General features: G+C 61.4%; 55 protein-coding genes and 2 tRNA genes (2 of these 57 running past the window's edge). 28 read left to right on the forward strand and 29 right to left on the reverse strand.

Going from position 1 to position 55,940, the window contains the following annotated elements; translation table 11 throughout:
- Both OF122_RS03720 and OF122_RS03725 read right to left on the reverse strand, forming a co-directional pair.
- Positions 1 to 111, reverse strand: partial view of an amino acid ABC transporter permease gene (locus OF122_RS03720; protein ID WP_264226489.1) — the beginning only. The gene continues 783 nt to the left of window position 1, outside the view; only the first 111 of its 894 coding nucleotides appear in the window; the start codon lies at positions 109 to 111; its stop codon lies off the left edge, out of view.
- Positions 108 to 944 carry an ABC transporter substrate-binding protein gene (locus OF122_RS03725; protein ID WP_264226490.1) on the reverse strand — a complete coding sequence of 279 codons (837 nt, stop codon included), beginning with the start codon at positions 942 to 944 and terminating at the stop codon, positions 108 to 110. The genes OF122_RS03720 and OF122_RS03725 overlap by 4 nt, the downstream gene beginning before the upstream one ends.
- Here OF122_RS03725 and OF122_RS03730 point away from each other — a divergent pair.
- On the forward strand, positions 943 to 1,212 hold the full coding sequence (locus tag OF122_RS03730; protein WP_264226491.1) for a hypothetical protein: 270 nt from the start codon (positions 943 to 945) through the stop codon (positions 1,210 to 1,212). The genes OF122_RS03725 and OF122_RS03730 overlap by 2 nt on opposite strands.
- Positions 1,209 to 3,077, forward strand: coding sequence for a potassium/proton antiporter (locus tag OF122_RS03735; protein WP_264226492.1), 1,869 nt, complete (start codon positions 1,209 to 1,211; stop codon positions 3,075 to 3,077). The genes OF122_RS03730 and OF122_RS03735 overlap by 4 nt, the downstream gene beginning before the upstream one ends.
- On the opposite strand, the gene OF122_RS03740 is transcribed toward OF122_RS03735, so the two are convergent.
- A complete protein-coding gene (locus tag OF122_RS03740; protein WP_264226493.1) occupies positions 3,068 to 3,628 on the reverse strand; it encodes a flavin reductase family protein in 561 nt (186 codons plus the stop codon). The genes OF122_RS03735 and OF122_RS03740 overlap by 10 nt on opposite strands.
- A gap of 111 nt (positions 3,629 to 3,739) precedes the next feature.
- Between OF122_RS03740 and OF122_RS03745 the strand changes: the two genes are divergently transcribed.
- From OF122_RS03745 to OF122_RS03760, 4 genes are all read left to right on the forward strand, one after another.
- Positions 3,740 to 4,432 carry a helix-turn-helix transcriptional regulator gene (locus tag OF122_RS03745; protein ID WP_408636300.1) on the forward strand — a complete coding sequence of 231 codons (693 nt, stop codon included), beginning with the start codon at positions 3,740 to 3,742 and terminating at the stop codon, positions 4,430 to 4,432.
- 128 nt (positions 4,433 to 4,560) lie between these two features.
- Positions 4,561 to 5,493: a VOC family protein gene (locus OF122_RS03750; protein ID WP_264226494.1), complete on the forward strand. Its 933-nt coding sequence runs from the start codon at positions 4,561 to 4,563 to the stop codon at positions 5,491 to 5,493.
- A gap of 3 nt (positions 5,494 to 5,496) precedes the next feature.
- Complete coding sequence (locus OF122_RS03755; RefSeq protein ID WP_264226495.1) at positions 5,497 to 6,105, forward strand: alpha/beta hydrolase; 609 nt, start codon at positions 5,497 to 5,499, stop codon at positions 6,103 to 6,105.
- Positions 6,106 to 6,186: 81 nt separating this feature from the next.
- Positions 6,187 to 7,995 carry a sensor domain-containing diguanylate cyclase gene (locus OF122_RS03760; RefSeq protein ID WP_264226496.1) on the forward strand — a complete coding sequence of 603 codons (1,809 nt, stop codon included), beginning with the start codon at positions 6,187 to 6,189 and terminating at the stop codon, positions 7,993 to 7,995.
- Here the strand turns inward: OF122_RS03760 and OF122_RS03765 are convergent.
- Positions 7,992 to 8,285, reverse strand: a complete 294-nt coding sequence (locus OF122_RS03765; RefSeq protein WP_264226497.1) for a GNAT family N-acetyltransferase — start codon at positions 8,283 to 8,285, stop codon at positions 7,992 to 7,994. The two genes, OF122_RS03760 and OF122_RS03765, sit on opposite strands and share 4 nt — an antisense overlap.
- 129 nt (positions 8,286 to 8,414) lie before the next feature.
- On the opposite strand from OF122_RS03765, the gene OF122_RS03770 reads away from it, so the two are divergent.
- A complete protein-coding gene (locus OF122_RS03770; protein ID WP_264227596.1) occupies positions 8,415 to 8,786 on the forward strand; it encodes a RidA family protein in 372 nt (123 codons plus the stop codon).
- Positions 8,787 to 8,880: 94 nt separating this feature from the next.
- On the opposite strand, the gene OF122_RS03775 is transcribed toward OF122_RS03770, so the two are convergent.
- Together OF122_RS03775 and OF122_RS03780 are read right to left on the reverse strand one after the other, a co-directional pair.
- Positions 8,881 to 9,789, reverse strand: a complete 909-nt coding sequence (locus tag OF122_RS03775; RefSeq protein WP_264226498.1) for a VOC family protein — start codon at positions 9,787 to 9,789, stop codon at positions 8,881 to 8,883.
- 56 nt (positions 9,790 to 9,845) lie between these two features.
- A complete protein-coding gene (locus OF122_RS03780) occupies positions 9,846 to 10,628 on the reverse strand; it encodes a GntR family transcriptional regulator (RefSeq protein WP_264226499.1) in 783 nt (260 codons plus the stop codon).
- Positions 10,629 to 10,772: 144 nt separating this feature from the next.
- Here OF122_RS03780 and OF122_RS03785 point away from each other — a divergent pair, with 144 nt between their 5' ends.
- Both OF122_RS03785 and OF122_RS03790 read left to right on the forward strand, forming a co-directional pair.
- A complete protein-coding gene (locus OF122_RS03785) occupies positions 10,773 to 12,248 on the forward strand; it encodes an NAD-dependent succinate-semialdehyde dehydrogenase (protein WP_264226500.1) in 1,476 nt (491 codons plus the stop codon).
- 92 nt (positions 12,249 to 12,340) lie between these two features.
- Complete coding sequence (locus OF122_RS03790; RefSeq protein WP_264226501.1) at positions 12,341 to 12,877, forward strand: thermonuclease family protein; 537 nt, start codon at positions 12,341 to 12,343, stop codon at positions 12,875 to 12,877.
- Positions 12,878 to 12,880: 3 nt separating this feature from the next.
- Here the strand turns inward: OF122_RS03790 and OF122_RS03795 are convergent, their stop codons facing one another.
- Together OF122_RS03795 and OF122_RS03800 are read right to left on the reverse strand one after the other, a co-directional pair.
- Positions 12,881 to 13,093 carry a SlyX family protein gene (locus tag OF122_RS03795; RefSeq protein ID WP_264226502.1) on the reverse strand — a complete coding sequence of 71 codons (213 nt, stop codon included), beginning with the start codon at positions 13,091 to 13,093 and terminating at the stop codon, positions 12,881 to 12,883.
- A gap of 13 nt (positions 13,094 to 13,106) precedes the next feature.
- Positions 13,107 to 13,499, reverse strand: coding sequence for a GNAT family N-acetyltransferase (locus OF122_RS03800; protein ID WP_264226503.1), 393 nt, complete (start codon positions 13,497 to 13,499; stop codon positions 13,107 to 13,109).
- Positions 13,500 to 13,682: 183 nt separating this feature from the next.
- On the opposite strand from OF122_RS03800, the gene OF122_RS03805 reads away from it, so the two are divergent.
- The 3 genes from OF122_RS03805 (at position 13,683) to OF122_RS03815 (ending at position 16,748) form a co-directional block, all read left to right on the forward strand.
- The gene (locus OF122_RS03805) at positions 13,683 to 14,642 is read left to right on the forward strand and encodes a carbohydrate kinase family protein (protein ID WP_264226504.1); all 960 of its coding nucleotides are present in this window, start codon (positions 13,683 to 13,685) and stop codon (positions 14,640 to 14,642) included.
- A 65-nt stretch (positions 14,643 to 14,707) separates the two neighbouring features.
- Positions 14,708 to 15,277 carry a hypothetical protein gene (locus tag OF122_RS03810; RefSeq protein ID WP_264226505.1) on the forward strand — a complete coding sequence of 190 codons (570 nt, stop codon included), beginning with the start codon at positions 14,708 to 14,710 and terminating at the stop codon, positions 15,275 to 15,277.
- A gap of 130 nt (positions 15,278 to 15,407) precedes the next feature.
- The gene (locus OF122_RS03815) at positions 15,408 to 16,748 is read left to right on the forward strand and encodes an MFS transporter (RefSeq protein WP_264226506.1); all 1,341 of its coding nucleotides are present in this window, start codon (positions 15,408 to 15,410) and stop codon (positions 16,746 to 16,748) included.
- Here OF122_RS03815 and modB read toward each other — a convergent pair.
- The 4 genes from modB to eda all read right to left on the reverse strand — a co-directional run bounded on the left by modB (position 16,745) and on the right by eda (position 19,238).
- Positions 16,745 to 17,428, reverse strand: a complete 684-nt coding sequence (modB, locus tag OF122_RS03820) for a molybdate ABC transporter permease subunit (RefSeq protein WP_264226507.1) — start codon at positions 17,426 to 17,428, stop codon at positions 16,745 to 16,747. The two genes, OF122_RS03815 and modB, sit on opposite strands and share 4 nt — an antisense overlap.
- Positions 17,425 to 18,159 (reverse strand): molybdate ABC transporter substrate-binding protein, encoded by a 735-nt coding sequence (modA, locus tag OF122_RS03825; protein ID WP_264226508.1) that lies wholly within the window; start codon positions 18,157 to 18,159, stop codon positions 17,425 to 17,427. Before modA ends, modB begins: the two co-directional genes overlap by 4 nt.
- Before the next feature lie 68 nt (positions 18,160 to 18,227).
- The gene (locus tag OF122_RS03830) at positions 18,228 to 18,602 is read right to left on the reverse strand and encodes a winged helix-turn-helix domain-containing protein (RefSeq protein WP_264226509.1); all 375 of its coding nucleotides are present in this window, start codon (positions 18,600 to 18,602) and stop codon (positions 18,228 to 18,230) included.
- Entirely contained in the window at positions 18,603 to 19,238 is a 636-nt protein-coding gene (gene eda / locus OF122_RS03835) for a bifunctional 4-hydroxy-2-oxoglutarate aldolase/2-dehydro-3-deoxy-phosphogluconate aldolase (protein ID WP_264226510.1), read from the reverse strand. It abuts the gene before it with no gap.
- Between the two features lie 133 nt (positions 19,239 to 19,371).
- Between eda and nadA the strand changes: the two genes are divergently transcribed.
- Both nadA and OF122_RS03845 read left to right on the forward strand, forming a co-directional pair.
- Entirely contained in the window at positions 19,372 to 20,439 is a 1,068-nt protein-coding gene (gene nadA, locus OF122_RS03840) for a quinolinate synthase NadA (RefSeq protein WP_264226511.1), read from the forward strand.
- A 24-nt stretch (positions 20,440 to 20,463) separates the two neighbouring features.
- Positions 20,464 to 22,053 (forward strand): L-aspartate oxidase, encoded by a 1,590-nt coding sequence (locus tag OF122_RS03845; RefSeq protein ID WP_264226512.1) that lies wholly within the window; start codon positions 20,464 to 20,466, stop codon positions 22,051 to 22,053.
- Between the two features lie 3 nt (positions 22,054 to 22,056).
- On the opposite strand, the gene OF122_RS03850 is transcribed toward OF122_RS03845, so the two are convergent.
- Positions 22,057 to 22,482, reverse strand: a complete 426-nt coding sequence (locus OF122_RS03850; protein ID WP_264226513.1) for a hypothetical protein — start codon at positions 22,480 to 22,482, stop codon at positions 22,057 to 22,059.
- 132 nt (positions 22,483 to 22,614) lie between these two features.
- On the opposite strand from OF122_RS03850, the gene OF122_RS03855 reads away from it, so the two are divergent.
- The 7 genes from OF122_RS03855 to OF122_RS03885 all read left to right on the forward strand — a co-directional run bounded on the left by OF122_RS03855 (position 22,615) and on the right by OF122_RS03885 (position 30,116).
- The gene (locus OF122_RS03855) at positions 22,615 to 23,421 is read left to right on the forward strand and encodes a creatininase family protein (protein WP_264226514.1); all 807 of its coding nucleotides are present in this window, start codon (positions 22,615 to 22,617) and stop codon (positions 23,419 to 23,421) included.
- A complete protein-coding gene (locus OF122_RS03860; protein WP_264226515.1) occupies positions 23,418 to 24,320 on the forward strand; it encodes a LysR family transcriptional regulator in 903 nt (300 codons plus the stop codon). Before OF122_RS03855 ends, OF122_RS03860 begins: the two co-directional genes overlap by 4 nt.
- Before the next feature lie 4 nt (positions 24,321 to 24,324).
- Complete coding sequence (locus OF122_RS03865; protein ID WP_264226516.1) at positions 24,325 to 25,926, forward strand: HoxN/HupN/NixA family nickel/cobalt transporter; 1,602 nt, start codon at positions 24,325 to 24,327, stop codon at positions 25,924 to 25,926.
- 133 nt (positions 25,927 to 26,059) lie between these two features.
- Positions 26,060 to 27,082, forward strand: coding sequence for a ferrochelatase (gene hemH / locus OF122_RS03870; protein WP_264226517.1), 1,023 nt, complete (start codon positions 26,060 to 26,062; stop codon positions 27,080 to 27,082).
- A 93-nt stretch (positions 27,083 to 27,175) separates the two neighbouring features.
- Positions 27,176 to 28,144: an SPFH domain-containing protein gene (locus OF122_RS03875; protein WP_264226518.1), complete on the forward strand. Its 969-nt coding sequence runs from the start codon at positions 27,176 to 27,178 to the stop codon at positions 28,142 to 28,144.
- A 9-nt stretch (positions 28,145 to 28,153) separates the two neighbouring features.
- Positions 28,154 to 28,615 carry an NfeD family protein gene (locus OF122_RS03880; protein ID WP_264226519.1) on the forward strand — a complete coding sequence of 154 codons (462 nt, stop codon included), beginning with the start codon at positions 28,154 to 28,156 and terminating at the stop codon, positions 28,613 to 28,615.
- 91 nt (positions 28,616 to 28,706) lie between these two features.
- Complete coding sequence (locus OF122_RS03885; RefSeq protein WP_264226520.1) at positions 28,707 to 30,116, forward strand: outer membrane beta-barrel protein; 1,410 nt, start codon at positions 28,707 to 28,709, stop codon at positions 30,114 to 30,116.
- Here OF122_RS03885 and galU read toward each other — a convergent pair.
- Complete coding sequence (gene galU, locus OF122_RS03890) at positions 30,100 to 30,996, reverse strand: UTP--glucose-1-phosphate uridylyltransferase GalU (RefSeq protein WP_264226521.1); 897 nt, start codon at positions 30,994 to 30,996, stop codon at positions 30,100 to 30,102. The two genes, OF122_RS03885 and galU, sit on opposite strands and share 17 nt — an antisense overlap.
- A gap of 123 nt (positions 30,997 to 31,119) precedes the next feature.
- Here galU and galE point away from each other — a divergent pair, with 123 nt between their 5' ends.
- Genes galE through OF122_RS03905 form a run of 3 tightly spaced genes read left to right on the forward strand, consistent with a single transcriptional unit; the run spans position 31,120 to position 34,527 of the window.
- Entirely contained in the window at positions 31,120 to 32,118 is a 999-nt protein-coding gene (gene galE, locus OF122_RS03895; RefSeq protein WP_264226522.1) for a UDP-glucose 4-epimerase GalE, read from the forward strand.
- A complete protein-coding gene (locus tag OF122_RS03900; protein WP_264226523.1) occupies positions 32,070 to 33,314 on the forward strand; it encodes a lytic murein transglycosylase in 1,245 nt (414 codons plus the stop codon). Before galE ends, OF122_RS03900 begins: the two co-directional genes overlap by 49 nt.
- 49 nt (positions 33,315 to 33,363) lie before the next feature.
- Positions 33,364 to 34,527 (forward strand): SGNH/GDSL hydrolase family protein, encoded by a 1,164-nt coding sequence (locus OF122_RS03905; RefSeq protein ID WP_264226524.1) that lies wholly within the window; start codon positions 33,364 to 33,366, stop codon positions 34,525 to 34,527.
- A 54-nt stretch (positions 34,528 to 34,581) separates the two neighbouring features.
- Here the strand turns inward: OF122_RS03905 and OF122_RS03910 are convergent, their stop codons facing one another.
- The 3 genes from OF122_RS03910 to OF122_RS03920 all read right to left on the reverse strand — a co-directional run bounded on the left by OF122_RS03910 (position 34,582) and on the right by OF122_RS03920 (position 41,669).
- On the reverse strand, positions 34,582 to 36,006 hold the full coding sequence (locus OF122_RS03910; protein ID WP_264226525.1) for a glutamate synthase subunit beta: 1,425 nt from the start codon (positions 36,004 to 36,006) through the stop codon (positions 34,582 to 34,584).
- 11 nt (positions 36,007 to 36,017) lie between these two features.
- Positions 36,018 to 40,730, reverse strand: coding sequence for a glutamate synthase large subunit (gltB, locus tag OF122_RS03915; protein WP_408636301.1), 4,713 nt, complete (start codon positions 40,728 to 40,730; stop codon positions 36,018 to 36,020).
- A gap of 486 nt (positions 40,731 to 41,216) precedes the next feature.
- The gene (locus OF122_RS03920; protein WP_264226526.1) at positions 41,217 to 41,669 is read right to left on the reverse strand and encodes an Hsp20 family protein; all 453 of its coding nucleotides are present in this window, start codon (positions 41,667 to 41,669) and stop codon (positions 41,217 to 41,219) included.
- Positions 41,670 to 42,028: 359 nt separating this feature from the next.
- Between OF122_RS03920 and OF122_RS03925 the strand changes: the two genes are divergently transcribed.
- Positions 42,029 to 42,997: an alpha/beta fold hydrolase gene (locus OF122_RS03925; protein WP_264226527.1), complete on the forward strand. Its 969-nt coding sequence runs from the start codon at positions 42,029 to 42,031 to the stop codon at positions 42,995 to 42,997.
- 182 nt (positions 42,998 to 43,179) lie between these two features.
- Here the strand turns inward: OF122_RS03925 and hisN are convergent, their stop codons facing one another.
- Both hisN and OF122_RS03935 read right to left on the reverse strand, forming a co-directional pair.
- Positions 43,180 to 44,004, reverse strand: coding sequence for a histidinol-phosphatase (gene hisN / locus OF122_RS03930; protein ID WP_264226528.1), 825 nt, complete (start codon positions 44,002 to 44,004; stop codon positions 43,180 to 43,182).
- A 280-nt stretch (positions 44,005 to 44,284) separates the two neighbouring features.
- Complete coding sequence (locus OF122_RS03935; RefSeq protein ID WP_264226529.1) at positions 44,285 to 45,202, reverse strand: N-formylglutamate amidohydrolase; 918 nt, start codon at positions 45,200 to 45,202, stop codon at positions 44,285 to 44,287.
- 135 nt (positions 45,203 to 45,337) lie between these two features.
- Here OF122_RS03935 and cpdR point away from each other — a divergent pair, with 135 nt between their 5' ends.
- The 3 genes from cpdR to OF122_RS03950 all read left to right on the forward strand — a co-directional run bounded on the left by cpdR (position 45,338) and on the right by OF122_RS03950 (position 46,229).
- Positions 45,338 to 45,709 carry a cell cycle two-component system response regulator CpdR gene (gene cpdR / locus OF122_RS03940; protein WP_014131860.1) on the forward strand — a complete coding sequence of 124 codons (372 nt, stop codon included), beginning with the start codon at positions 45,338 to 45,340 and terminating at the stop codon, positions 45,707 to 45,709.
- A 282-nt stretch (positions 45,710 to 45,991) separates the two neighbouring features.
- A tRNA-Val gene (locus OF122_RS03945) sits at positions 45,992 to 46,066 on the forward strand.
- Positions 46,067 to 46,154: 88 nt separating this feature from the next.
- Positions 46,155 to 46,229, forward strand: a tRNA-Val gene (locus OF122_RS03950).
- Between the two features lie 163 nt (positions 46,230 to 46,392).
- Here OF122_RS03950 and OF122_RS03955 read toward each other — a convergent pair.
- The 10 genes from OF122_RS03955 to OF122_RS04000 form a co-directional block, all read right to left on the reverse strand.
- A complete protein-coding gene (locus OF122_RS03955) occupies positions 46,393 to 47,373 on the reverse strand; it encodes a branched-chain amino acid ABC transporter permease (protein ID WP_408636302.1) in 981 nt (326 codons plus the stop codon).
- Complete coding sequence (locus OF122_RS03960) at positions 47,374 to 48,261, reverse strand: branched-chain amino acid ABC transporter permease (RefSeq protein ID WP_264226530.1); 888 nt, start codon at positions 48,259 to 48,261, stop codon at positions 47,374 to 47,376. It lies immediately after the preceding gene.
- 170 nt (positions 48,262 to 48,431) lie between these two features.
- Complete coding sequence (locus OF122_RS03965) at positions 48,432 to 49,628, reverse strand: ABC transporter substrate-binding protein (protein ID WP_408636303.1); 1,197 nt, start codon at positions 49,626 to 49,628, stop codon at positions 48,432 to 48,434.
- Positions 49,629 to 49,688: 60 nt separating this feature from the next.
- A complete protein-coding gene (locus OF122_RS03970; protein ID WP_264226531.1) occupies positions 49,689 to 50,417 on the reverse strand; it encodes an ABC transporter ATP-binding protein in 729 nt (242 codons plus the stop codon).
- Positions 50,410 to 51,168 (reverse strand): ABC transporter ATP-binding protein, encoded by a 759-nt coding sequence (locus tag OF122_RS03975; RefSeq protein WP_264226532.1) that lies wholly within the window; start codon positions 51,166 to 51,168, stop codon positions 50,410 to 50,412. The genes OF122_RS03970 and OF122_RS03975 overlap by 8 nt, the downstream gene beginning before the upstream one ends.
- Positions 51,165 to 51,950: a 3-hydroxybutyrate dehydrogenase gene (locus OF122_RS03980; RefSeq protein WP_264227600.1), complete on the reverse strand. Its 786-nt coding sequence runs from the start codon at positions 51,948 to 51,950 to the stop codon at positions 51,165 to 51,167. Before OF122_RS03980 ends, OF122_RS03975 begins: the two co-directional genes overlap by 4 nt.
- Positions 51,951 to 52,150: 200 nt before the next feature.
- Complete coding sequence (locus tag OF122_RS03985) at positions 52,151 to 53,563, reverse strand: sigma-54 interaction domain-containing protein (protein WP_264226533.1); 1,413 nt, start codon at positions 53,561 to 53,563, stop codon at positions 52,151 to 52,153.
- 82 nt (positions 53,564 to 53,645) lie between these two features.
- On the reverse strand, positions 53,646 to 54,035 hold the full coding sequence (locus tag OF122_RS03990; RefSeq protein WP_264226534.1) for a GFA family protein: 390 nt from the start codon (positions 54,033 to 54,035) through the stop codon (positions 53,646 to 53,648).
- A gap of 186 nt (positions 54,036 to 54,221) precedes the next feature.
- Complete coding sequence (locus tag OF122_RS03995; protein WP_264226535.1) at positions 54,222 to 54,986, reverse strand: SDR family oxidoreductase; 765 nt, start codon at positions 54,984 to 54,986, stop codon at positions 54,222 to 54,224.
- Positions 54,987 to 55,175: 189 nt separating this feature from the next.
- Positions 55,176 to 55,940, reverse strand: partial view of an IlvD/Edd family dehydratase gene (locus OF122_RS04000; RefSeq protein WP_264226536.1) — the 3' end only. It continues 1,017 nt past the right edge of the window; 765 of the gene's 1,782 nt are visible here — the last part of the coding sequence; its start codon lies beyond the right edge, outside the window; its stop codon occupies positions 55,176 to 55,178.

Genomic DNA, 55,940 nt, shown 5'->3' on the forward strand with positions numbered 1-55,940 from the left:
ATAGCGATCGCGGGCGCTCAGTTTCTTTTTCTTCGGCGGGCGCGGACGGCGCGGCTCCGTTTCGGGAGCCGTGCCAGTCGGGGTGCCTTGCGGCGGTAGTCCAGAGGTCATTCGGTAATGACCGCCAGCTCGGGATCGGCGATCAGATATTCGGCGACAAGCGCGTCGATGACGCCTTCGGATTTCAGTTCCGCAATCGCCTCGTTGACCCATTCGACAAGGTCATTGCCCTGCTCAAAGATCAGGCCGTGGCCGTAGTCGTTTTCGTCAGGCGGGAGGATGGCGGCGATGGTGGCGTCCGGCACCTGGACGGCGGTGAGATAGAGCGCCGTGGGCAATTCGGTGGCTACAGCATCGATCTGGTTACCCTGGAGGGCCTGGAACAGGCCGACCTGGTCGTTATACACCGCTGGTTCGGTGACACCGATGATCTGTTCGACGTAATCGAGATCGGTGGTGCCGATCATCACGCCCCAGCGCACCTCACGCAGATCTGCAAAGCTGGTCGCCTGTTCGACCGCCGAGCCTGGCATGGCGACCACAGCCTTTTGCGGTTGGTAATAGACGTCCGAGAAGGTGGCGATCTGGCTGCGGTCTTCGGTGACAGAGATTTGCTGGATGCCGAAATCGTAATCCTTGGCGCCCGGCGCAATCGCCTGATCGAAGGTCTCGCGCACCCAGACCACATCATCGGCCGCAAAACCCATCTTCTCGGCCAAGGCATAAACGAAAGCGCTTTCAAAGCCTTCACCGTTGGAGGGGTCGTTGTCCATCATCCAGGGCGGAAAGACCGGGTCGGAGGTTGCGATAGTCAGCTGACCCGGGGTGAACAGGCGCGGATCGTCAGGCGTGTTTTCCTGAGCGAAGGTTGTTCCGGCCGCGAGCGCGGCGGCGAGCGATGCCGCAACCGCCAGGTTGCGCCACGATGAAATTTGTACCGACATGATCGAAGACCTCCAGCGTCCAAGGGAGAAAAAATCCGAGAATTCGATATTATCGGGCGTGCGGGCGCACGCAAGAGGCGTCTCGATCTCGGCGGAAGACAAACGTAGTCCGGCGCGGGCTAATTTTTTGCTGCAAAACCGTTTTTTTGGCGTGCGGGGGTGGACGCGACGCATTGGCGCCGTAATCATTGTCGCTATTGATTATTATGCCTTCGCGGCCGGTTCGGGCCGGCTGCCAAACATTATAGATCGGGTCATTTGGGGATGATCGACTGGATTTATCCGCTGCTCCTGGTGGGCGCGGCCCTCATCGTCGTTTCGGTTTTTACCTCTCTCGTCGCCTTCCGCTTCGGGGCCCCCTTGCTACTGTTGTTTCTGGGCATTGGCCTCGGAGCGGGCAGCGACGGTCTGGGAATCGAATTTTCCGACGTCAACACAGCCTATTTCGTGGGCTCGCTGGCGCTTGCGGTCATTCTCTTCGACTCCGGCTTTGGCACATCGCTGAAATCGTTCCGGCAGGCGGCGGCGCCATCGATCGTTCTGGCGACAGTCGGGGTGCTTTTGACCACGGCGATCGTGGGCATGGCGGCGCGCCTGCTGTTCGGGTTCGGGTGGGCCGAGGGGTTGTTGATGGGAGCGATCGTTTCGTCCACGGACGCGGCGGCGGTGTTCTTCCTGTTGCGCGTGGGCGGTATCACCATTCGCGACAAGGTTCGTTCGACCCTCGAAGTGGAGTCGGGATCGAACGATCCGATGGCGATTTTTCTCACCATCATGTTCGTCGAACTTTTGGCGTCGGGCTCGGGGATCACGGGGTTCACTCACGACTTTGTCGTGGGGTTCGGACTGCAAATGGGGCTCGGTGTGGCGTTGGGCATTGCCGGCGGTGCGATCATCGTCTTCATTATCAACCGGGTCGAACTCGAGGGGGCGCTCTACCCCATAATCGTTCTGGGGATGGCGGTTCTGCTGTTTGCCTTTACCGGTATTCTGGGAGGATCGGGCGCGCTGGCCGCGTATGTGGCTGGGCTCGTCGCAGGCAATCGCCGGGTCCGTGCACGTGCGACGCTGGTGCGCTTCCAGGATGGGATGACCTGGCTGGCCCAGATCGTCATGTTCCTCATTCTCGGGCTTTTGGCCAATCCGTCCCAATTTGGCGATGTGGCGCTGCCGGCGGTAGCGCTGGCGCTGTTCCTGATGTTTGTCGCCCGTCCCGTGGCGGTGTGGTTGTGTCTACTGGCCTTTCAGTATCAGCGCGACGAGATTGCCTTTATTTCCTGGGTGGGTCTTCGTGGCGCGGTTTCGATTCTGCTTGCCATTCTGCCGCTGATCGCCCTGCTCGAAAACGGGGCGGTGCTGTTCAATACCGCATTCATCATCGTGCTGACGTCGCTGCTCGTTCAAGGTTGGACCATCCGGCCCATGGCCCAATGGCTGGGGCTGATCGTGCCGCCGCGCATCGGGCCGGTCGAGCGCGTGGGGCTTGAGCTGCCGGGAAGCGCGCATCATGAGCTGATCGTTTATCACGTGGTCGAGGGCAGCCCGGTTGCAGAGGGCGAAAGGCTGCCGCGCTGGGCGCGTCCCTCGCTGATCGTGCGGGACGGACAGTCTATGCGCTTCCAATATGCGGGACGCATCAAGGCCGGCGACTACGTCTATATGTTCATCGCGCCGCGCTATACCCGCCTGCTCGACCGGCTGTTTGCCAGCCCCACCAAGGTGGAGGCGGACGACAAGGACTTTTTTGGCGAGTTCAAGATCAATCCCGAGCGCCCGCTTGGCGCGCTCAAGGATGCTTATGACGCCCCGATCGGCCCCAATGTATCGCTGGAAAAGACCATCGGCGACTATATGCGCGAGCGGCTGGGCGGGACCGCGGAAATCGGCGACCGGGTGGCCATAGGCGCCCTGGAACTGATCGTGCGCGAGGTGGATATCGAGGGGGAGGTGTCCGAGGCTGGTCTGGCTATCGACCAGGATGCCCAGAAGGCCCGTGTGCCGGTGTTCATGAGCGGGAGAGAGCTCAAGGCATTCCTGCGTGCCAAGCTCAAGGAGCAGCGAAGCAAAAAGGCCGACCGGAAGGCCGAGTTACAGCAGGTGGTCGAGCCGGGCGCCGATTCTTCTCAGGACTGATCAAGGGCTTTGTAGCTGCGCCGATGCCAGATAAGCGGAGCGCGGTCGGGAAAGGACCGAGTATGCGTCACGATGCCGGCGTAAAGGGTGTGGGTATCCATGACTATGGACCCGGCGAGGACGCAATCGAGGCTGGTGGCTGCGCCGGAAAGCAGGGGCTGACCCGAGGGCCAGTGCTCCCAATGGGCATTCGCAAACCGATCCTGCGGTCCCCATCCGGCAAAAGCGTCGGCGACGGTCTCCTGACCTTGTGCCAGCACCGAAAGGGAGAACCGTCCTGCTGCCTCTATCGTCTGGGCCAGTTCGGTGTCGCGGGTGATCGAAACCATTACGGCGGGCGGTTCGGCGCTCAATGAAAGCATGGCTGTCACTGTGCGCCCGTGCTGCTCATCACCGATACGGGCGGTGACGACCGTGACGGCGGCGGCCAGCGTGCTCATGGCGCCAGTGAACTGGGAGGCGGGCACCGCATCGGTTGCCGACGGATGATCCGCCAGTGCGAGGGCGAGAGCCGGACCGGCCGGCGGAGATTTGGTGTTCGGTCTGGTCATTGCAGGGCAGTCTTGAGCGCCGGTCTGTGTGAAGAAACCGGCGGGGCTTGATCTTGCGGCCCGGTCTCTGTATTTTCCAAGTAAGGGCTTTCTAAATGTCGCTCAGGAGCCATGTCAAGCAGCAAACCCGTGATTGAAAATTCTCCATCATTGCCCGAGACGGGAAACTGGTCTCCGCGCAATGCGGCTGAACGCGTGCTGTTCCATCTCAAGATGCACGGAGAAAAAACCGCGGCCGAGTTGGGCAAAGCGCTTGGAACTTCGGGGGAGGCTGCGCGCCAGCAATTGGTGCGGCTGTCCGAGGAGGGGCTTGTCGAAAGCTGGAGCCAGTCGCGCGGCGTAGGGCGACCGTCCCAATTCTGGCGCCTGACGGGTGCCGGGCAGGCGCGGTTTCCCGATACCCATGCGGCGCTGACCGTTGAGCTTTTGGGCATCGTAGGCGACACGTTCGGCCACGATGTGCTGTCGCGGATCATTGATACGCGCGAGGAGCGAACCAAATCGGTCTATCATGCGGCCATGAGCGGGGCGGATACGCTGGGCGAGCGGGTTGCGCGACTGGCGGATCTGCGCTCGGCCGAGGGGTACATGGCCGATTGGGAAGCCGATGGCGAGGGTGGCTATGTCCTCTACGAAAATCACTGTCCGATCTGCGCCGCGGCGACGGCATGCCAGAATTTCTGCAGGGCCGAACTGGCGGTTTTCCGCGATGTCCTTGGGCCCGATGCCAGCGTCGAGCGCACTGACCATATCGTGATGGGCGCGCGGCGGTGCGCGTACCGGATTTCCGACATCAAGGCCTGATGCGACCCGTTCGATCGTTCGGCAATATCGAATAATGAATGAACCATAGTCCGGATTATCCGGACCGATCACCGGTCTATATTGGTCTCCAGCGGCCCAAAAGGGCTGAAATTTTTTGGAGACGCGATATGCTCGACCAGATCAGGGGCCTCCATCACGTGACGTCGATGTCGCGCGATGGAAATGAAAACAATCACTTCTTTACCGATACGCTCGGCCTGCGCCGGGTGAAAAAGACGGTCAATTTCGATGAGCCGTCGGTCTATCATCTCTATTATGGCGACGAGGTGGGAACTCCGGGGTCGGTGATGACCTATTTTCCGTTTCCTCACATCATCAGGGGGCGTCCGGGTACGGGGGAAGTGGGTGAAACCGCGTTTTCGGTTCCCGAGGGCAGCCTTTCGTTCTGGAAGGAACGGTTTGCCGAAAAGGGCGTCGGCGGGGTGATGGCCGAAGAGGCATTCGGGGAAAACCGGCTGCGCTTTACCGCCGTTGATGGCGACAGTTTCGCTCTGGTTGAATCCAGAGGCGATGAGCGTGCGCCATGGACCGGCGGCGCGGTGGCCGGTGACGAGGCGATACGGGGGTTTGCCGGGGCAAAATTGCGCCTTGGCGACAGCGGGGCGACCGAAGAGCTGCTCAAATTCATGGGGTATGAACACGCCGACACCTCCAAGGGCATCAAGCGTTTCGTAATCCCGGGCGGCAATGGGGCTGATGTTATCGATCTGCAGACTTTGCCCAACATGCCACGTGGCGACCTTGGGGCAGGTTCTGTTCATCACATCGCCTTTGCCGTGGACGATCGGGAAGCCCAGAAGGCTGTGCGCCAGGCGCTGCTCGATACGGGCTATCAGGTCACCCCGGTGATCGATCGCGACTATTTCTTTGCGATCTACTTCCGCACCCCCGGTGGCGTCCTTTTTGAGATCGCAACCAATGAGCCCGGCTTCGACAAGGATGAGGACACCGCCCATCTGGGCGAGGCGCTGAAGCTGCCCACCCAGCACGAACACCGGCGCGCATGGCTGGAAACTCATCTGCCCGAAATAGAGGACTGAGCTATGAGCGGAACCTATTTTATCAAGGAGCATGCGGGGCAGGGTCCGGCCGCTCCCACGCTCGTGCTGCTGCATGGTACGGGAGGCGACGAGAACCAGTTCTTCAATCTGGGGCGGCAATTGCTGCCCCGGGCCCGGCTGGTTGCCGTTCGTGGCGACGTGTCCGAGGGTGGAGCTCTGCGCTATTTCAGGCGGACGGGGGAGGGCGTTTACGATATGGACGACCTTGCTGTTCGGACCGAAAAAATGGCGGGCTTTCTAAGAGGACTGGACGCGGGTGGACCGCTGATCGGGTTGGGCTATTCCAATGGCGCCAATATTCTGGCGTCGGTGATGATGGCCCATCCCGAGCTGGTCGATGCCGGCGTGCTCATGCATCCGCTGATCCCCTGGGAGCCTGAACCCGTGGGCGGGCTCACGGGACGCCGCGTACTCATTACCGCCGGACGGCGTGACCCGATCTGCCCGGCCGGCCGCACTCAGGCTCTGGCCGACTGGTTTGTCGAACAGGGCGCACAGGCGGAAATCGCCTGGCATGAGGGTGGTCACGAAATCGTGCAGGCCGAATTGGCGGCTATTGCCAATTTTCTTGGCGACTACAATCACGGTTAACAGGGCATAAACCACTGTACCGATAGGGTTTTACGGTGTCGGCGCATGAGTGCGCCGGCACGTTTGGGGGTAGAGCGAGCGATGGTGAGATCGCTTTTTGGTCGGCTGGCTGGGCCGAGCTTGCGTACACGGGTGCTTTGGCTGGTGCTCGCGGCCTTGGTTCTTGTGGGGTTGGCAGGGTGGTTCGCCGTCAATCGCATCATCGAATCCCTGACCGTTCAGTTCGGCACGATGATCGCCGAACGTCAGGTTCAGTATGATCGTTATCGGGGCATGGCGGCGTTGGGGCGCGAGATTTCGCTTGCCGAGACCATGAGCCGTTCACCCGTTGTGCTGGATTGGCTCGCCAATGAGCAGGACGAAGAGCTCCGAGCTCGCGGGTTGGCCGAAATGGAGCACTACCGAACCTCATTTACCGACCAGAGTGTCTTTCTGATCGTCAATGCATCGGGTAACTACTATTTCAACGACGCCCAGAACAGCTATGGCGACGACCCTTACAGCTACACGCTGCGGCCGAACTTGGAGCGCGATGCCTGGTATTACGCCACGCGAGAGCGACGCGAAGGCTGCCATCTCAACGTCAATGTTGACGACGTACTCAAACTGACCAAGGTCTGGATCAATTGCCTCGTCAACCGGGACGGGGAAGTGCTGGGCATGGTGGGCACCGGGCTCGATCTGTCTGCCTTCATTCGCGAGGTGGTCGATCTGCCCCAACCGGGGGTCGATTCGATCTTTGTCGATCAGGGCGGCGCGGTTCAGGCGCACCGGGACGCATCGCTTGTCGATTTCCGTTCGATCACCAAGGACATCGCCGAAAGGACGACGGTCTTTTCGCTGGTGGACAATGTGGAAGACATGGCGTTGCTGCGTGCGATGATGAATGGGGCGATGGAATCGCCCGATGAAATTCGCACGGCCATGCTGACCATGGGCGGCATGCCCAGATTGGTCGGAGTGGGGTACCTCGACCATATCGGATGGTACAACATCACGGTGATGGACCTTAAGACCATCATCGACCGGCGCATCTTTATTCCCGTTGGACTGGCAGCCATTGCCATTCTCCTGGCGGTGGGGCTGGCGCTGAGCTGGATTTTCCGCATCGTCGTTCTGAACCGGCTCGAAAAGGTCGAGGGGGGACTCGTCGCTTTGCGCGAGGGCAAGCGGGCGGTGATGAAGCCCGATCGCAGCGAAGACGAGATCGGCAGGCTATCGCGCACGCTGATCGAAATGTCCGATTCCATTACCGAATCGCGGCTCAGCCTTGAAAGCCAGGTGCGCGAGCGCACCGAACAACTGCAGTCGCTGGTCAACCTTGACGCGCTGACGAAAATCTACAATTGTCGCGGCTTTGAAGAAAAGTTCGTAGTCCAGCGCCGCCGAGAGGACGATGAGAACCGCGTAAACGGGCTGATGCTAATCGACATCGACAATTTCAAGGTCGTCAACGATACGGCAGGCCATTCAGCCGGCGATCAGGTGGTGATCGAAGTGGCGCGGCGGCTCAAGGCGGCGCTGCGGCGGGTCGATGTCTGTGCGCGGTGGGGCGGGGATGAGTTTATCGTCCTGGTGCACGATTGCACACCGCAGGGCTTGTCCCAGATCGCTAATGCACTCACTGAAATGATGCGGCAGATGCCAGTCATCCTTTCAGATGGGGAGCCACTGTCGGTGACAATCAGTATCGGCGCTGCACTGGTTCTGGCCGAAGACAGTCTTGAGATGGCAACCGAAATGGCCGATGCGGCGCTGTATCGGGCCAAGGAAGACGGCCGCGACCGGGTTGTGCTGTTTGAGCGCGAGATGGCCTTGTGCCAAGACGCCGACGACGATGCGGCCGATGATCGATCGGTCACGCAGGCTATTGATAGCGAGGCCGTTTAAGCCAGCAGATCGTCCCAATCGGGATGGCGGCGGAACTGGACGGCCACATACGGACATTGTGGCATGATCTTGAAATTGCCCGCGCGCGCGTCGGCGACGGCGCGCTTGACCAGTTGCAGGGCAATGCCGCGTCCCTCGAATTCCCGCGGAACGCCGGTGTGGGTGATGATGATGGATTGGTCGGGGCGCCGGAGATAGGTCATCTCAGCCTCTGCTCCCTCACCAAGCTCGGCCGAGTAGCGCCCATGTTTGCCATTGGTGGTGTGCTGGATATCGAGAGCGATGGCCATGGGCAGTTCCTTACAAGCGCTTTGGTGTGGGCTTAACGCATGAAAGATGGTTCTGGTTGACGGCAAGAGCAAGGCTTTGCACTCTCGTGCCGCTATCAAGGAGTTCCCATGAGCCTGCCCATCCATCACATGATCGAGCGCGGCCCTCGCCCGGTCGCCCCATTTTCCCATGCCGTCGAGGCTGATGGCTGGGTGTTCGTCACCGGGCAGATGCCGACCGACCCTGACGCCCCCGACGCGCCGCTGCCGGAGGGTATCGTGGCGCAGACGCGCCGGGTGATGGACAATCTGGCGATCGTTCTGGGCGGGATCGGTTTGTCGCTCGAAAACGTCACTATGGCGCGCGTCTATCTTACCGCGTTCGAGCGCGACTATGCGGATATGAACGCCACCTACCAATCGTATTTCGGGCCTGGAAAGCTGCCGGCCCGGACGACAATCGGGGTGACCGGGCTGGCTGTGGGGGCTTTGGTCGAGATCGACCTGATCGCGCGCCGCTAAGTTGGGCGAGGGCGGCCTGCAGGTGTGCATCTTCTGCGCTTCCGGTTCTCGAATCGGCCTTTCTCGGCTCACCCTGACCTAACTTCCAAGACGTCTAAGCCAGAACGATCTTGAGGCGGTTGCCGGCGGGGTCGCGGGTTTGGATACCGGCTTCGATGGTTTCGACATCCGATCCCGCACTGGTCAGGCGATCGCGAATTTCGGTCAGCGTCTTCTCGTCGGGGACGACAATCTCGAACCAGCGCAGCCCGGCCACCCCGGCAGGCGGCATCGAGGGATTGCGCCCGGCCCAGATGTTGAAGGCAAGAATGTGGGGGGCGTAATCGAGATTGACGTCGCCCATGCCGTAGCGGCGCGAAAGGAGCTGACCGGCAAAGCCGATCTGGTCACGGTAAAAGTCCATGGCAGTGTCGAGATCGTCCACATGGACGTGAACGTGACCGATGCGGGTGCCCTCGGGCATGGGCGCTAAAGGGTTCTCATCGCCGTCGAGTTCGGCCAGAAGATCCGGCACGTCGATGGGTTCGCGGCCCGAATGGGGCGTGCCATCGGGGGTTATGGCCATGAGGTCGTCGTCTTCGACGAACTTGCCGCGCCACGGAGTCTCATAGGTGATTTCGATGCCGTTGCCATCGAAATCCCAGAGGTAAAGCGCCTCGGAGACCAGATGATCGGTGGGGGAGACGCGAACGCGGGCGGCAATTGCCCGGTTGAGGGCACGAGCGAAGTCGCGGCGGGTGGGGACGTGGATGGCGACGTGGTAGAGCCCCACCGTGTGGGGAGCAACCAGCCCGCTGGCGCCGGTTTCGAGAACGACGAGCACCTCACTCCCCACGCCCAGCTCAAGCCGGTCGGGGTTGCGGCTGATCAAAGTGAGGCCGACGACATCGCGCCAGACTGCAAGGGCCTGATCGGGATCAGTCACAGCGATATGGATCTGTCCCAGGCGGGTGGTTGTTGGCACCAGTAAGGGCGTTGCGACGCTGGGTCTGGTCTTGAGCATGGCGGTATCTCCGTGGCGTGTCATTGCCGTAAGGATAATGCCGCCGAGCGTTCTGATTAAGTGGACGGAACGCGACGGATTGTTGCCAAATCACGAATGATGCCGGATTGGTCGGTGCTCCGGCTTGCCGCGCCGGGCACAAAAAGCTCGGGGTGACGGTTTGCCAGGGCTTCGGTTTCGCTGATCATGCCATCGAGGTGGACGTGCATGGCGCGGGCCGCGCGGTCGCCCTTGCCCGCCGCTATCTCGGCAAGGATTTTGGCATGTTCTTCGATGCCCACGGCAATGCGGCGGATGGAGTTAGTCATCTGCCGGGCCCTATCGAGATTGTTGCGCGCGGTATCGACAACGGCCTTCATGCGTCTGTAACCGAGAGTGCTCAAAAGCTCGTCATGAAACTGCAGGTCGAGACGGTGAAACGTGTTGCGATCTTCGTTGCGCGCGCTTTCGCGCTGGGCCGCTATATTGGCCTCCAGCCGCTCGGTGAGGCCGGGTGGGCGGTGGGTGGCGAGCATGCGCACCGCTTCGCCCTCGAGAGCCTTGCGGATGAAGATGTATTCCTTGATCGCGCCCAGCGAGAGGAACGAGACGACTGTGCCCCGTTGGGGCAGGATATCGAGCAGTCCTTCGGATTCCAGTCTTGCAAAGGCCTCGGCGACAGGAGAGCGCGACACGCCGAGCCGCGCACAGATCTGGGATTTGTCGAGCATGGTGCCCGGTGGAAGCCTCAGATCGATGATGGCGTTTCGCAATTGTGCGGCTACCTGGGCAGCCATGGAGCCGCGCGGCATGTCAGCGGAGTTGGAAAGGAAGGAATAGGTCGTTTCGGCGGTATCCATTCGGCCCGTCGCTAAATCGGCACTGGCTATTATTATAGCAGTTCTGTTGAAACTGGCCAGCAAAACCGAAACCCTGCCGGGTCCCTGTTGCCATCGAGCAATTTGAGGCGTTCAATTGCAAAAAACACTACAAGGAGGCTCCCCATGACCCTGACGTCCGCGCTTACCGACCGGCTCAAGGAACCACGGCTGATTGCGGCCGGTGGCTTTATCAACGGCAAGTGGAACACCGTCTCTTCGCGCGGCAAGGTGTTTCGGGTGGCGAATCCGGCGACGGGTGAAGTGCTGGCGCAGATTCCCGATCTTTCGACCCACGCGACGCATGAGGCGATCGATGCTGCTCATGCGGCACAGCCGGGCTGGGCAGCAAAATCGGCAAAGGAGCGCGCCGATCTGCTCAAAAAACTCAACAGGCTGATGGTGGAGAACGCCGACGATCTGGCCACCATCCTGACACTGGAAATGGGCAAGCCCTGGAAGGAGGCCCACGGGGAGGTCCTCTACGGCGCCAGCTTTATCGAGTGGTTCGCCGAGGAGGCGCGCCGGGTCTATGGCGATACGATTCCGGGGCACACCGCCAACACCAGAATCAGCGTCATCAAGCAGCCGGTGGGCGTCGTGGGTGTCATTACACCCTGGAATTTTCCCAACGCGATGCTGGCGCGCAAGCTGGCGCCGGCCTTGGCGGCGGGGTGCACGGTGGTTTCCAAACCCGCTTCGGAAACCCCGCTTTCGGCGCTGGCGATCGCAAGGCTGATGGAATGGGCGGGATTTCCCGCCGGCGTGTTCAACATCGTGCCGGGTACGGATTCTGCCGCGATCGGGCAAGAGCTTTGCGCCAATCCCAAGGTTGCCAAGATCAGCTTTACCGGGTCCACCAATGTCGGGAAAATCCTGATGCGCCAGTGCGCGGACGGCATCAAGCGCATGAGCATGGAGCTGGGTGGGAACGCGCCGTTCATCGTGTTCGACGACGCCGATCTCGATGCTGCGGTCGATGGGGCCATTGCGTCAAAATTCCGCAATGCGGGCCAGACTTGTGTCTGTGCCAACCGCGTTTATGTGCAGGCGGGTATTCACGACGCATTTGTTGATCGTCTCAAGGACAGGATGGCCCAACTCAGGCTCGGCAACGGCATGGAGGAAGGGATAGAACTTGGCCCGCTCATTACGGACAAGGCGGTCAGCAAGGTCGAGGAGCTTGTCGGCGATGCGCGCGAGCTGGGTGCCGATATCATCATGGGTGGTGCGCCGACCGGAGAGCGGACATTTTATCCGCCAACGCTTCTGGTAGGCGCCACAAAGGACATGCGGCTGGCGCGCGAGGAGATATTTGGCCCGGTCGCGCCTGTCTTCAAATTCGAAACGGTTGAAGAGGCCGTTGAACTGGCCAATGCCACCGAGTTCGGGTTGGCGGCCTATTTCTACGGCAAGGACATCTCGAAGGTGACCAAGGTGGCTGAGGCTTTGCAATACGGGATCGTGGGCATCAATACGGGGATGATTTCCACCGAGGTCGCCCCGTTCGGTGGGGTCAAGCAGTCGGGTTTTGGCCGGGAAGGCTCCAAATTCGGCATCGAGGATTATCTCAACATAAAATATCTCTGTCTTGCCGTGTAACCCCCATCGGTAGATCGCCGAGCTTGGCGCTTACGCCCCGTTAGAACCTCTTGCCTATCGTCTGCCCCAGAGGGTGTGGAGACGATTCGGCGATGCGGGTTAGAGCGGGTTTCGGGCGGGCGCGGTTTGTCGCGCAGCCGCAACGGCGGCCGCCGATGGTGCTTGAGCCGCTGCTTGCACTGATTGCGGTGGCGGCGCTGGGCTGGGTGGCGATCGAGCGGGGTTATGTCGAAGTTCCCGGCTTCGAGGTGCCAGACGCGGCTTCGGGCTACGAGACGGTCGCGCACCACTTCTCGCTGTGCTCGGGGAGCGGCGGCACCTGCGTGATCGATGGCGATACTATCCGTATTGAAGGGCAGTCGGTCAGGATTGCCGATATCGATACGCCTGAAGTGCGCGATTACGGCTGCGCCGAGGAAAAGGCGCTTGGCGACAGGGCAACGCTGCGCATGCTCGAGCTGGTCAACCAAGGGGGGTTCACTATGGCACTCTGGGACCATCGCGACGAGGACATGTATGGCCGCAAGCTACGTGTGCTCGAACGCGACGGGCAGTCGCTGGGCATGATGCTGGTCGCTGAGGGTTTGGCGCGCCCTTGGGGCGGCGCGCGCCGGAGCTGGTGCGGCTAGGTTTCAGTAGTGAGGCGGAGGGGGCTCGGCCTTGCCCGTGCGGGCGAGCTGTTCGACGGCGGCGATCTGGTCGTCGATCATGGCGAGCTGTCGCTTGAGCCTGTCGATTTCGCGCCACTGGCCCGTGATCACGGCACTCAAATCCTCAATGGTCTGGTCCTGATGGGCCAGACGCTCTTCGAGAGCGATAAGCCGCTGTTCCTGACTGTCGGCCATTGTTGCGTCGTCCTTAGTCGATGGTCAAAACCCCGGCGTCAGTGGGGGTGAAGCCGCAGGAAAGGTAGAAATCGCGCAGATGGGGCTCGAAGTCCACATGGACTTTCTGCAATCCGCGCTTGCGGGCGACCTTGAGGGCCGCTTCGACCATGGATTGGCCGATGCCGTGATCGCGAAACTCGGGGTGCACGCAGGCATCGACCAGAAAGCCGTGAATGCCGCCATCCCAGGCCATGTTGGTAAAACCGATGATCCGGTCTCCCAGATAGGCGCCGACATGGGTGAGGCTGCGGGTCAGGATGGATTGGAAATCGGAGACGCCATCGATCTCCCAAGTGGCCCGCCAGAGGTCGGACAGTTCGCGCTGGCTGGGAAAGGGGTCGATTCTTACGTCAACAACGTCCATGGGAAGTCCTTCAGGTTTCAAATGGAAAAAGTATCGGGAGCACAATGTTCTGCCTCGTCAAAGGTTGCAGCACAGTGCCTTGTGACCCGGGCGCGAGTTTGGTCACATAAACATCTGCTCAATATCTTGGCGAATGCCCGCGGATTCGTGTAGAGAAGCCGGGCTTTGACACAGGAGGGCGCGATGTTCGTGGTTGCGGGGGAAAGCCTCATAGATCTTGTCGCCAAGCCGCTTGAGGTCGGCCGGTCGATGGAAATGAGTGCTCATGAAGGCGGGTCGCCCTACAATTGCGCCATCGCGTTGGCCCGACTGGGACAGCAATCGGGTTTTTTGTGTCCGATTTCCAAGGATACCTTCGGCGATCTGCTGATGGGGCCGCTTAATGCTGCCGGGGTGGTTCGGTTGATCAGGGAACGATCCGATTGCAATACTACATTGGCGGTGGTCACACGCAACGCCAAGGGATTGCCGGCCTACGCGTTTTATCGTCAGGGAACCGCCGAGCGTGATATCTCGCGGGACAAGCTGTTGGCGGCGCTGCCTGAGACAATCGATGTTTTCCAGATCGGCGGGTTCCTGCCCATCGAGCCCGAAGATGCTGAAATCTGGCTCGATGTTGTCAAGCAGGTGGCGGCGCGCGGCGCGGTTCTTTCGATCGACCCCAATGTGCGGCCGTCGCTGATTTCCGATTTTGCCGGCTACAAGGAACGGCTGGGAACGTTTCTGGATCTGGCGCATATCGTCAAGGTTTCCGACGAGGATCTTGCCGCGCTCGATGGCTCGATGAGCATCGAGGCGCACGCGCAGAGCCTGCTGGCGCGGCCCAATGTGAAACTTGTGGTGGTGACCATGGGTGAGGAGGGATCGCGGGCCTTCACATCATCGGCCGAAGCCGAAGCGCCTGTTCATCGCCCTGAGGTATTCGGCGACACGGTGGGCGCCGGGGACAGCCTGATGGCCGGTGTGCTTTCGGCGCTTTCCGATCGGCATGCGCTGGCCGTGGGCAAACTGGCTGCACTCGATGCGCAGGCTTTGGGTGAGGTGCTGCGGTTCGGTGCTGTGACGGCGGGGCTCAATTGCGGGTTTGTGGGCTGCAATCCGCCGCGCCGGGCCGAGGTTGAGGCGGTGTTGAAAACCGTTTGAACGGCATATTGCCGCCCGATTGTTCCAAGAGGTTCACACCGAGATTGCGACGAGGACCGATTGTCATGAAAATGCTGCTTGCCGCTCTCGCTGCCCTTTCGCTCGGCGCCACGCCCATCATGGCGCAGGCGATCAGCGAATATACGCAATACGACCTCGATACCGACTGCAATCTGATTGCCCGCGCTCCGGACAATGAGGGTGAGTGGGCTGACTTCGTCTGTACGGGGCATGCGGGATACCCGTTCGTTCTGCGCTCGTCTGACGGACGGGACAGTGTGACTTACGGCTTTGCCACGGAGTCGGGCATGGCAACGTTCGCGCCCTTTAACTACGCCAACGAAACAGTGGAATGGCGGGTGCGGCTCGACCGGAACACCGAACGGCCCGTGGCGGCTATCCAGCGCTGGTTTATCGCCGACCAGGATGGCAACTGGAACCGGCAATTGCTGGTTGTCTCCAAGGTCGGCCAGCCGGATGGCGGTGGTGCGTGCGCCATGGCCTATGTGGCCAATACCGAAGGCGCCAACGAGCGAGCGCGGCGACTAGCCGACGAGTTGGTCGACGGGTTCGAATGTGGCAGCACCGCTCCGACGATTGAGGATGATATCCGCGACATCGTAGGCGACCGCTAGGTTCTGCACCTTTTTGGAGGGAAAGTGTCGGCGCCGGTTGACCCAATACGTCCTTGGTGACGAGCGTTTGGCGATTGTTCTTGGACACTGCCGGACGTAATGTCGCACCTTGAACGATCCGGACACGGCCATGGCCCCCTTTCATCAGATTTTGGGCAACAACCTTGTTGCCAACATCACCAACTTTACTGTCTGGTTTGCGATCACGTTCTGGATCTTTATCGAGACCCAGTCGGTGTTCGCCACCGGCATGATCGCCGGAATTTATCTGGTGTTCACTGCGGCCTTCGGCTTCTGGCTGGGATCGATCGTCGATCATAATTCCAAGCGCATATCGATGATGGGATCGAGCCTTGTCTCGTTCCTGTTCTATGCGGCAGCGCTTGGCATGTTGCTGACCGAACCCGAGGGCGCGTTTACCGATCCGTTCGGGCCTTATCTTTGGGTGTTCGTGCTTCTGGTCATGCTGGGGGTGATTGCGGGCAATATCCGGTCCATTGCGCTTCCGACGCTGGTAACCATCATGATCCCCGAGGACGAGCGCGACAAGGCGAACGGGCTGGTAGGCATGGTCACCGGCATCGGTTTTTTGACTACGTCGGTGATCTCGGGGTTTCTTGTCGCCTGGGGCGGGATGTGGCTGGTGCTGGTTCTCGCGCTGGGGACGACCGTTCTGGTTTTCGCCCATCTGGGATTCCTGCGCGTCAATGAGGGCCGGCCCGTTCCCGTTGAAGGGGAAGTCCAGCCGCCGCGCACCGTGGATATTGCTGGCACAATAGCGATCATCGCAGCGGTGCCGGGGCTCTTCGCCCTGATCTTTTTTGCCACCTTCAACAATTTCCTCGGCGGCATCTTCATGGCTCTGCTCGATGCCTACGGGCTTTCGCTGGTATCGGTCGAGATCTGGGGGTTGCTGTTTGGGGTGCTTTCAACGGCGTTCATCGCGAGCGGACTTTTGATTTCACGTATCGGACTGGGCAAAAATCCGCTGCGCACACTGCTGCTGGTCAACCTCGTCACATGGTCGGTGTGCTGCGTTTTCACGCTGCAATCCTCGATCTGGCTTCTCACGGCCGGATGTTTCGTCTGGATGTTCATGGCGCCTTTTGCCGAGGCGGCCGAGCACACGACACTGCAAAAGGTCGTGCCGCTGGAGCGGCAGGGGCGAGTGTTCGGGTTTGCCCAATCGGTCGAACAGGCGGCTTCGCCGCTGACGGCGTTTCTGATCGGGCCCTATACCCAGTTCGTGGTGATCCCATTTATGACCGACGGGCAGGGCGCGCGATCGATTGGCGGATGGTTCGGCACCGGGCCGGAGCGTGGTATTGCCCTGGTCTTTACGGTGGCCGGGCTGATAGGCGTTCTGGTGACTATTCTGGCGCTCAATTCGCGGCCCTACAAACAGCTTTCGGCCTATTACGCCGGGGCGCCGGACAGCACGGAACTGGCCGAGGACACCAAGCCCGCCTAAGGCTGAATGCGGGAGATTCGTCTGTCGGCGCTCATGGTGAGGGCCAGCGCGACGAAGGCAAAGATCAGCATGGCGAAGGCGACGATGTGGGCCTCGGTCCAGCGGAGTTGCTCGACATAATCGAAAATGGCGATGGAGAGCACTTTGGTTTGACCGGGGATGTTGCCGCCGATCATCATGACAACGCCGAATTCGCCCACCGTGTGGGAAAAGCCAAGTACCGCTGCGGTCAGGTAGCCGGGACGGGCGAGGGGCAGGATGATCAAGGCAAAGGCTTTGCGGAAATCAAGTCCCAGCGAATAGGCCGCTTCGAGCGGGCCGGGGCCGATGGCGGCAAAGCTGTTGCGCAGGGGCTGGACGACGAAGGGCAGCGAATAGAGCACTGAACCGATGACGAGACCGGGGAAGGTAAAGGCGAGGCTGCGCCCACCCCAGAGCGGAGCCAGCCAGCCGCCCGGACCGCCGGTGCCCAAAAGGATGAGCATATAAAACCCCAGAACCGTGGGCGGAAGGACGAGCGGCAGGGCAATCAATGCGTTGACGATGATCGTCCATCGCGATTTGGAACGGGCCAGCCACCAGGCGAGGGGCGTGCTGATGACCACGAGGATGAGCGTGGTGACGAGAGCCAGTGATAGGGTGAGCCTAATCGCCGGCCAGATTTCCCAGAACAGGGTCATCGCTCGATCGTCCCGTAGCCAAATGATTGGATGATGGTCCGGGCGGTGTCGGAGGTGAGAAAATCGAGGAACGCGACCGCGGTATCGTTGTCAGGGCTGAGCAGCACGACGTCCTGGGTGATGGGGGTGTAAAGGTCTTCGTCGACCACCCAGCGTGAGCCGTCCGTGCGCCCGGCCACCTGCGAAAGCGCGACGAAGCCGAGTTCGGCGTTGGCAGTGTCGACGAACTGGTAGGTTTGGGAAATGTTCTGGCCGATGACCAGTTTTCCCTCCAGTGTTTCGGTCAGTTCCAGAGCCTTGATCACTTCGATTGCAGCAGCGCCATAGGGGGCGGCAGCGGGCTCGGCGATGGCGAGGTGGGTGAAATCACCCTCGAGGCTTTGCGGGCCGGTGACCAGATCGGGGATTGTGGAAAAAAGAACGAGCTTGCCCATGGCGTAGGTGAAATCGCTGCCCTCTACGGCCAAACCTTCGTCCAGCAGACGTGCGGGCGTCGCCGTGTCGGCGGACAAGAACGCATCGAAGGGCGCGCCTTGGGTGATCTGGGCGTAGAGTTGGCCGGTCGCTCCGAAGGAAAAGGCGATCTCGCTGCCGGTTTCAGCCCTGAAGGCGGCGCCGAGGTCTTCGGCAGCGGCGGTGAAATTGGCGGCGACTGCGATGTGGGCCTCTTGCGCGACGGCAGGCCCTGGGGCTGCGAGGATCGCAAACGCGACGATGGAGAGGCAGAGCACGGCTTGCCCTCGATATGTCTATTTGAACATATCGCTTTCTGGCATGAAGCGGCTGCAAAAGGCAATGGTCAGGGTTTGGGGGACGTGTGTTTGGCGAGGGCGCGCATCGCCTCGACATCGGGTTCGATGGCGGCGCGGGTCTTTTGTTCGATGGCGCGGTAGCGGGCGAGGATTTCGCGACCCGCTTCAGTGAGGTGTGCGCCGCCCTGCGCCGTGCCGCCACGGCTGGTTTCGACCAATGGGATACCCGCACCCTCGTTGAGCGCCTGAACGAGGCTCCAGGCGCGCTTGTAGCTCATGGACATAGTCTTGCCAGCCGCGCTGATCGAGCCGGTCCTCTCGATTCCTTCGAGCAAATCGGCGCGGCCGGGCCCGATGTAGAAATTTTCGTCGAGCACGATGCGCAGGTGGCCCAGACCGGAGGCGGGGACCGGCCGTTTCATTTATGCTGCGAGGTCGGCCGCTTGCCGGGCGAGGGATTGGATCCTGTCGAAGTCGCCAGCGGCGATGGCGTCGGCAGGGATGATCCATGATCCACCCACGCAGATGACGTTGGAAAGGCCAAGATAGATTTTTGCCTTTTCGATATCGATGCCGCCGGTGGGGCAAAAAATGATGTCGGGCAGGGGCGAGGCAAAGGCCTTGAGAACGGACGCGCCGCCCATGGCTTCGGCGGGGAAGAATTTGAGATAGGTGTAACCAATCATCGACGCCGCCATGGCCTCGGTCGGCGAGGCGATACCTGGCAGGAGGGGGATCGAGATGTCTTCGGCGGCTTCGAGCAGGGCAAGGGGGGCGCCGGGGGAGACCATGAACTGGCAGCCCGCATCGCGGGAGGCCTTCATATCCTTTTTGCGGCGCACGGTACCCGAGCCGACGACGGCGCCTTTGACCTTGGCCATTTCTTCCATAACCTTGAGCGCATTTGGCGTGCGCAAGGTGATCTCTAGGTTGGGCAGGCCGCCCGCCACGAGCGCCTCGGCGAGATTGCGGGCGGTCGAGACGTCATCATGGATGATGACCGGCACCACAGGCGCCACCGAAAGGATGGATTTGAGCTTTGCTGCGTCCTGGGCCATGGCGATCTCCAACTAAAGTTCTATGGGTTATCCGTGCTCTAGCACGGGCTTTATTGAATTGGGAACCAAAACTCCCTAAGTGAAGCCGGCGGGTCGCTTGCGGCCATGTCGATGCAGGCGGGGGAGCCCGAACATGATCCAGCAGATCAACGCCCTGACACCGATCGAAGAGGCGCGGGCCGTTTTGTCCGCCGATTTCGATCTGAAGTTCTCCAAGGCGATCGAATCCGAAACGCGTCCGGTTTTCGAGAAGGTCAAGGACCGTATCCCGGAGATCGAATGGCCATTCTATGCGCCGCTGATCTTTCAGATCAACAAGCTCAAACGCGAAAAGAACGCGGTGATCCTGGCGCATAATTACCAGACGCCGCAGATCTTTTATGGCGTTGCCGATATCGTGGGCGACAGTTTGCAACTGGCAATCGAGGCGACCAAGGTGGAAGCCGAAACGATCGTGCAGTGCGGCGTGCACTTCATGGCCGAGACCTCCAAACTGCTCAATCCCTCCAAGCGCGTTTTGATTCCCGACAGCCGTGCAGGGTGCTCGCTGGCATCCTCGATCACGGCGGAGGACGTTCTGGTCATGCGGGCGCAATATCCGGGCGTGCCGGTGGTGACCTACGTGAATTCATCGGCCGCCGTGAAGGCAGTGACCGACGTGTGCTGCACGTCATCGAACGCGCTGCAGATCGTCGAGGCGGTCGAGGGCGACACGGTGATGATGATCCCGGACCAGTATCTGGCGCAGAATACTGCGAAAAAGACCAAAAAGAAGATCGTCACCTGGGCGGGCGCGTGCGAGGTGCACGAGACCTTTACCGCCGACGATATCGCCGAATTGCGAGCCGCCTATCCGGGCGCCAAGATCATCGCCCATCCCGAATGTCCACCCGAGGTGATCGACGCTGTCGATTTCGCCGGGTCGACTTCGGGGATGATCGATTGGGTCAAGACCGAGCGGCCCGCCAAGGTGGTGATGGTCACCGAATGCTCGATGAGCGACAACGTAGCGGCGGAAACCGAAGGCGTGGCATTCTTGCGCGGGTGCAATATCTGCCCGCACATGAAGCGCATCAACCTTGAAAACATCTTGTGGAGCCTGCACACGGGCACCGAGGAGGTGACGATTGCCGAGGAGCTGATGGAACCGGCGCGGGCGGCGGTGGAGCGGATGATCGAATTTTCTCGGCCCAGGAATTAGCGCCGGTCCTCGGGGGACATTTTCTTGGATATCTTCGACAACGTCTTTAACGCCGAAGGCGTGGTGATTGTTGGTGCGGGGCTGGCGGGGCTGTTTTGCGCGCTCAAGCTGGCGCCGCGGCCGGTGACCGTGCTTTCGCCCATGCCGCTCGGTTCGGGGGCGTCCTCGTCATGGGCGCAGGGCGGGGTGGCTGCGGCGGTCGGGGAGGGCGACAGCGCGCGGGCTCATGCGGCCGATACCGAAATGGCCGGCGCGGGAATCGTCGATCACGGCGTCGCCGAATCGGTGACCGGGGAGGCTGCGGCTCGGATCGAGGATCTGGCGAGCTGGGGCACCCCGTTCGATCGTGATGCTCTGGGGCATTTCATCCTGTCGCGCGAAGCTGCCCATTCGGCCAACCGAGTGGTGCGGGTGTCGGGCGACCGGGCCGGGCATGCCATCATGCAGGCGATCATCGCCAAGGTGCGCGCCACGCCCTCGATCCGCGTGGTCGAGGGGATTACCGCAGTCGATCTGGCCCATGCGGACGGGCGAATAGTAGGAGTCTTCTGCCGCCGGCTGGGCGATCGTTATGTCGAGCCTGTGTTTATCCGGGCACGGGCGACGGTTCTGGCGGCGGGAGGACTGGGCGGACTCTATGCGGTGACCACAAACCCGCCCTCTGTGCGCGGACACGCCATGGGTATGGCGGCTCGGGCGGGGGCGGTTATCGCCGATCCTGAATTCGTGCAGTTTCATCCGACCGCCATTCTGACCGGGTGTGATCCGGCGCCTCTGGCGACTGAAGCGTTGCGGGGGGAAGGGGCGATTCTCGTCAACGATCTCGGCGAGCGGTTCATGGTCGATATCCATCCCGACGCTGAACTGGCACCGCGCGATATTGTGGCGCGGGCCAATTTCCGGCAGATCAAGGCGGGGCGGCGGGTGTTTCTCGATACGCGCGCGGCGTTGGGCGAGAAAATTCTCATGGCCTATCCGACTGTCGCCGAGTATTGCCGGATGGCTGGGATCGACCCGGTTGCCGAGCCGATCCCGGTGACGCCGGCGGCCCATTATCATATGGGCGGGGTCAAGGTGGATGAGGATGGTCGCTCCTCGCTACCGGGCCTCTGGGTGTGCGGCGAGGCGTCGTGTACGGGGTTGCATGGAGCAAATCGGTTGGCGTCCAATTCGCTGCTCGAAGCGATCGTTTATGGCGCGCGGATTGCTGAAGACATCTCAGGGCTTGAGCCGCAGCGGCGGCCCTTGCCCGATTTTGCCGGCATCGCCTGGGACGCGGAAAAGGGCGCCAGGGCCGAGGAGGTGTTGCGCAACCTCAAGGCGGTCAAGGATCTGCGGGCGATCATGAGCAATGATGTGGGGGTGGAGCGCGATGCCGAAGGGCTCCAGCGGGCCCTGCGCGGGCTTTTGGAGCTGGAGAACACGGCGCTGGAAGTGACCCGCGCCTATCTCAACATGGTGACGTCTGCGACGCTGGTCGCGGCGGCAGCTCTAAAACGCACGGAAAGCCGGGGCGGCCATTTCCGCACCGATTTTCCGCAAACTGGCGATGGATGGCAGGTGCATACCGAAATAACGCTGGCCGAGGCCAGGGCGATTAGGGCAAGCGCCTGAAATTTAAAAGCGCAGCACTTCGATGATGCGTTTGAGGGCCTTGCGCAGGTGCCTATGGCGTTTGTCACCAAGATCTTCGGCAAGGGCCTGCTCGAGGTGGGCCCAGTGATCCTCGATGGACTGGCGCATGGCGTGGCCTTGTTGGGACAGGCGGGCGCCGGGCTCCATTTCGGGGCCGACGGCGAGACGCAACAGCAGGTCGCGGTCCTCGAGACGGGCCAGCCTCATGTCGAGCTGGTCTGGAGCCAGTCCGGTGAACGCGACAAGGGCCTCGGTGGTTGCGCCCGAGGGATCGGCCAGACCGAGCAGGATGGCGTCATCGCCCGCTTCGAGCCCGCGCGCCGCGAGCGGGGCAAGCAGAGCCTGCCGGGCCAGATGGCCCGCTTCGATGAGACGGTAAAGGGTCGAGCCGGCGGCGGATTTGCTCATGGATATTGATCTAGCCAAAACCGGGGCTCCCGTCGAATCGCCTTTGGCGGGAAAGTTAATCAGGGGCCGCATCGCTTGTCCGTGCTCCTGGCGCGCTATAGGGTCGACATTCCAATTTTCCGGGGACGCGCAGTGCCGCTGACTTTCGTGAACGACATCGACGCGCTTGCCGATGTGCGGGTGAGCGAGGGGACCATCGCCATTCTGCCGGTTGCTGCAACCGAGGCGCATGGGCCTCATCTTCCCGCTTCGACCGATTGCGACATCGCCCAGGGCCATCTTAGCGCTCTCTCGGGCTATCTCTCCAGTGCTATCGACGCAGTGGTGTTGCCCATTGAACGCATAGGGGCGTCGCGCGAGCATTTATGGGCGGCCGGAACGCAGAGCAAGAACGAAGGCGATTTGATCGCCGAATGGTTCGGCATTGCCCAAAGCTGGGCGAAGGCGGGGGGCAGGCGTCTGGTGATCGTTTCGAGCCATGGCGGCAATACGCCGGTTGTGGAAAGCGTGATCTTGAAGGCCCGCGCCGAGCTCGGCCTTCTGGCCATCAGTACGGCCTGGCTCCGGTTCGGCATGCCCGAGGGGTTGTTTGACGAGCATGAGCGGCGATACGGCATCCACGGCGGGGCCATCGAGACAGCGCTGATGCTGCACTATTTCCCCGACAAGGTTGAGATGGGCCGGGCGGACGATTTCGCTTCGGCCCTCGAACCCATCGAGGCGGGGATGACCCATCTTTCGGCCTATGGGCGGCACCGGTTCGGGTGGCTGAGTTCGGATCTCAACGCGCATGGCGTGGTCGGCGATGCCAAAAGTGCCAGCGCAGACAAAGGCGCTGCGCTGGCCGATCATATTCTGGCCGGTTTTGCACAATTGCTTGACGATGTGGCCCGGTTCGACCTTTCTTGGCTCAAAGATTCGCAAAGGGAGCCTCAATGAGCCAGGACCTAGCCCGCATCAGGGCGTTCGTGCAGGTGTTCGATGCCGGCGGCTTTTCAGCCGCTGCGCGCATTCACGGCCGGTCCAAGGCGCTGCTTTCCAAATATGTCACCGATCTCGAGGACTATCTGGGGGCCCGGCTGATGAACCGCACGACGCGCAAGCTCAGCCTGACCGAAGCGGGGGAAGCCTATTACCGCGAGGTGCGGGAAATCCTGTCCCAGCTCGACGATCTGGACGCCACGATCACCGAACAGACCGCCGCGCCGCGTGGCATATTGCGCGTTTCCGCACCGCGCAATTTCGGGGAATCGACACTACTGGAACCGCTGTTCGAATTTACCCGTGCCCATCCCGACGTGACGCTCGATCTGCGGCTCGAAGACCGCATGGTCGATCTAGTCGAGGAGGGGATCGATGTGGCGCTGCGCATCTCGCGCATGTCGGACACGTCGCTGATCGCCCGCAAGATCGCGGAAACCTCGGTTGCCGTATGCGCGACGCCGGAGGTCATCAAGGCATACGGGGTGCCCCAGACGCCCGAAGCGCTCAAGGGCGTGCCGTGCATCATCGATACCAACATGACGGGCCAGGCCAATTGGCAGTTCGTCGAGGAAGGGCGGACGGTGGCTGTGCACGTGGATGGACCGGTGCGGGTAAATTCTCCCGCCGGTGCGCTGGTTGCGGCACAAAAGGGCCTTGGTTTCGCGCTACTGCCAAGTTTTCTTGCTCATTCGGCCATTGAAGAGGGGGAACTGGTGCCGGTGCTGACCGAATATTTGCCGCAACGCCCATTCCTGCAGGCGGTTTATCCCCATCGCAGGCATTTGTCGGGCAAGGTTCGTGCGCTTATCGATTTCCTCGTCGAATGGTTTGAAACCCATCCGGTCAATTCCTGATTTCATGACCTCAAATTTTCTCAAGAAACTGAGCGCTGCCTGCCTTGCCGCGCTGATAGCGGGTGTCGGCCCGGCCGTGGCGCATCCCCATGTGTGGATCGACGCGGCGGGCGAAGTGCTGTTTGAAAATGGTGCAATTGTCGGCATGCGGCACCATTGGACGTTTGACGAATATTTTTCCGCCTGGGCGATTCAGGGGCTTGATGCCGATGGAGACGGGGATTTGACGCCCCAGGAACTGCAACCGCTGGCCGACGAGAATATCGAGGGACTCGATTTCTATTCCTACTACACGTTCGCCGATCCCGAAGGGCTAGATGGTCATGCTGGCGTGGCCGGCGCCAGTGATCCGTCCATGGTTTATGAAGATGGGCGGGTGACGCTCACGTTTTCGATGCAATTTGCCGAGCCCCAAACGGTTGGCGGCGTCTATGACATCGAAGTGGGCGATCCCGAATATTATGCAGCCTTTACGTTTCCCGATGAAGATTCGGTGACGCTGGAAGGGGCGCCTGAGGGTTGCTCTGTCGTCTCCAAGGAGCCGCAACCCATCGACCCCGAGCTTGAGGAACGGCTCTGGATGCTTGGGCCGGATGTGAGCGAAATCCCGGCGGATTTGCGCGAGGCGGCGCGGGCCATGGCCAATCTGGTCACGGTGACCTGTCCAGGTGGCGTGCCGGCGACGGCGCTCGATGCGATTGCTGAGGCCACCACGCAACGACCGCCATCGCCGTTTTCCGCGCCACCGCCGGAAACCTCTCTGGTCCCGACGCAGGGTGGATTTTTCGGCTGGATCAGTCAGCAGCAGCGGCGTTTTTACGGGACGATGACCTCGGCACTGGGCGCATTGCGGACCGATGGGAACGCCTTCTGGCTGCTGGGCGGCTTGAGCTTTCTCTATGGGATTTTTCATGCCGCAGGTCCCGGGCACGGCAAGGTTGTGATTTCGTCCTATGTGCTGGCCAATGAAAGGCAGCTGCGACGCGGGATCGTCCTGAGCTTTTTCGCCGCCATGATGCAATCTGCAGTCGCCGTAGCATTCATTCTGGTTGCCGCGGGCGCGCTTCAGTTGACCTCGATGGCCATGAGCCAGGCTGCATGGTGGATGGAAGTCATTTCCTACGGCATGGTGGCGCTGCTCGGCGCGTGGCTGGCGGCGCGCAAGCTGGTGTTTCCCCACAAGCACCATCACCACACCCATCCCCCCGATCACGGCCATTCCCATGACCATCATCGCGAACACGATCATCATGATCACAGTTGCGAGCATCATGTCACGCCGCAGCAGACGCGCGGCGGGTGGAAAGAATCGCTGGGGGTGATCGTTTCAGTTGGTCTTCGGCCGTGTTCGGGCGCGCTGGTGGTTCTGGTCTTTGCACTGAGTCAGGGCGTTCTGGCGGCCGGTATCGCCGCAACCTTTCTCATGGGGCTGGGAACGGCGATAACGGTGGCGATCCTGGCCTCGCTGGCGGTTTATCTCAAGGGCGGCGCTCTGCGGCTGACCGGAAATGGCGTGGCGGGCGAATCGGTGGTCTGGTGGCTGGAGATGACCGGCGCCCTATTGGTCATGGCGTTTGGCATGATCCTGTTTTTCGCGGCGATCTAGGCAGCGCAAACCGCCGTATTGAGCGGTCAAATGGCCGCATCTTTTCGTCAGAGTGTTGCTCCGGCAGGCTTTGGCGCTATTGTGCGCGCCAACAACAGCGATACCCTCACACCTCGCATTTCCCAGGATACCGATGAACGCCCACCTGCCGCCCGATCATCCGCCCGTCAAACCGCGCAAAATCGGAGTTCTGCTGCTCAATCTTGGCACGCCCGACGGAACCGACTATTGGAGCGTAAGACGGTATCTCAAGGAATTCCTCTCCGATCCGCGCGTCATTGAGACGCCAAAGTGGTTATGGTGGCCGATTCTCAATCTGGGCATATTGTCTTTCCGGCCGCAAAAGACCGGCGCCAATTATGCCAAGATCTGGGACAAGCGGACCGACGAAAGCCCGCTTCGGGTGATTACCCGCGGGCAGGCCGAAAAGCTCCAGGACGCAATGGCGGCGGACGGGGTTATCGTCGAATACGGCATGCGCTACGGCAATCCTTCGACCGAAAGCGCCATTAAAAAGCTGCACGAGCAGGGGTGTGAGAAAGTCCTGCTGTTCCCGCTCTATCCGCAGTATTCGGCAACTACGACCGCAACGGCCAACGATCAGGCGTTCCGGGCGCTGGCCAACATCCGATGGCAGCCTGCGGTGCGGACCGTTCCGGCTTATTTCGAAGAAGAGATCTACGTCGAGACGCTGGCAAACTCGATCCGCGAAGGCGTGGAAAAGCTCGACTTCGAGCCCGATCTGGTGATTACCTCGTATCACGGCATGCCCAAATCCTATCTGGACAAGGGCGATCCCTATCATTGCCAGTGTTACAAGACGACACGGTTGGTGCGTGAAAAGCTCGGTTGGCCGAAAGAGAAGCTCATGCTGACCTTCCAGAGCCGGTTCGGACCCACCGAATGGCTGCAGCCCTATACCGACGAAACGCTCAAGGGGCTGCCGGCCAAGGGGGTCAAGAAGGTCGCTATTCTCGCGCCGGCCTTTTCGGCCGATTGCATCGAAACCCTCGAGGAAATCGCCATCGGGGGCGAGGAGGAATTCATGCATGCGGGAGGTGAGCGCTATGCCTATATCCCTTGCCTCAATGATACGCCCGGTGGCATGGCGATGATAGAAGCGGTTGTGCGTCGCGAACTGTCGGGCTGGCTGTAGGCGGCAAGCTCAACATTGTCAGCGGTCTGACCCGACCGTAAAGTCCTTCCCGTGGGACCGGCCCGTGAGTCGGGTAAGAGGGAAGGCTAAACAATGGACGGGTTTTCGATAGTCCTTATCGTCATCGGCATTCTGGCCGTTCTGGTGTTGTTCGCCGGGGTTAAGACCGTGCCGCAGGGGCACAATTATACGGTTGAGCGGTTCGGGCGCTATACGCGCACCCTCAAGCCGGGGCTTAACATCATCATTCCATTCATCGATGGCATCGGGCGCAAGCTCAACATGATGGAACAGGTGCTCGATGTGCCGCACCAGGAAGTCATCACAAAGGACAATGCCTCGATCACGGCAGATGGGGTCACATTCTACCAGATCCTCGATGCGGCGCAGGCTGCCTATGAGATTTCCAATCTCGAACAGGGCGTGCTCAATCTCACCATGACCAACATCCGCTCGGTAATGGGTTCACTCGATCTGGACGAATTGCTCTCCAATCGCGACGAAATCAATTCGCGGGTGCTCCGGGTGGTCGATGCGGCTGTTGCGCCCTGGGGCGTCAAGATCACCCGTATCGAGATCAAGGACATCGAGCCGCCGCGCGATCTCGTCGATGCCATGGGACGGCAGATGAAGGCCGAGCGCGATCGGCGCGCGGTGATCCTTGAGGCGGAAGGACAGCGCCAGGCGCAAATTCTAAAGGCCGAGGGCGAAAAGCAGGCACAGGTGCTCGAAGCGGAAGGCCGGCGCGAAGCTGCGTTCCGCGATGCCGAGGCACGGGAGCGCTCGGCGGAGGCCGAAGCCAAGGCGACCGAGATGGTCTCGGAAGCCATCGCCAAGGGCGATGTGCAGGCCATCAACTATTTCGTTGCCAACAATTACGTCAAGGCGCTCGAAAAGATCGCCTCTGCACCCAACCAGAAAGTGCTTATGCTGCCTCTCGAGGCTGCCAATGTGATCGGAGCGCTGGGCGGGGTGGCTGAAATCGCCCGTGAGGCGTTCGGCGGAGAGGGACCACGGCGCAACGCCCCGGGCCGTCCACCCTCGACGCGCAGCGAAAGCTAGGATCGAGCCATGGACCTCATCGCGCTGATTGCAGACAATGCGGGCTGGGCCTGGCTGATTTTCGGGCTCGTGCTGCTCGGGGTCGAACTTGTCGTTCCGGGCGTCTTCATGGTCTGGCTCGGCGGGGCTGCGCTTTTGACCGGGTTGACGGTGTTTCAGATCGGCATTGGCTGGCCGTTCCAGTGGGGTCTGTTCGGCATCCTGTCGGTGGTTCTGGTCACCGGTTGGCTGGCCTATTCAAGACGCCGCCACGGTGATACGCCGCCCAGCGAGGATCCGCTTATCAATGCGCGGACCGCCCGCCTGCTGGGTCGCGAAACGGTACTGGTCGAAGCGATCAGTGATGGGGTGGGGCGCGTGCGGATCGATGACACGCTCTGGCGCGTTTCAGGGCCGGACCTTCCAGAGGGGTCGCATGTGCGGATCACCGGTGCGCGCGGCGGACTGCTCGAGGTCGAGGCTGTGAGCTAAGTCTTTCGCTGATGTGGGAAACCTGGCGTTCGGTAAGGCTTTATTAACCATAAGTTGAAAGCCTCCGGTCATAACGGCCGGAATCGCGAAATTGGACTTCAGCGCCCGAAAACTTCTTGTCCTGTTGCTTGCGGGAACCGGTGCTTTGACCGGTGCCTCGATGGCGCTTGGGCAGGGGGATGGGTCTGGCACTGACAATCCCGACCTGTTGCGCGGATCGCTGGGCGTGGGGTGCCAGCCGGGAACGCTGTGCCAGTTTCCGGCCACCGACCTTGTGGTCCCGGTGGCCTTGCCCGCCGAACCGCTGCCGCTCATAGCTCCGCCACCCGTCACAACCGAGGCGCCGCCGGCTGCGCCTGCCGCTGAGCCTATGCCAGCGGCCATGACCGCCCCCGTTTCCACGGACACGGCCGATTGGGGAGAGCTTGGATATGGGGTTGCACTGCGGGGTGCTTATGTGCGCAGCGGGGCGACCGAGCGGTTCGAAATGCTGGCGATCCCTTCGGTTTCCTATTCCCGTTCAGGCGGGAGGACCGATCTGGCGTTGGACGCCTCGGCCACGCTGGTTGCGCCGCAATCGGACGATCCGCGCGTCGGTGCGACCAATGTATCGACCGACATCGTCCATCGTCTTTCTCCGTCTGCGGGGCTGGCATTCAATGCTGACCTCTCGCTGTCTCAGGATGCGCCGGATGGGTTGAGCACCGAAGAAGCCGACCTGGCCAGCGCGCCGGTGATCGTATCGGGCACTGCCGGGCTTGGTTACACGCACCGGTTCGGCAATTTCACGGTGACCGGCGCAGGCGAGATCGCACGCGACTGGGTTGGCGAGGCGGTGCAGATCGGTGGCACGGTGATCGACAACAGCCATGAAGCCTCAACGCGCTATGGTGGGGAGCTCAGGGTGGGGTATGAGCTGACGCCGGTTGTCGGCATATTCGGGCAGGGCCGTGCCGGGCGAACCGAGTTTGATGGTATCGATCCCGATCTCGGCGCCAGCCGTTCGGGCGATGATTTCGAGTTGCGCGGGGGCATCAGTGCAAACTGGTCCGACGTCTTGATCCTGGAGGCTTCGGTGGGGTCGGGCTGGCGGACGTTTGACACTGACGCCGTTCCGCAAGCCCAGACCTGGGTCTATGGCGCATCGATCGGCTATCGCCCGACAACGACCACCGAGTTTACAGCGAGCTTTGACACCGAACTGACGCCCGGACAGGGCGGTTCAGGCGCCAGCGCCACCTATGAGGTCGGACTTGACGCGCGCCACAGGGCCAATTCATGGCTGGCGCTGCGGGCGTCGGCGGGCGCGCAATGGGTAGTTCCCGAGGACGGATCTGCGACCAGCCGGAGCTATTCGGCCGGGCTGGGAGCCGATTTCACGCTCGGTCAGCACACAACCGCAACGCTCGATTATGACTACGGATTGCGCGAGGATCCCGCCGCGGCGGTTGCCAGCCGCGACGAGCACCGGATCAGCGGTGGTGTCAGTCTTCAATACTGATCGGGGTATCGCCGGTCAGCTTCTTGAGTTCGCTCAAGAACGCGTCGGCAATATCGGGTCGGTCAAGCGCGAAGGCGACGTTGGCGGTCAAAAAGCCGATCTTGGAGCCGCAATCGAAAACCTGTCCGTCATATTTGACGCCGATAAAGGGCTGGCGGTCCATAAGGTAATGCATGGCATCGGTAATCTGGATTTCACCGCCGGTGCCGACGGTCTGCTCGCCCAGAAGCGCAAAGATTTCCGGCTGCAGGATATAGCGGCCCGAAATGATGAGGTTTGATGGCGCATCCTCGGGCTTGGGCTTTTCGACCATGCCGGTGATGGCGAATCCGCTGTCGGGGCCTTCGCCACGGGCCACAACGCCATAGGAGGAGACGTCTTCGGGTGCGCATTCTTCTACGGCGATGATGTTGCCGCCCGTTTCTTCGTAGGTGTCCATCATCTGCTTGAGGACGCCGGGCGAGGATTTGAAGATCATGTCGGGCAACAAGAGGGCGAAGGGTTCGCGCCCGACGATGTCACGGGCGCACCATACGGCATGGCCGAGGCCGAGCGGTTCCTGCTGGCGGGTGAAGCTGGACTGACCGGCCTTGGGCAGATCGCGGCGGAGCTGCTCGAGCGCAGCGGTTTTGCCGCGCGCCTCGAGCGTTGCCTCGAGCTCGAACTGGCGGTCGAAATGGTCCTCGATGACGCCCTTGTTGCGGCCGGTAACGAAAACGAAGTGCTCGATACCCGCTTCGCGGGCTTCGTCGACGGCATACTGGATGACCGGCTTGTCGACGACCGTCAGCATCTCCTTGGGCATGGCTTTGGTGGCGGGAAGAAACCTTGTTCCAAGGCCGGCGACAGGAAAGACGGCTGTACGGACTCTCTGGACCACTTCATACTCCCTTGCGATTGCTTTGACATAAACTAAGACAGTTTCAATGTCTTAATGCAAGATTGTGGTGACAGTTGCATGCCAGCAATGCATGCGAGGGCACAAGCGAGTTTAAGGACGATCATGGCTATACTGGTCACGGGCGGCGCGGGATATATCGGGTCGCATATGGTGCTGCATCTCGCGGATGCGGGCGAGAAAGTTATCGTGCTCGACAATCTGACCACGGGGTTTCCCTGGCTTGTCGACCATCGGGTGAAGCTCGTCGAAGGCAATGTGGCCGATGCCAATCTGGTATCCAAGATCATTGCCGAACATGGGATCGAGGCGATCATTCATTTCGCCGGTTCGATCGTCGTGCCGGAATCGGTGGAAAATCCGCTCAAATATTACCAGAACAACACAGCCAATACGCGCGATCTTATCGCTGCTGCGGTGGCTGGCGGGGTCAAGCATTTCATCTTTTCGTCGACCGCGGCGGTCTATGGCATGGTGGGGCTGGAGCCTGTGGCCGAGGACGCGATCCTCTCGCCGGTCTCGCCCTATGGGCGATCGAAACTGATGAGTGAATGGATGCTGGCCGATGTGGCGGGAGCGCATCCGATCACCTATGGGGTCCTGCGCTATTTCAACGTGGCGGGCGCCGATCCGCAAATGCGCTCCGGGCAATCGACGGCCGGTGCCACCCATCTCATCAAGGTTGCGGTGCAGACAGCGCTGGGACATCGCGAGAAGATGGCCGTGTTCGGGGATGATTACCCAACGCCTGATGGAACCTGCGTGCGCGATTATATCCATGTCTCCGATCTTGTCGCTGCACACGGGCTGTTGCTCGGCCATCTGCGCGGCGGCGGGGAAAGCATCACCGTCAATTGCGGCTATGGGCGCGGCTTTTCGGTCGACGAGGTGATCTCGACCGTCAAATCGGTCACGGGCATCGACTTCCCCGTCGAACACGGGCCGCGCCGGCCGGGCGATCCGGCGTCCATCGTGGCGGGGGCCGACAGGATCAAGGCGCTGGGCTGGGTGCCCAGGCATGACGACCTCGCCGGAATCGTGGAGATGGCCTACAAATGGGAAAAATATCTCGATACCCGCAACGACCGACCCTCCATTCTCTGATTGGAGCGGTTTTAGTCTGGTTGTGTCTGGCTGGCTCAGCACTGGCGCAGCCCGTCGAAAGCTTTGACGCGTTCAAAGACAGGATGGAAGCGGTTGCGGTTGCCAATGGCATAGACCGTGACTTCTATCGTGCGGTTATGGGGCCGGTTGCGCCCGACCCTTCGATCCCGTCTCTGATCTCGGGGCAGCCCGAATTTGTGACGCCCGTCTGGGAGTATCTCGATGCCAGGATCGGATCGGAGCGAATTGCGCGCGGGCGGGCGGCAGTTGCGGCCAATGGAGGATTGCTGAACAGTGTCGGGCAGCGCTACGGGGTCGATCCATACGTGCTGGCGGCGATCTGGGGGATGGAGTCCGATTATGGAGCGGTGCTGTCCAATCGCTCGCTGATCAAGCCGATCATTCCTTCTCTGGCGACGCTTGCCCATCAGCGACGCGGGCGGGTGGCCGAAGACGAGGCGGAACTGATCGCCGCGCTGCGGATTGCGCGGGCGCGAGGATCGGCACAGGGACTGGTTGGCTCTTGGGCCGGTGCAGTGGGGCATCTCCAGATCATTCCCACAGCCTATCTCCAATACGGCCAGGATGGGGATGGAGATGGCGTTGTGGACCCCCATACCTCGCTAGCCGACGCACTGGCCTCCTCGGCCAATTATCTGCGCGGCTTGGGTTATCGCCCCGGCCTCGATTGGGGCTTTGAAGTCGAGCTGCCCGAGGGTTTCGACTATCTGCTGGCCGACCGGGAAACTTTCCGACCCATAAGCTTTTTTGCCGAGCGCGGCGTGGCGCGGGTGGCCGGGCGGCAGTTTTCCGACCTCGGAATCGAGGTGTTTCTCTATGTCCCGGCGGGGGCCGATGGGCCGAAATTTCTGATGACGCGCAATTATCTGGTGTTCAAGGGGTACAATTTTTCCGATTCCTACGCCATGGCGGTAGCGCATCTGACTGACAGGCTTAAGGGTGGCGGACCGTTCGTGACCGCGTGGCCACGCAGTGCGCAGTTTCCCGGTCGCCAGCAGCGGATTGAAATCCAAACGATGCTGGCGCAATTGGGGTACTATGCGGGTGCGATCGACGGCAATATCGGACCGGTGACGCAGGCGGCCTATGCAAGGTTTCAGGCAAATACCGGATTGGTGGCTGATGGGTTCGTGACGCTGGATGCGCATCGAGTGCTGGTCAATGCCGTTCAATAGTTAGGTGGCGGCGCTTTGAGGGCGCTCCGAATTGGACTAGAAATCCATCATGATCGTGTGGCGCGCAATCGTTGTATTTTTGGTGAGTGTCTTGCTGGCGCTGCCGGTGGGTAGCGCCATGGCGCAGGAGCGCAGCACGCGTACGTTGTTTGAGGTGCTCTTCGGGTCTGGCAACGAGCAGCAGCAGAGCCAGCCGGAACAGCCGGTGACATCCCAGCCTCAATCTCGTCCGCAGGCGCAACCGGCGCCGCGTACACAGCAGGCCGAGCCGCCTGCGCCGACAGGGGCTGAAAAATCGGATAATGCGCGGCGAGTGGCCGTATTCGGGGACTCGCTGGCCGTCGATCTGGCGCGCGCGCTCGAGCGGCTCTATGCGGACAATCCCGAAATCGTGGTTCGGGAACGGGCTGTTGGGTCTTCGGGCTTTGTGCGTGACGACTTTTACGATTGGAACGCGGCGATAGAGGACGAGCTCATTGCCGACAGCTTCGATGTGGCGGTGGTCGCGATCGGGATCAATGACCGTCAGGCGCTCAACGGGGCCGAGGCACTGTCCGACCCCTGGCGCAACGCGTACCGGGACCGGATCGATGCGTTTCTCGCCGATATAAACGCCGCCGGGAAACAGGCCATCTGGCTTGAACTGCCGCCAATGCAGCAGCCCAGCTATGGTGCGGCAATGGCCCAGATTTCCTCCATCCACAAAGCCGCTGTCAATGCAGCTGGAGCGGCGTGGGTCGAGACCTATGACCGCTATCTGGGCGAGGATGGCAGCTACAGCGCCAATGGACCGGACCTGAACGGCAATATTGTTGATATGCGCAAGGGTGACGGCATCCATTTTTCCGCGGCCGGGGCCGACAAGCTGGCCTTTTACATCGACCGGGCCATGGGTTCGACCAGCGGTGGCCGGATCAGTCTTTCGGGCAGTACATCTGAGGTTGCCGATTTTCTTGCCGGCACCGATGCGGCCGGGATGATCCGACCGCCCTATCAGGGGCTCGAGCAGATGCGGTTGCTCGAGATGGCGAGTTTCGTCCAGGATCTGGGCGGTGCGGCGCAAAGGGCAAACGATCTCATTTTTGCCGGTCAAACAACCGCTGGCACGCGCAGTTTTGCGCTCGAAGACATGCTCGATGCGCCCGCCGGACGGGTGGATGCATTTGGGCTGGGCAAGGCCGCGGTCGAAATCGAAAACCCGCGCGGGCGATAAAGAAAAAGCCCCGGAGGCTGTCCGGGGCTTTTTTTTAGATTCAAATCAAACCGGTCAGCGCGGCAGCGCCGTTTCACCCATCAAATCGAGATCGATGGCGCGGGCTGCTTGGCGGCCCTCGCGGATGGCCCAGACGACCAGCGACTGACCGCGGCGCATGTCCCCGGCGGCGTAAACGCCATCCACCGTGGTCTTGTAGCTGAAGGTATCGGCAAACAGATTGCCGCGCTTGTCGAGCCTGGCGCCAAGCTGTTCGAGCATGCCTTCATGGACCGGGTGGGCAAAGCCGATGGCCATCAGCACCAGTTCGGCAGGCAGGATGAAATCGCTGCCCTCGATCGGCTGGCGATCGGTGCCGACGCGGGCGCATTTGACGCCCGAGACGTGGCCACGCTCGTCGGAGACGATCTCGACGGTTCCGGCCTGGAACTCACGATTGGCGCCTTCAGCCTGCGAGGAAGAGGTGCGCATCTTGACGGCCCAGTTGGGCCACGAGGTGAGCTTGTCTTCCTTTTCGGGCGGACGCGGGCGGATATCGAGCTGGGTCACCGAGACGGCACCCTGGCGAAAGGCGGTGCCTACGCAGTCCGATGCGGTATCGCCGCCACCGATCACCACTACGTTCTTGCCGGCGGCAAGAATGGGTTCGTCTGTCACCGGCTCTCCGCCATTGCGGCGGTTCTGCTGGACGAGATAGGGCATGGCGTAGTGGACGCCGGCAAATTCGGTGCCCTCGCATCCGGGATGGCGCGGAAATTCCGAACCGCCGCACAGAAGCACTGCGTCATGGCCAGCTTGAAGCTCGGCGAAGGGGCGGCTGATGCCAATATGTTCGCCGAAGTGGAAGATCACGCCTTCGGCTTCCATCTGGGCCTGACGGAAATCGATATGGCCCTTTTCCATCTTGAAATCGGGGATGCCATAGCGCAGCAAGCCGCCGGGCTTTGGCTCACGCTCGTAAACGTGAACCTCGTGGCCGACGCGGGCAAGCTGTTGCGCTGCGGCGAGACCGGCCGGGCCAGCACCGACGACGGCGATTTTCTTGCCGGTCTTCTTGTCGGCGATCTGGGGGCGGACCCAACCGCCCTTGATGGCCTTGTCGGCAATGGCCTGTTCCACGGTCTTGATGGCGACGGGCACGTCCTCGAGGTTCAATGTACACGCTTCCTCGCACGGCGCGGGGCAGATGCGGCCGGTGAACTCGGGGAAGTTGTTGGTCGAATGGAGGTTGCGCGAGGCCTCCTCCCAATCGTCCTGATAAACGAGATCGTTCCAGTCCGGAATCTGGTTGTGCACGGGGCAGCCCGTATCGCCATGGCAATAGGGGATGCCGCAATCCATGCAGCGCGCGGCCTGGTTCCTCACTTCCGGCTCGGTGAGCGGAATTGTGAACTCGCGATGGTGCCGAACGCGGTCCGAGGCGGGCTCGTAGCGCTGTTCCTGGCGATCTATTTCAAGAAAGCCTGTTACTTTGCCCATTGGCTTTCTCCTTATTCTGCTGCTGTGGGGCGCGAGCGGCCCGTGCGCAAATCTTCCATTTCCTGCATGGCGCGGCGGTATTCGACCGGCATGACCTTGACGAATTTGGGACGGTATTGATCCCAATTGTCGAGGATCAGCTTGGCGCGCGACGAGCCTGTGTAATGGAGGTGATTGGAAATGAGCTGGAACAGGCGTTCGTCGTCATGCTTGGTCATGTCGCCCGAAACGTCAACGCGGCCGTGCCATTCGAGATCCCCACCATGGTGGTGGATCTTGCGCATGAGCTCTTCTTCTTCGGACACCGGTTCGAGGTCGACCATGGCGAGGTTGCAGCGCGAGCGGAAGGTTTCTTCCTCGTCAAGCACATAGGCGACGCCGCCCGACATGCCGGCGGCGAAGTTGCGGCCGGTTTTGCCGATGACGACGACGACACCGCCGGTCATGTATTCGCAGCCATGATCGCCAGTGCCTTCGACGACCGCGATGGCGCCCGAATTGCGCACGGCGAAACGTTCGCCGGCCACGCCGCGGAAGTAGCACTCGCCGGCAATAGCGCCATAGAGCACGGTATTGCCCACGATCATCGACTCCTCTGGGACGATCTGCGATTTCTCGGACGGGCGGATAACGATGCGACCGCCCGACAGGCCCTTGCCGACATAGTCGTTCGCATCGCCGACGAGATCGAAGCTGATACCCTTGGCGAGGAACGCGCCAAAGCTCTGGCCAGCCGTGCCCCGGAAGGTAACCGAGATGGTGTCATCAGCCAGCCCCTTGTGGCCGTGCGCCTTGGCGACCTCTCCCGAAAGCATGGCGCCGGCCGAACGGTTGAGCGAGCGGATCGGCATTTCGAACTGGGTAGGCTCTTTGGTGTCGATGGCGTTGCGGGCCCTGGCGATCAGTTCGCGGTCGAGAACGGCCTCGAGATGATGGTTCTGGAATTCGGTGTGACGGATCGAATCCCCGCCGACGGGGTCGGGCTTGTAAAACAGCTTTGCGAAATCGAGGCCCTTGGCCTTCCAGTGATTGTCGAGCCTTGTCTGGGCGAGCAGGTCGGAGCGGCCGATAACGTCATTGAGCGTTCTGGCGCCCATCTTGGCCAGCAGCTTACGCAGCTCCTCGGCAACAAAGAAGAAGTAGTTGATGACGTGCTCGGGCGTGCCCTTGAAGCGCTTGCGCAGCACTGGGTCCTGGGTGGCGATGCCGACCGGACAGGTGTTGAGGTGGCACTTGCGCATCATGATGCAACCCGCCGCGATCAGCGGTGCGGTGGCAAAGCCATATTCGTCAGCACCCAGTAGGGCACCGATCAGGACGTCACGGCCTGTGCGGAAGCCGCCATCGACCTGCAGCGCCACGCGCGAGCGAAGGCGGTTCAGGACAAGGGTCTGGTGGGTTTCGGCAAGCCCGATTTCCCAAGGCCCGCCCGCATGCTTGAGCGAGGTCAGCGGCGATGCGCCGGTGCCGCCGTCATAGCCGGAAATGGTGATGTGGTCGGCACGGGCCTTGGCGACGCCGGCAGCGACGGTCCCCACGCCCACTTCAGACACCAGCTTGACCGAAACATCCGCTTCTGGGTTGACGTTCTTGAGGTCGTAGATGAGCTGGGCCAAATCCTCGATCGAATAGATATCGTGGTGTGGCGGTGGCGAAATCAGAGCGACGCCCGGGGTCGAATGGCGCGTCTTGGCGATCACCCAATCGACCTTGTGGCCGGGGAGCTGACCGCCTTCGCCGGGCTTGGCGCCCTGGGCGACCTTGATCTGGAGCATATCGGCATTGACCAGATATTCGGTGGTGACGCCGAAGCGGCCCGAAGCGATCTGCTTGATGGCCGAGCGCTGGGGATTCATGGCGCCGTCGGGCAACGGCTTGAAGCGCTCGGGATCTTCCCCGCCTTCACCGGTGTTGGACTTGCCGCCGAGCTTGTTCATGGCTACCGCGAGCGTCGTGTGCGCTTCGCGCGAGATCGAGCCAAAGCTCATGGCGCCGGTGGCAAAGCGGCGCACGATGGCTTCGGCGGGTTCGACCTCGGAGAGGTCGATTGGCTCGCCCAAGGGCTTGATTTCAAACAGCGAACGGATCGAGAGATGCTCGGCGTTCTCGCCATTGGCCGCGCGGGCGAAAGCATCATAGCGTTCCTGGGCGCTTTCGGGCGTATCGCCCTTGAGCCGCACGGCATGCTGAAGATCGGCGATGGTATTGGGACCCCAGGCATGGGCTTCGCCGCGCATGCGATATGCGTATTCGCCGCCCACTTCGAGGCTCTTGCGCAGCACAGCATCGTCGGAGAAGGCGAGCGTGTGGCGACGCAGGGTTTCCTTGGCCACCTCGGGGAGGCCAACACCTTCAATTATCGTGGCGGTGCCAAAAAAGAAGCGCTTGACGAATTCGCTCGACAGACCGACCGCGTCGAAGATCTGCGCGCCGCAATAGGACTGGTAAGTGGAAATGCCCATCTTGGACATGATCTTCAATAGGCCCTTACCCACCGACTTGATGTAGCGATAGATCACTTCATCAGCGTCGACCTCGGCGGGGAACTCTCCCTCGGCATGGAGCGCTGCCAGGGCCTCGAAGGCCAGATAGGGGTTGATGGCCTCGGCACCATAACCGGCCAGAACCGCAAAGTGATGGACTTCACGCGCTTCGCCGGTTTCAACCACAAGGCCCGACGATGTGCGCAGGCCCTTGCGGATCAGATGATGGTGGACTGCAGCAGTCGCCAGCAGCGCGGGAATTGCGATGCGGTTGGCCGCGACCAGGCGATCGGACAAGATGATGATGTTGTACCCGTTCTGGACGGCGGATTCGGCCCGTTCACACAGGGCGTCGAGCGCCGCTTCCATGCCGGCTGTGCCCCTCGTGGCATCATAGGTGATGTCGAGGGTTGCGGTGTGGAACTGGTTATCGGCCATATCGCCGATGGCGCGGATCTTTTCGAGATCCTCGTTGGTCAGGATCGGCTGGCGCACTTCGAGACGCTTGGTGGTCGAAAGACCCTCAAGGTCGAAAAGGTTGGGACGCGGGCCGATAAAAGACACCAGACTCATTACCGATTCCTCGCGGATCGGATCGATGGGCGGGTTGGTGACCTGCGCAAAGTTCTGCTTGAAATAAGTATAGAGCAGCTTGGGCTTGTCCGAGAGCGCCGAGAGCGGCGTATCGGTGCCCATCGAGCCAACGGCTTCCTGACCCGTAGTCGCCATGGGAGCCATCAGGATCTTTATGTCTTCCTGGCTGTAGCCGAAGGCCTGCAAACGGTCGAGAAGGCTCTCGGTGGTCGCAGGGGCCTTGGGTTCGGCTTCAGGAAGGTCCTCGAGCACGATCTGGGTCTTGGCGAGCCATGCCGCGTAGGGGTTCTTGCCAGCCAGTGCCTTCTTGATCTCATCGTCGGAAACGATGCGGCCCTCTTCGAGATCGATGAACAGCATGCGGCCCGGCTGCAGGCGCCAGCGCTCAACCACATCCTCGTCGGGGATATCGAGGACGCCCGATTCCGAGGCGAGCACGACGTGGCCTTCCTTGGTCACAAGGTAGCGCGCCGGACGCAGGCCGTTGCGGTCGAGGGTGGCCACTACATAGCGCCCATCCGAGAGCGACATGGCGGCGGGACCGTCCCAGGGCTCCATGAGCGCTGCGTGGTATTCGTAAAAGGCGCGGCGCTCGTCATCCATCAGTGAATTGCCGGCCCAGGCTTCCGGGATCAGCATCATGGCGGCGTGGGGCAGGGAATAGCCGCCGCGCACGAGGAATTCGAGCGCGTTGTCGAAGCAGGCGGTATCGGACTGGCCCTCATAGGAGATCGGCCAGATCTTGGTGATGTCGTCGCCGAACTTGGGGGAAGCAACGGACGCTTGCCGCGCCGCCATCCAGTTGACGTTGCCGCGGATGGTGTTGATTTCCCCGTTGTGGATGGTCATCCGGTAGGGATGAGCCAGCTTCCAGGACGGGAAGGTGTTGGTCGAAAAGCGCTGGTGAACCAACGCGATGGCACTCTCGAAGGTCTCATCGTGCAGGTCGGGATAGAACTTGCCGAGCTGGTCGGCCAGGAACATGCCCTTATACACAATGGTGCGAGCCGACATCGAAACGATGTAAAAGCCGTTATCGCCCTGAACCTCGGGAATTTCGCCATAGAGCGTGTTGGAGATCACCTTGCGGGTGATCAGAAGCTTGCGCTCGAAGGCGTCGAGATCGTCGAGCCCTTCGGGGCGAGCAACAAACATCTGCTCGATGATCGGCTGGGTGGCGATGACGCCTTCGGACAGCGCTGAATTGTCGAACGGAACGACACGCTCGCCCAGGATTTCGAGACCTTCTGTGGCAATCGTCCTGCGGACCAGTTCGGCGCAGCGATCACGCAACCCGTCATTAGGGTAAAAGATCATGATCGGCGCGTAGTGACCGGCTGCGGGTAGATCGAAATCTGTAACCTTGTCGAAAAAGGCGTGCGGGATCTGGACGAGAATGCCCGCGCCGTCGCCCATGAGGGGGTCGGCGCCGACCGCGCCGCGGTGTTCGAGGTTCTCGAGGATTTCGAGGCCCTTCTGCACCACTTCGTGGCTCTTGACGTTCTTGATGTTGGCAATCATGCCGATGCCGCAGGCATCATGCTCATTGGCCGGATCGTACAGACCCTGAGCGGCATTGCGTTTGGTCGCAGTGGTGCCCGGAAGTGCCGCAGCCGCCTCGATCAAATGCTTGTCCATTTCGCCCATATCAGGTCCTCGCCAAAGTTAACGGAAGGTTGCCAATTCACCGTCCGTGCAGGTCGCTCGTTCGGGTCGTACAAGGATCAATGTACGGCTCGGGTGAGCAGACCGGTTTATTTACACTGGAGCGGCGCTGCATCCAAATGGCCGCTCAAACGAACCCTTCAATCGGGTTCCGCCGGGCCGCTCCTCCTTATGATGGGCGGGCCTTGACCGGCGACGCAGACCGGTCCGGGAGACGGTCGATGCTGCGATTTTCTGCCAGGAAACTCCTTAGCACAGTCTTTGTGTGAAGGATCGCCTGTCATTTGTCAATAATGGACAGCAATGCTGCCCTAAAATTCGCGCGACACTTGCAGATTTTTTGCACAGCGGCAAGTCCGACCCCGTGATTTTAGGATGGGCAGCCTAAAATGGCAAACGGGCGCCCAACCTAAGCTGGGCGCCCGTTCCAACGTTCGGAGGAGGAACGTTCAGAGAATCAAAGACCGTTTAGTTCACGGTCTTGTCTTCGATGGTCTGGGGTGCGCTGGCGATCTCGATCTGGCGCGGGCGCTTGGATTCGGGAAGCTCGCGCTTGAGATCGATGTGCAGCAGACCGTTTTCGAGCGAAGCGCCGGAGACCTCGACATGCTCGGCAAGCTGGAAGCGCAGCTCGAAGGCGCGTTCGGCAATGCCGCGATGGAGGAATTCGCGCTTGTCATCGGCGCCCGAAGCGCGGGAGCCCTTGACCTGCAGGCTGTTTTCCTTGGTCTCGATGGCGATGTCGCCCGACGAGAAGCCGGCGACCGCGATGGTTACGCGGTAGGTGTCCTCACCGGTGCGCTCGATATTGTAGGGCGGATAGGTTTTTGCATCTTCCGCCACCAGATTGTCGAGGCGGGAAAACAGGCGGTCGAACCCGACCGTCGAACGGTAAAAGGGTGAAAAATCAAGGCGTTGCATTTTCAGTGTTCTCCTGATTGTAGCAAGAACGTTGAGCATTGCTGCCGGAATGGGCTCCCATCTGAGGCGAGCGGTTTCCGGCGGCGTCCCCGGGCCATCCGGCGGACAGCATTAAGATAGGAATCGCGATTTTGCTGTTCAAGAGGCGGAAAAGTGCCGGGTGAATTGAATATGAACGGGCCGGTCAGCGAGCGGTCAGGCGGGGTGGGGTAGAAAGGCGCATGTGATGCCGGAAACGGTGTCATAACAAAGCGCAGGCGCCGTTCACCGCCCCCCGCAACGGCGTCTGCGCATTTTTGTTCTCTCGTTTACCAAGCCCGGCTATTGTCGCTGTGACGCCCAATAGACCCTCGGTGCACATGGACGCGACGCCCACTGGACATGAGTTTGTCCACCTCGAAACCAATCGGATCCCCAAAGGCGCCCGGTCGGGTTTTTTTTCGACCAGCGACAAAGTGCGGCTGCGCTATGGCATTTTCGCCCGGCATGGCGATGCGGCGCGCGGCACGATCGTTCTGGTGCAGGGGCGCACCGAGTTCATCGAGAAATATTTCGAGACCATAAGCGATTTCCAGAAGCGCGGATTTGCCGTCGCCACGTTCGACCTGCGCGGGCAGGGCGGGTCGGACCGGCTGATCGGCAACCGGCGCCATGGGCATGTGGAGAATTTCGACGACTATTGGACCGACCTTCACGATTTTCACAAAATGATCGTCCTGCCCGATTGCCCGCCGCCCTATTATCTGGTCGGGCATTCGACGGGGGGATTAATCGGGCTTTTAGCTGCGACCCGCGACCGGCTGATGTTTGACAGGGTGTTCTTGTCCTCGCCCATGGTCAGCCTGCCCGGGCTGCCCTTTTCACTCAAATGGTCGTCGCGGCTGGTCGATGCGGCACGGTTTTTGGGACTGTCCACGATGCCGGTGGGGCGGCGCGAGGACAGGGCGCAGACCGAAGCGGGGTTTGAGGGCAATCCGCTGACCTCGGACAGGGCGCGCTATATGCGCAGCGTGGAGATATTGAAGGCGCGACCCGATCTGGCCATCGGGCTTCCCACGCTGGGCTGGATCGGATCGTCGCTGGCCGCTATGCGCAGGGCCAATGGGGACGACTTTCCATCGCAGCTCAAGATCCCGGCGTTTATCTGCGCGGCGGCACTCGATACGGTTGTCGATACCAGCGCGACCGAAGCTCTGGGGCTGCGGCTGCGGGCCGGGCATCATGTGGTGATCGGTGGCGCGCGCCACGAGTTGTTCATGGAAGCGGACCCGATCCGCGAACAGGTTTTTGCGGCGTTTGATGCGTTCGTGACCGAGCAGGCGAGTTAGCCGGGGGCCACCGAGAGGTGGTTTGCGGCGCCAGCGCTTTTAGATGGACCCCGGGGTTGATCCGGAACCCGGTACGCTCGATGCCTGAGACTGAACCGCCAACTCTGCCGTTTACTGGGTCCCGGGTCTTCGTCCGGGATGACAGTGGGGGAAGGGGCGGCGGGACTTCCCGTTCCTGACGCTTATTGGTCGAGCATGGCGTCGCGCAGGACGCGCATTGCTTCTTCGTGCAGTTGTTCGGTTGCGGCGGCGATGCAGGTGCCGCCGCGTTCGGCGCGGCCGCCATCCCAGGTGGTGACGATGCCCCCCGCCGCCTCGATGATGGGGATCAAGGGGGCGATGTCGACGTCTTTGAGGCCTGCTTCAACGACCAGGTCGATATGGCCGGAGGCCAGAAGACAATAGGCGTAGCAATCGAGCCCGTAGCGGACCTGCAGGGCGCGGGCGCTCAACTGGGTCCATGCGGAAAGCTGAGGGCCACTGAACAAGCCAGGATCGGTGGTGCTGGTGCGGGCCTGCGACAGTTTTGTCACCGTGCTGACGGCCGTGGGGACCGGCTGGTCGTTGCGCGTGTGCTCGAGCCTGCCGCCGACCGCAAGCCAGCGCTCGCCGGTGTAGGGCTGTTCCATGAGCCCGGCGATGGCCCTGCCCTCATGGGTCAGGCCGATCAGCGTGCCCCAGACGGGAACGCCCGAGATAAAGGCCCGCGTGCCGTCGATGGGATCGATGATCCAGTTGAACCGCGTTGCCGTGTCCTTTGTGTCCCACTCTTCCCCTATGATGCCGTGATCGGGAAAGCGGGCGGCGATCACCTCCCGGATCCGCATTTCGGCCTCCCGGTCGGCCTCGGTGACCGGATCGAAGCCGGACGAAAACTTGTTATCCACAGCAAGTTGGGTTCTGAACCGGCCCAAAGTCGAGGCTCTCGCGGCATTTGCACCGGCGATCAGGGTTTCGGCGATGGTCTGATCGGTCAGGCCGGTTGGTGACGAAATTGTCATGGACATCCAAAATCTTGCGGGAAAACGAGTGTAATCGGTTGCAAATCGGCTTCCTTAACAGGGGGTTTACAGAAGTGATTCCTTTTTGCAACAGCGCATGCCGATTGCATACATCATCCCTTTGGCGGACTTGCGCTTCGGTGAAATAAGGTTCAAACACGATATTGCATGATGGATTGGTGGTTCTTTCGGCTCTTGCCGTTTCTTTTGGACCGCCAATGTTTCCTCCCTTGACTTGGGCCGCCCAGAGCGGCCCACTCTTTTCCTTCCCCAAGAGATTTCGTGTTTATTCGGCGGCCAGTTGCGTGCGCGCCAGCGAGACCGCGTCGAACCGCACGAGCGTTGCCAGCAGGGTTTCGGCAAGCTTTTGCATGACCGAAAACCCCTGATGCTTCTGCAAGGTCAATTCGTGCATGTAGAGGTGGCGGGAAAATTCGATCTGTATGGCATGAATGCCATATTGAGGCCGGCCATAGGCGCGGGTGGTGTGCCCGCCGGCGTAAGGGCGGTTGCGGGCGACGTTCAATCCGGCACCGGCGAACACCGCTTCCACCGTATCGATGAGAACCGGGGCGCAGGTGGTGCCGTAGCGGTCGCCCAGCACCACGTCGGGCGCCGTGCGGTCATTGCCCCGGTTGAGCCGCGGCATGGAATGGCAGTCGATGAGCACGGCGACACCGAAATGGCCAAGCGTTTCGCTCAAAAGGGTCTGCAGGGTCTTGTGGTAGGGCTTGTAGATGCCCTCGATGCGCATGAGCGCGTCTTCGAGCGCCAGGCGCTCACGATAGATGGGGCGGTTTTCCGAAACGATGCGGGCAATGGTGCCCAGGCCCGCCGCGATGCGCGGCGAAGTGGTGTTGAAATGGTCGGGCAGGGGATCGCGGAACATTTTGGGATCGAGCTCATAGGGCTCGCGATTCACATCGAGATAGGCGCGGGGGAAATTGGCGCGCAGCATCGGCAGGCCCATATGGGGGGCGCGCCCGAAAATCTCGTCGACCCAGGCGTCTTCGGACTGGCGAATGGCCATCTCGTTGAGCCGGGAGAGTTTTAAAAACCGCGCCGGATAATCACGGCCCGAATGAGAAGAATTGACGATGATGGGGGCAACCTGGCGCCGCGGGCGGATGGTTTCAAAGGCAGGTCTGTCGGAATAGTCTGATTGCACACCCAACCCCTTGATGGCGCGGTCGTTGAAATCCAAGTTTGCAACGTGGAAGCGCACTTGTCCACAAAAGGGAGATGGGATGAGGCGATTGTGACTGTTGCATGGGCCCTCGCTTTCGTAAAACATGCGAATCAAACCAGTTGCGGCTGGGACAAGAGACTGGGACCTTTCATGAGCCAATCGCTGAACCGGATTTTGCTGGCCGAAGACGACGCCGACATGCGCCGGTTTTTGACACGGGCACTCAAGAATGCCGGCTATGACGTGGTGGCGTTCGACAATGGCAAATCGGCCTATGAGCGGCTGCGCGAAGAGCCCTTTACGCTGCTTTTGAGCGATATCGTGATGCCGGAAATGGACGGGATCGAACTGGCGCGGCGCGCCACCGAACTCGATCCGGATCTGAAAGTGATGTTCATCACCGGTTTTGCCGCCGTGGCGCTCAACCCCGACAGCGAAGCCCCCAAGGGGGCCTCGGTGCTTTCCAAGCCCTTCCACCTGCGGGAGCTGGTGGGGGAAGTGGAGCGGCTTTTGGCTGCTTAGGTTGTGCGGATAGTTGGGTGATGGTGGCCTGCAAATCGCAGCCTTTTGCGCTTCCGGTGCTCACGTACCCGAAAGTACGCTCCGCTCCGGTTCTCAAAGGCCGCCATTTTCGGCTCACCCTGACCCAACTCTCCACACAACCTTGAGCCATCCAGCCTTCGCAAGCGACGTGCGTCACAAGAGCTTCAAATAACGGCAAAAGCCTATTGACCACGACCGGCGTTTTGTGGTGTATCCGCCCTGCGCTTCGCCATTGGCGGGACGCGAATTTAAAGAAAGAGTGGGCGTATAGCTCAGCGGGAGAGCACTACGTTGACATCGTAGGGGTCACTGGTTCAATCCCAGTTACGCCCACCATTCTTTCTCCCCGGCCCGGCCGGGACTGCCTTGCAAACAAGGCGATTTTTATGGGCACCGTCGCAGTTTTCCGATGGATATGCCGAGCGGGTGTATAGCTCAGCGGGAGAGCACTGCCTTCACACGGCAGGGGTCACTGGTTCAATCCCAGTTACACCCACCATTTTCCAACAGGATCAGCGCACTTTTCGCTTAGGCTGAATCGACACCTATGCGCTTTTGGCCGGCGCCGCGCTGGATTCCGGGAATAAATCCCGGAATGACAGGGTGGTGTGTCTGGTGGCGAGTACTCAAATGGGTCGCCGTCAATCGAGCGGACCGGTTTGCTACATGGGTTTTTTGAGCCATTTGCCGAGGACGCCCACGATGCCCTCGCGGAACATCAGAACGGCGATGACGAAGATCGTGCCCTGCAGCACGGTGACCCAGGCGCCGAAGCTGGCGAAATAGTTCTGCATGGTCACGATGATCGCGGCGCCCATTATGGGGCCGAAGACCGTGTGCATGCCGCCCAGCAGCGCCATCAGCACCACTTCGCCCGACATGGACCAGTGAACGTCGGTCAGCGAGGCGAGTTGGAACACCAGCGCCTTGGTGGCGCCTGCGGCACCGGCCAGGGTAGCCGAGAGCACGAAGACGGCCAGCTTGTAGCGATTGACGTGGTACCCCAGCGAGCGGGCGCGGGGCTCGTTTTCGCGTATGGCCTTGAGGACCTGGCCGAAGGGCGAATGGATGATGCGGTAAATGAGCAGCAGGCCGCCAAAGGCGATGAACAGGACGAAGAAATAGAACGCGGTGTCGTTCGAAATATCGAAAAGCCCGAACAGCATGTTGCGCGGCACGGCCTGGATGCCGTCCTCGCCGCCGGTAAAGGGTGCCTGCAGGGCGAAGAAATAGACCATCTGGGCAAAGGCCAGCGTCACCATGGCGAAATAGATGCCCTGGCGGCGGATGGCCAGCGCGCCGATCACCAGCCCCAAAAGGGCGGCTGAGCCGGTGCCGAGCAGAATGGAGATTTCGGGCGTGAAGCCCCAGACCTTGGCGGCGTGCGCCGAGACGTAGGCCGCGCCGCCGAAATAGGCGGCATGGCCGAACGAGAGCAGGCCGCCATAGCCAAGCAACAGATTGAAGGCGCAGGCAAACAGCGCAAAGCACAGGACCTTCATCAGAAAGACCGGATAGAGAAAGAGCGGTGCGAGGACAAGGAACACCAGAAGGCCGGCAAAGATCACTATGTGATGGCGCGGGACGCCCATGGTGCGGCCCTGGGCGCGCGGTGTCGGTTCAGCCAGAGTCTGATCGCTCATTTATACGGTCCTTCCGAACAGACCAGCGGGTTTGACCAAAAGCACGATGGCCATGATGACGAAGATGACGACGGCGGAGCCTTCGGGATAAAACACCCGGGTCAGCCCTTCGACGATCCCAAGGCCGAACCCGGTGAGGATGGCCCCGAGGATCGAGCCCATGCCGCCGATCACCACGACGGCGAACACCACGATGATCAGATCGGCGCCCATATTGGGATTGACCGAATAGATCGGGGCGGCAAGGACGCCGGCGAGCGCCGCCAGACCTACGCCGAACCCGTAGGTCAGCGTGATGAGACGCGGCACGTTGATGCCGAAGGCGCCCACCATTGTGGGGTTTTCGGTGGCGGCGCGCAGATAGGCGCCCAGCGGGGTCTTTTCGATCAAAAACCAGGTGCCAAAGCACACAACGACCGAGGCAACGACCACCCAGGCGCGGTAATTGGGCAGGAACATGAAGCCAAGATTGGTGCCCCCCTGCAATTGGGAGGGAATGGTATAGGCCAGGCCCGACACGCCATACTGATTGCGGAACAGGCCCTGGATGATCAGCGCCAGACCGAAGGTCAACAGAAGGCCGTAAAGATGGTCGAGATGATAAAGCCTCGAGATCATCAACCGCTCGATCACGATGCCTGTCGCGCCGACAATGACCGGGACGAGCAGCAGGGCCCACCAATAGGGAATCCCGGCATAGGTGAGCAGCATCCAGGCCACGAACGCACCCATCATGTATTGGGCGCCGTGGGTGAAATTGATGATGTTGAGCAGACCGAAGATCACCGCCAGCCCGAGGCTGAGCAGGGCGTAGAACGATCCGTTGATCAGCCCGAGCAGCAATTGCCCGAACAGGGCGGCAGCCGGAATGCCGAAGATCTCGAACATGGCGTTTGGCTTTCAAAGGCGCTTGAAAAGTTTTTGCTCTGTCGCGTTACCGAACCGGATAACCGGTACCCATCCCCGATCGGGTCGAGGACATGCTTATCCTGGGAACGCTCCAATGGGACGCGCCGGGGAGGAAACCGGCGCATCCCGATTTGTGTCAGCGGTGGAAATTAATCCACCAGCTCGCAGCCGCCCTGGTCGAGCGGGCGGAAGGCGTTTTCGGCCGGGATCGTGTAGCCGAGTTCATAATAATCCCACGGGCCTTCGGACTGGTCGGGCGATTTGACCCGGAACAGGTACATGTCGTGGATCTTGCGGCCGTCGGCGCGGACTTCACCTTCGCCGAACAGCGGATCGGATGTCGGCATGGCCTTCATCGCTTCCATGACGGGGCCGGCCTCTACGCTCTGGGTTTCCTCGATGGCCTTGAGATAGTGCAGCACGCCCGCATAGACGCCGGCATGGACCATTGTGGGCATGTCGCCATCGTTCTGCTCGGCGAAACGCTGCGACCATTCGCGGGTGCCGTCGTTGAGATCCCAGTAAAAGCTTTCGGTGAGAACGAGGCCCTGGGCGGTTTCGAGGCCGAGCGCGTGCACGTCGGTGATGAACATCAGAAGCGCCGCCAGCGACTGGCCGGACTGGGTGATGCCGAATTCGGAGGCCTGCTTGATGGCGTTGATGGTGTCACCGCCCGCATTGGCGAGACCGATCACCTCGGCCCCCGAGGACTGAGCCTGAAGCAGGTAGGAGGAGAAATCCTGGCCGGGGAAGGGGTGGCGCACCGTGCCCAGCACTTCGCCGCCGGCCGCTTCGACGACTGCGGCGGTGTCGGTTTCAAGCGCGTGGCCGAAGGCGTAATCGGCGGTGAGGAAGAACCAGCTGTCGGCGCCGGTTTCCACCATTGCCGAGCCGGTGCCGTTGGCGAGCGCCCAGGTGTCGTAGGTCCAGTGGATCGTGTTGGGCGAGCATTGCGAGCCCGTCAGGTCCGCCGAGCCGGCGCCGGAATTGATGAAGATCCGGTCTTTCTCGCGGGTGATTTCATTGACGGCGAGGGCGGCCGATGAGGTGGGAACGTCGAAAATGGCGTGGACGCCCTCTTCATCATACCACTGGCGGGCGATATTGGATGCCACGTCGGGCTTGTTCTGGTGGTCGGCCGAGATGATTTCGACATTGATGCCCTTGTCGGCAGCCATGAAGTCCTCGACGGCCATCTGGGCGGCGATCACCGAGCCTTCGCCGGAAAGATCGGCGTAGATGCCCGAGCGATCGTTGAGGACGCCGATCTTGACGTCGATCGCATAGGCCGAACCGGCCATGGCACTGGCCATGGCGAGAGCCAGGATTGGGGTTGAGATTTTCAATTTGCTATCCTCCCTTGGTGAACGTGGCCGGACGCTTGTCTGGAGCGCTCCGGAGTGGTGTCACACGCCCAGATAGGCGTGCAGTTTTTCGGTGTTGGCGCCGAGCTCGGCATTGGGGATCATGTCGATCACCCGGCCCTGCTCGACGACGTAGTGGCGGTCTGCCACCGAGGCGGCGAAGTGAAAGTTCTGCTCCACCAGAACGATCGTGTAACCTTCCGATTTGAGCCGCGAGATGGTGCGGCCGATCTGCTGGACGATGACCGGGGCAAGCCCTTCGGTGGGTTCATCGAGCAGCAGCATCTTGGCGCCGGTGCGCAGGATGCGGGCAATGGCCAGCATCTGCTGCTCGCCGCCCGAAAGCTTGGTGCCCTGGCTGTTGAGGCGTTCCTTGAGATTGGGGAACATCTCGAAAATCGTATCGAGCGCCATGCCGCCGGGTTTGACGACCGGGGGCAGCATCAGGTTTTCATCGACCGAGAGGGACGAGAAAATGGCCCGTTCCTCGGGGCAGAGCGCGATGCCCGCCTTGGCGATGGCGCGCGAGGGGGCGCCGATCAGCTCGCGGCCCTCAAACTGCACCGAGCCCTTGCGTTTGGCGAGGATGCCCATAATGGCCTTGAGCGTTGTGGTCTTGCCGGCGCCGTTGCGGCCAAGCAGCGTTACGACCTCACCGGGCGCCACGTCGAACTCTATGCCGTGCAGCACGTGGCTTTCCCCGTACCAGCCTTCAAGATCCCGGACGGCCAGAAGCGGTGCGGATGCGCTGAGCGGTTGGGCGCTACTCATGGCCAACTCCGATATAGGCTTCAATGACCCGCTCATCGCTGGAAACGGTCGCGTAATCGCCCTCCGCGAGCACCTGACCACGGGCGAGGACCGTTATGGTGTCGGACAGGTCGGCGACGACCGACAGGTTGTGCTCGACCATCAGCGTGGTGCGGTTGGCGGAAATGCGTTTGATCAGGGCGGAGATGCGCTCGACATCCTGCTGGGCCATGCCGGCCATGGGTTCGTCCAGCAGGAGCATCTTGGGTTCGAGAGCGAGGGTCGTGGCAATCTCGAGGGCCCGCTTGCGGCCATAGGAAAGCTCGTCGGCAGTCACCTCGGCAAAGCCGCTCAAGCCCACCTCATCGATCCGGTGGCGGGCTTCCTCGTCGAAACGGTTGAGCACGGTCTGGCTGCGCCAGAAATCGAAACTGTCGCCGCGCCGGCGCTGGAGGGCGACGCGGACATTTTCAAGGACAGTGAGCTTGGGAAACACCGCCGATATCTGAAACGAGCGCACCATGCCCATCCGCGCGATGTCGGAGGACTGCATGGTGGTGATATCGGCGCCATCGAAGATGATCGAGCCGGCGGTGGGCTGGAGAAATTTGGTCAGCAGATTAAAGCAGGTGGTCTTGCCCGCGCCATTGGGGCCGATCAGCGCGTGAATCGAGCCGCGCCTGACATTGAGGTCGACGTTCTTGACGGCAAAGAAGCCGGCAAACTGCTTGGTCATGCCTTTGGCCTGAAGGATTATGTCCTGCCCGCTCATTTGGCCGTCCATCCTCCATCAATTGAAATTGCCGCGCCGGTGATCGAGCGGGCGATGTCCGAGCTGAGATAGAGCGCCAGTTCGGCGATTTCCTCGGGCTGGACGAATTGCCGTGTAGGCTGAGGCGCAAGCATGACTTTGCGTATCACATCACTCTCGCTCATCTTGTGAACGCGCGCCTGATCGGCGACCTGGGTGGCAACCAGCGGGGTCCAGACATAACCGGGACAGATGGCGTTCGCGGTAACGCCATATTCGGCCGCTTCGAGCGCGACGGTTTTGGTCAGCCCGACGACGGCGTGCTTGGTCGCGACATAGGCCGATTTATAGGGGGAGGCGCGCAGGCCGTGCGCCGAAGCAATGTTTATGATCCGGCCCCAGCGATTGGCCTTCATGGCCGGGATGGCGGCGCGGATCGTATGGAAAGCGCTGTCGAGGCTGATGGCGATGACCCGCTCCCACTCATCGGGCGGAAACTCCTCGATGGCGGCGACGCGCTGGATGCCGGCGTTGTTGACCAGAATGTCGATGGGGCCGAACCGCTCGATCACCCGGTTGGCGAGGTCCTGGCTCTGGGCCTTGTCGGCAAGGTCGGCATGTTCGTAATGAGGGGCGATGACAGCCTGTGCGCTCAGGGTGGACATGATCTCGCGGGCCGCGGCGTCATTTTCGAGGCCGTGAACCACGACCTGACACCCCGCCTCGATAAACCGCCGGGCGATGGCATAACCGATTCCGCTGGTCGCGCCGGTAATCAGCACGGTTTTTCCCGCAACGCCAATTGTCACGCTGTCTCCACCCTTTGTTGCCGCGCGTTTTCGATCTTTTTCGCGCTTGTTGGAGACAGTGTTTCAAGATGCGTGCCAAGTCGGGTCTGGGCGTGGAAAGAGGCGGATTTGCTCGGCTTTCTCCGACTGCCCATTCGCTGGAGTGAGCCGGGTGTCCAGAAATCCGGACGGGTCGGTTCGGAAAACCGGACAAATCAGTTGCTCAGATCGTAGCGTTTGAGCTTTTCGTAGAACTGGCTGCGGGAAACGCCGAGCAGTTGGGCGGCCCGCGTGCGGCTGCCATCGGCCCGGCGCAGGGCATCGAGAATGGCTTCGCGCTCGGCCCGGGCCCGGGCATGGGCAAGATCGGCACCGGTGGTGGCGCTGGAGGATTGTCCGGCCTTGCGGCGCGGCATGGCCCTTGCGATCACGGCTTCGTCCAGCGTCTCATCGGGGGCGATGGCCGCCGCGCGCTCAAGCACGTTGCGCAGCTCGCGCACATTGCCCGGCCAATCATAATGCGAGAGCAGGGCGATCGCTTCTGGCTCGATGATCCAGCCGCGCATATCGGGGGACCGGGGGATGTCTTCGAGCAGGCGCTCGCAGATTATGGCGATGTCGCCGAGCCGGTCACGCAGCGGCGGTACGTTTATGGTCAGGACCGCGATGCGGTAATAGAGATCGGCCCGGAAGGTCCTGGCTTCCATGAGCGTTTCAAGATCCTGGGAGGTGGCGGCAATGATGCGCACGTCGATCTTTTTGAGGGCGTTGGAGCCGAGCGCCTCGATTTCGCCTTCCTGGAGCACGCGCAGGAATTTGGCCTGGATGGAGAGTGGCATGTCGCCGATCTCGTCGAGAAACAGCGTGCCGCCATGGGCAAGCTCGAACTTTCCGGGCCGGGGCTTTTTTTCCGCGCCGGTATAAGCGCCGGGCGAGACGCCGAAAAATTCCGATTCGAGCAGGGCCTCGGGGATGGCGGCCATGTTGACGGCGACGAAGGGGCCCTCGGCCCGGTCCGATGCCTGATGGATGGCGTGAGCCAGCAACTCCTTGCCGGTGCCGGTTTCCCCCAGAATGAGGGCGGGGCCATCGCGCAGGGCAAAGCGGCGGATCTGGGATTTGAGTTCGGTCACCACCTCGCTGACGCCCACGAAATTGGACAGTGAATATTTGGTCTGGCGCTCGCGGCTCAAGGCGGCCTGGGCGCGCGAGAGCTGCTTTTGCAGCGTTTCGACCTTCTTGAGAATCGGTTGGAGGTAATCGACGTTGTCGTAAAACACAAAGCCGATGGCACCCTGCACGCTCCCGTCCTCATCCTTGAGGGGGATGCGGCAGACGACGAGCTGGCGGTCGCCGATCTGCATGATGTCGAGCAGGTTGGGGCGGCCGGTTTCAACGACCTTGCGCAATTGCGAATTGGGCAGGATGTCTTCGACGGGCAGACCGAGGGGCTCGAAATCGTCGGCCATTTTCAAAAGCCGGCGGTAGCGGCCATCGAGCCAGGTGATCCGGGCCTGGCTGTCCACCATGATGGCGCCCTCGAAATATTCGCGCAAAAGATTGAAGGCGCCCATTGCCTCCTTGACGAGGGCGGGCGGTGTCATGCCGACTGGATCACGCTGGGCCATCTGGTCCTCCTGGCCGTGAGCCTATGCGCGCAATCGCGCGCCCGCAACCGGGACGCTGAGCGTTTGGAGGCGTGGCCGGCACTTATTCCTGGCGGCTGTCGGTGTCGCGGTCGCGTTGGTAATGTCGGGCGAGCGGGAATGGCGGCAGCCAGGACTCGCGGCGGATCGTCCAGCTTTCGTAGGTGGGCACCAGCTGGTCGGGGGCATCGAGGACGCCCAGATGCACTTCGATTTCGTCGCCGGTGCTGGCAAAGACCGACGAGCCGCAGCGGGGGCAGAAGAACCGCCCCGCATAGTCGCGGGTTTCCCCTTTGATGGTGACGGCATTCTGTGGGAAAATCGCGGCGGCATAAAAGAGCGCGCCGTGATGCTTGCGGCAATCGAGACAATGGCAGATGCCGACCCTGTGCGGGCGCCCCGATGCCGTGACCGAGACGTCACCGCACAGGCAACCACCGGTAAAACGCTCCATTCTGGCTCTCCCAAAGGCTTGTATGTCGAGGACATGCATATCCCGGAATTGGGTTAGGCTAATCGACATTGAGGCATTTGTGGTGTGCTCTGTACTGGATTCCGGGAATAGATCCCGGAATGACAGGCTGGGGGTGAGGCGGCGGCATCTCCAAATTCGGGCGCCATGGTAGAGTGTCGGCTGGTCCTAGACCGAAATGGTGAGGCCGCCATCGACATAGAGCGTGTGGCCGTTGACAAAGCTGGCCGCATCCGAGGCGAGGAAGATGGCGGCGCCCTTGAGTTCGTCGAGATTGCCCCAGCGGCCGGCCGGAGTGCGGGCCTCGAGCCAGGCGGTGAATTGTTCGTCTTCGATCAGGGCCTTGTTGAGCGGGGTCTTGAAATAGCCTGGCGCGATGGCGTTGACCTGCAGGCCCTTTGCGGCCCAATCGGTTGCCATGCCGCGGGTGAGATTGCGCACGGCGCCTTTGGCGGCCGTATAGGGGGCGACCGAGGCACGGGCCAGTTCCGACATCGCCGAGGCGATGTTGATGATCCTGCCATGGCCGCGGCCGAGCATGAACCGGGCGACGGACTGGGCGACGTAAAAAACCGAATTGAGGTTGGTTTTCATCAGCTCGTCCCATTTGTCGTGGGGGAAATCCTCGAGCGGAGCGCGGTGCTGCATGCCGGCATTGTTGATGAGGATGTCGATCGGGCCGATTTCGGCCTCGATCTTGGTGATGGCGGCCTGGACGGCGTCCGGGTCGGTGACGTCAAAGGGGGCGATCCGGGCCTCGTGGCCCTGGGCCTTGAGGGTCTGGGCGGCGGCCTGAAGCTTTTCAGGATTGCGGCCGTTGAGGATTACGCGGGCACCGTGTTGGGCGAGACCCTCGGCGAGGGCGAAGCCGATGCCCTGGGAGGAGCCGGTGACGAGGGCGGTTTTTCCGGTGAGATCGAAAAGGTTTGTCATGGGTGGGCTCCGGTGGTTGTGGGGCTATGGGAAAATCTTGGAAGGCCCCCTCACCCGGCTGGCTGCGCCATCCGACCTCTCCCCCGAGGGAGAGGTAAAAAACACCGCATGCGCCGAGAACCACCTCTCCCTTGGGGGAGAGGTCGGCGCGAAGCGGCGGGTGAGGGGGCCTTGGCCAATAGATTTCGCCTAGTGGTTGTCCCTCGGCAGTCCTTTGGATTGGGCAATGCGCTGGTATGTGACGGCGGGTTTGAGGACGGCGCCGTCGCCGAGCTGGTCCACCATTGAGCGCTGGATTTCCTGCCAGGGGGTCTGGTGATCGGGGAAGGGGTAGCCGCCCTTTGCGTCGAGTTCGGCGCGGCGGCGGGCGATTTCCTCATCGCTGACCAGCAGGTTGGCGGTGCCGGTGTTGAGATCGATGCGGACGCGGTCTCCGGTTTCGATCAGGGCCAGACCGCCGCCGGCGGCGGCTTCGGGGGAGGCGTTGAGGATCGAGGGGGAACCGGACGTACCCGACTGGCGGCCATCGCCGATGCAGGGGAGCGAATGGATGCCGCGCTTGATGAGGTAGGAGGGCGGGCGCATGTTGACGACTTCAGCGGCGCCCGGATAGCCGATCGGGCCGGCGCCGCGCATGAACAGCAGGGTGAATTCGTCGATTTGCAGCGAAGGATCATCGATCCGGTGGTGATAATCCTCGGGACCGTCGAACACGACGGCCTTGCCCTCGAAGGCTTCGGGGTCGTCGGGGTTCGAGAGATAGCGATCCCTGAACTCGGGGGAGATGACCGAGGTCTTCATGATGGCGTTGTCGAACAGATTACCCGAAAGGACGATAAAGCCCGCGTCCTCGGTCAGCGGCGTCTCGAACGGGCGGATGACGTCGGGATCGAGGATGGGCGTTGCGCGGCAGTTTTCGCCGATCGTCTGGCCGTTGGCGGTGGGGGCGTTCTC

This window comes from Pelagibacterium flavum, from assembly GCF_025854335.1.
Classification (GTDB): domain Bacteria; phylum Pseudomonadota; class Alphaproteobacteria; order Rhizobiales; family Devosiaceae; genus Pelagibacterium; species Pelagibacterium flavum.

Excerpts from the sequence above, each read along its gene's own strand:
- OF122_RS03900 (WP_264226523.1), top strand. The coding sequence starts at position 32,070 with ATGGGAAAAATATCTCGATACCCGCAACGACCGACCCTCCATTCTCTG.
- OF122_RS03745 (WP_408636300.1), top strand. The coding sequence starts at position 3,740 with ATGTCAAGCAGCAAACCCGTGATTGAAAATTCTCCATCATTGCCCGAG.
- OF122_RS03795 (WP_264226502.1), bottom strand. The coding sequence starts at position 13,093 with ATGGCCGACAGTCAGGAACAGCGGCTTATCGCTCTCGAAGAGCGTCTG.
- OF122_RS03785 (WP_264226500.1), top strand. The coding sequence starts at position 10,773 with ATGACCCTGACGTCCGCGCTTACCGACCGGCTCAAGGAACCACGGCTG.
- OF122_RS03760 (WP_264226496.1), top strand. The coding sequence starts at position 6,187 with ATGGTGAGATCGCTTTTTGGTCGGCTGGCTGGGCCGAGCTTGCGTACA.
- OF122_RS03790 (WP_264226501.1), top strand. The coding sequence starts at position 12,341 with ATGCGGGTTAGAGCGGGTTTCGGGCGGGCGCGGTTTGTCGCGCAGCCG.
- OF122_RS03740 (WP_264226493.1), bottom strand. The coding sequence starts at position 3,628 with ATGACCAGACCGAACACCAAATCTCCGCCGGCCGGTCCGGCTCTCGCC.
- OF122_RS03800 (WP_264226503.1), bottom strand. The coding sequence starts at position 13,499 with ATGGACGTTGTTGACGTAAGAATCGACCCCTTTCCCAGCCAGCGCGAA.
- OF122_RS03815 (WP_264226506.1), top strand. The coding sequence starts at position 15,408 with ATGGCCCCCTTTCATCAGATTTTGGGCAACAACCTTGTTGCCAACATC.
- cpdR (WP_014131860.1), top strand. The coding sequence starts at position 45,338 with ATGAGCCAATCGCTGAACCGGATTTTGCTGGCCGAAGACGACGCCGAC.
- OF122_RS03750 (WP_264226494.1), top strand. The coding sequence starts at position 4,561 with ATGCTCGACCAGATCAGGGGCCTCCATCACGTGACGTCGATGTCGCGC.
- nadA (WP_264226511.1), top strand. The coding sequence starts at position 19,372 with ATGATCCAGCAGATCAACGCCCTGACACCGATCGAAGAGGCGCGGGCC.
- OF122_RS03925 (WP_264226527.1), top strand. The coding sequence starts at position 42,029 with ATGGACGCGACGCCCACTGGACATGAGTTTGTCCACCTCGAAACCAAT.
- OF122_RS03960 (WP_264226530.1), bottom strand. The coding sequence starts at position 48,261 with ATGTTCGAGATCTTCGGCATTCCGGCTGCCGCCCTGTTCGGGCAATTG.
- OF122_RS03905 (WP_264226524.1), top strand. The coding sequence starts at position 33,364 with ATGATCGTGTGGCGCGCAATCGTTGTATTTTTGGTGAGTGTCTTGCTG.
- OF122_RS03880 (WP_264226519.1), top strand. The coding sequence starts at position 28,154 with ATGGACCTCATCGCGCTGATTGCAGACAATGCGGGCTGGGCCTGGCTG.
- OF122_RS03990 (WP_264226534.1), bottom strand. The coding sequence starts at position 54,035 with ATGGAGCGTTTTACCGGTGGTTGCCTGTGCGGTGACGTCTCGGTCACG.
- OF122_RS03725 (WP_264226490.1), bottom strand. The coding sequence starts at position 944 with ATGTCGGTACAAATTTCATCGTGGCGCAACCTGGCGGTTGCGGCATCG.
- OF122_RS03805 (WP_264226504.1), top strand. The coding sequence starts at position 13,683 with ATGTTCGTGGTTGCGGGGGAAAGCCTCATAGATCTTGTCGCCAAGCCG.
- OF122_RS03865 (WP_264226516.1), top strand. The coding sequence starts at position 24,325 with ATGACCTCAAATTTTCTCAAGAAACTGAGCGCTGCCTGCCTTGCCGCG.
- gltB (WP_408636301.1), bottom strand. The coding sequence starts at position 40,730 with ATGGGCGAAATGGACAAGCATTTGATCGAGGCGGCTGCGGCACTTCCG.
- OF122_RS03830 (WP_264226509.1), bottom strand. The coding sequence starts at position 18,602 with ATGAAACGGCCGGTCCCCGCCTCCGGTCTGGGCCACCTGCGCATCGTG.
- OF122_RS03770 (WP_264227596.1), top strand. The coding sequence starts at position 8,415 with ATGATCGAGCGCGGCCCTCGCCCGGTCGCCCCATTTTCCCATGCCGTC.
- OF122_RS03860 (WP_264226515.1), top strand. The coding sequence starts at position 23,418 with ATGAGCCAGGACCTAGCCCGCATCAGGGCGTTCGTGCAGGTGTTCGAT.
- OF122_RS03755 (WP_264226495.1), top strand. The coding sequence starts at position 5,497 with ATGAGCGGAACCTATTTTATCAAGGAGCATGCGGGGCAGGGTCCGGCC.
- hemH (WP_264226517.1), top strand. The coding sequence starts at position 26,060 with ATGAACGCCCACCTGCCGCCCGATCATCCGCCCGTCAAACCGCGCAAA.
- hisN (WP_264226528.1), bottom strand. The coding sequence starts at position 44,004 with ATGTCCATGACAATTTCGTCACCAACCGGCCTGACCGATCAGACCATC.
- galE (WP_264226522.1), top strand. The coding sequence starts at position 31,120 with ATGGCTATACTGGTCACGGGCGGCGCGGGATATATCGGGTCGCATATG.
- OF122_RS03810 (WP_264226505.1), top strand. The coding sequence starts at position 14,708 with ATGAAAATGCTGCTTGCCGCTCTCGCTGCCCTTTCGCTCGGCGCCACG.
- OF122_RS03975 (WP_264226532.1), bottom strand. The coding sequence starts at position 51,168 with ATGAGCGGGCAGGACATAATCCTTCAGGCCAAAGGCATGACCAAGCAG.
- OF122_RS03985 (WP_264226533.1), bottom strand. The coding sequence starts at position 53,563 with ATGGCCCAGCGTGATCCAGTCGGCATGACACCGCCCGCCCTCGTCAAG.
- OF122_RS03995 (WP_264226535.1), bottom strand. The coding sequence starts at position 54,986 with ATGACAAACCTTTTCGATCTCACCGGAAAAACCGCCCTCGTCACCGGC.
- OF122_RS03780 (WP_264226499.1), bottom strand. The coding sequence starts at position 10,628 with ATGGATACCGCCGAAACGACCTATTCCTTCCTTTCCAACTCCGCTGAC.
- OF122_RS03970 (WP_264226531.1), bottom strand. The coding sequence starts at position 50,417 with ATGAGTAGCGCCCAACCGCTCAGCGCATCCGCACCGCTTCTGGCCGTC.
- OF122_RS03875 (WP_264226518.1), top strand. The coding sequence starts at position 27,176 with ATGGACGGGTTTTCGATAGTCCTTATCGTCATCGGCATTCTGGCCGTT.
- OF122_RS03910 (WP_264226525.1), bottom strand. The coding sequence starts at position 36,006 with ATGGGCAAAGTAACAGGCTTTCTTGAAATAGATCGCCAGGAACAGCGC.
- OF122_RS03735 (WP_264226492.1), top strand. The coding sequence starts at position 1,209 with ATGATCGACTGGATTTATCCGCTGCTCCTGGTGGGCGCGGCCCTCATC.
- eda (WP_264226510.1), bottom strand. The coding sequence starts at position 19,238 with ATGGCCCAGGACGCAGCAAAGCTCAAATCCATCCTTTCGGTGGCGCCT.
- modB (WP_264226507.1), bottom strand. The coding sequence starts at position 17,428 with ATGACCCTGTTCTGGGAAATCTGGCCGGCGATTAGGCTCACCCTATCA.
- OF122_RS03955 (WP_408636302.1), bottom strand. The coding sequence starts at position 47,373 with ATGAGCGATCAGACTCTGGCTGAACCGACACCGCGCGCCCAGGGCCGC.
- OF122_RS03850 (WP_264226513.1), bottom strand. The coding sequence starts at position 22,482 with ATGAGCAAATCCGCCGCCGGCTCGACCCTTTACCGTCTCATCGAAGCG.
- OF122_RS03730 (WP_264226491.1), top strand. The coding sequence starts at position 943 with ATGATCGAAGACCTCCAGCGTCCAAGGGAGAAAAAATCCGAGAATTCG.
- OF122_RS03775 (WP_264226498.1), bottom strand. The coding sequence starts at position 9,789 with ATGCTCAAGACCAGACCCAGCGTCGCAACGCCCTTACTGGTGCCAACA.
- OF122_RS03920 (WP_264226526.1), bottom strand. The coding sequence starts at position 41,669 with ATGCAACGCCTTGATTTTTCACCCTTTTACCGTTCGACGGTCGGGTTC.
- OF122_RS03765 (WP_264226497.1), bottom strand. The coding sequence starts at position 8,285 with ATGGCCATCGCTCTCGATATCCAGCACACCACCAATGGCAAACATGGG.